General features: G+C 67.3%; 58 protein-coding genes (1 of these 58 cut by a window edge). 25 read left to right on the top strand and 33 right to left on the bottom strand.

The window, feature by feature from the left end; genetic code table 11:
• A protein-coding gene (locus tag K8O92_23530) for an IS110 family transposase (protein UAK30835.1) crosses the window boundary here: on the top strand, positions 1-373 show its end. Its footprint begins 842 nt before the window's first position; the window shows 373 of its 1215 coding nt (coding positions 843-1215); its start codon lies off the left edge, out of view; it ends in the stop codon at positions 371-373.
• Between the two features lie 747 nt (positions 374-1120).
• Here K8O92_23530 and K8O92_23535 read toward each other — a convergent pair.
• Positions 1121-2437 (bottom strand): FAD-dependent monooxygenase, encoded by a 1317-nt coding sequence (locus K8O92_23535; GenBank protein ID UAK30836.1) that lies wholly within the window; start codon positions 2435-2437, stop codon positions 1121-1123.
• A gap of 34 nt (positions 2438-2471) precedes the next feature.
• Between K8O92_23535 and K8O92_23540 the strand changes: the two genes are divergently transcribed.
• Positions 2472-3158 (top strand): TetR/AcrR family transcriptional regulator, encoded by a 687-nt coding sequence (locus K8O92_23540; GenBank protein ID UAK30837.1) that lies wholly within the window; start codon positions 2472-2474, stop codon positions 3156-3158.
• A 784-nt stretch (positions 3159-3942) separates the two neighbouring features.
• Here K8O92_23540 and K8O92_23545 read toward each other — a convergent pair.
• The 3 genes from K8O92_23545 to K8O92_23555 form a co-directional block, all read right to left on the bottom strand.
• Positions 3943-4599 (bottom strand): response regulator transcription factor, encoded by a 657-nt coding sequence (locus K8O92_23545; GenBank protein UAK30838.1) that lies wholly within the window; start codon positions 4597-4599, stop codon positions 3943-3945.
• Positions 4600-4791: 192 nt separating this feature from the next.
• On the bottom strand, positions 4792-5448 hold the full coding sequence (locus K8O92_23550; GenBank protein ID UAK30839.1) for a DUF2267 domain-containing protein: 657 nt from the start codon (positions 5446-5448) through the stop codon (positions 4792-4794).
• A 192-nt stretch (positions 5449-5640) separates the two neighbouring features.
• Positions 5641-6183 carry a CGNR zinc finger domain-containing protein gene (locus tag K8O92_23555; protein ID UAK30840.1) on the bottom strand — a complete coding sequence of 181 codons (543 nt, stop codon included), beginning with the start codon at positions 6181-6183 and terminating at the stop codon, positions 5641-5643.
• A gap of 55 nt (positions 6184-6238) precedes the next feature.
• Here K8O92_23555 and K8O92_23560 point away from each other — a divergent pair, with 55 nt between their 5' ends.
• Positions 6239-7417, top strand: a complete 1179-nt coding sequence (locus K8O92_23560; protein ID UAK30841.1) for an MFS transporter — start codon at positions 6239-6241, stop codon at positions 7415-7417.
• Positions 7418-7643: 226 nt separating this feature from the next.
• Positions 7644-8312, top strand: a complete 669-nt coding sequence (locus K8O92_23565) for a phosphate transport system regulatory protein PhoU (GenBank protein UAK35904.1) — start codon at positions 7644-7646, stop codon at positions 8310-8312.
• Between the two features lie 140 nt (positions 8313-8452).
• Here the strand turns inward: K8O92_23565 and katG are convergent, their stop codons facing one another.
• The 3 genes from katG to K8O92_23580 form a co-directional block, all read right to left on the bottom strand.
• Positions 8453-10684, bottom strand: a complete 2232-nt coding sequence (gene katG / locus K8O92_23570; protein ID UAK30842.1) for a catalase/peroxidase HPI — start codon at positions 10682-10684, stop codon at positions 8453-8455.
• Between the two features lie 35 nt (positions 10685-10719).
• Positions 10720-11163 carry a transcriptional repressor gene (locus K8O92_23575; GenBank protein UAK30843.1) on the bottom strand — a complete coding sequence of 148 codons (444 nt, stop codon included), beginning with the start codon at positions 11161-11163 and terminating at the stop codon, positions 10720-10722.
• 410 nt (positions 11164-11573) lie between these two features.
• Positions 11574-12143 (bottom strand): DinB family protein, encoded by a 570-nt coding sequence (locus K8O92_23580; GenBank protein UAK30844.1) that lies wholly within the window; start codon positions 12141-12143, stop codon positions 11574-11576.
• 62 nt (positions 12144-12205) lie between these two features.
• On the opposite strand from K8O92_23580, the gene K8O92_23585 reads away from it, so the two are divergent.
• Positions 12206-13204 carry a YafY family transcriptional regulator gene (locus K8O92_23585; protein ID UAK30845.1) on the top strand — a complete coding sequence of 333 codons (999 nt, stop codon included), beginning with the start codon at positions 12206-12208 and terminating at the stop codon, positions 13202-13204.
• Between the two features lie 405 nt (positions 13205-13609).
• The gene (locus K8O92_23590; protein ID UAK30846.1) at positions 13610-14098 is read left to right on the top strand and encodes a hypothetical protein; all 489 of its coding nucleotides are present in this window, start codon (positions 13610-13612) and stop codon (positions 14096-14098) included.
• 287 nt (positions 14099-14385) lie between these two features.
• Here the strand turns inward: K8O92_23590 and K8O92_23595 are convergent, their stop codons facing one another.
• From K8O92_23595 to K8O92_23620, 6 genes are all read right to left on the bottom strand, one after another.
• Positions 14386-15555, bottom strand: coding sequence for a glutathione-dependent formaldehyde dehydrogenase (locus K8O92_23595; GenBank protein UAK30847.1), 1170 nt, complete (start codon positions 15553-15555; stop codon positions 14386-14388).
• A 12-nt stretch (positions 15556-15567) separates the two neighbouring features.
• A complete protein-coding gene (locus tag K8O92_23600; protein UAK30848.1) occupies positions 15568-16089 on the bottom strand; it encodes an SRPBCC family protein in 522 nt (173 codons plus the stop codon).
• A 132-nt stretch (positions 16090-16221) separates the two neighbouring features.
• Positions 16222-16659 (bottom strand): hypothetical protein, encoded by a 438-nt coding sequence (locus K8O92_23605; protein UAK30849.1) that lies wholly within the window; start codon positions 16657-16659, stop codon positions 16222-16224.
• Entirely contained in the window at positions 16656-17024 is a 369-nt protein-coding gene (locus K8O92_23610; GenBank protein UAK30850.1) for a helix-turn-helix domain-containing protein, read from the bottom strand. Before K8O92_23610 ends, K8O92_23605 begins: the two co-directional genes overlap by 4 nt.
• A 191-nt stretch (positions 17025-17215) precedes the next feature.
• A complete protein-coding gene (locus K8O92_23615) occupies positions 17216-17389 on the bottom strand; it encodes a hypothetical protein (GenBank protein UAK30851.1) in 174 nt (57 codons plus the stop codon).
• Between the two features lie 240 nt (positions 17390-17629).
• Positions 17630-18286, bottom strand: coding sequence for a hypothetical protein (locus K8O92_23620; protein UAK30852.1), 657 nt, complete (start codon positions 18284-18286; stop codon positions 17630-17632).
• A gap of 18 nt (positions 18287-18304) precedes the next feature.
• Between K8O92_23620 and K8O92_23625 the strand changes: the two genes are divergently transcribed.
• Positions 18305-18541, top strand: a complete 237-nt coding sequence (locus K8O92_23625; protein ID UAK30853.1) for a hypothetical protein — start codon at positions 18305-18307, stop codon at positions 18539-18541.
• Between the two features lie 55 nt (positions 18542-18596).
• Here K8O92_23625 and K8O92_23630 read toward each other — a convergent pair whose 3' ends face one another.
• Entirely contained in the window at positions 18597-19013 is a 417-nt protein-coding gene (locus tag K8O92_23630; protein ID UAK30854.1) for a hypothetical protein, read from the bottom strand.
• 176 nt (positions 19014-19189) lie between these two features.
• Here K8O92_23630 and K8O92_23635 point away from each other — a divergent pair, with 176 nt between their 5' ends.
• Positions 19190-19783, top strand: coding sequence for a hypothetical protein (locus K8O92_23635; GenBank protein UAK30855.1), 594 nt, complete (start codon positions 19190-19192; stop codon positions 19781-19783).
• A gap of 71 nt (positions 19784-19854) precedes the next feature.
• Here the strand turns inward: K8O92_23635 and K8O92_23640 are convergent, their stop codons facing one another.
• On the bottom strand, positions 19855-21144 hold the full coding sequence (locus K8O92_23640; protein UAK35905.1) for a helix-turn-helix domain-containing protein: 1290 nt from the start codon (positions 21142-21144) through the stop codon (positions 19855-19857).
• Positions 21145-21312: 168 nt separating this feature from the next.
• On the opposite strand from K8O92_23640, the gene K8O92_23645 reads away from it, so the two are divergent.
• The 3 genes from K8O92_23645 (at position 21313) to K8O92_23655 (ending at position 23852) form a co-directional block, all read left to right on the top strand.
• A complete protein-coding gene (locus K8O92_23645) occupies positions 21313-22215 on the top strand; it encodes a long-chain fatty acid--CoA ligase (GenBank protein UAK30856.1) in 903 nt (300 codons plus the stop codon).
• A gap of 203 nt (positions 22216-22418) precedes the next feature.
• Entirely contained in the window at positions 22419-23351 is a 933-nt protein-coding gene (locus K8O92_23650) for a serine/threonine protein kinase (protein UAK30857.1), read from the top strand.
• A 249-nt stretch (positions 23352-23600) separates the two neighbouring features.
• On the top strand, positions 23601-23852 hold the full coding sequence (locus K8O92_23655) for a hypothetical protein (GenBank protein ID UAK30858.1): 252 nt from the start codon (positions 23601-23603) through the stop codon (positions 23850-23852).
• Between the two features lie 136 nt (positions 23853-23988).
• Here K8O92_23655 and K8O92_23660 read toward each other — a convergent pair whose 3' ends face one another.
• From K8O92_23660 to K8O92_23680, 5 genes are all read right to left on the bottom strand, one after another.
• Positions 23989-24459, bottom strand: coding sequence for a hypothetical protein (locus tag K8O92_23660; protein ID UAK30859.1), 471 nt, complete (start codon positions 24457-24459; stop codon positions 23989-23991).
• Between the two features lie 32 nt (positions 24460-24491).
• Positions 24492-25121 (bottom strand): DUF2231 domain-containing protein, encoded by a 630-nt coding sequence (locus K8O92_23665; protein UAK30860.1) that lies wholly within the window; start codon positions 25119-25121, stop codon positions 24492-24494.
• A gap of 230 nt (positions 25122-25351) precedes the next feature.
• Complete coding sequence (locus K8O92_23670; protein ID UAK30861.1) at positions 25352-25564, bottom strand: hypothetical protein; 213 nt, start codon at positions 25562-25564, stop codon at positions 25352-25354.
• Between the two features lie 567 nt (positions 25565-26131).
• Entirely contained in the window at positions 26132-26551 is a 420-nt protein-coding gene (locus tag K8O92_23675) for an Hsp20 family protein (protein UAK30862.1), read from the bottom strand.
• A gap of 269 nt (positions 26552-26820) precedes the next feature.
• Complete coding sequence (locus tag K8O92_23680; GenBank protein ID UAK30863.1) at positions 26821-27702, bottom strand: alpha/beta hydrolase; 882 nt, start codon at positions 27700-27702, stop codon at positions 26821-26823.
• A gap of 86 nt (positions 27703-27788) precedes the next feature.
• On the opposite strand from K8O92_23680, the gene K8O92_23685 reads away from it, so the two are divergent.
• A complete protein-coding gene (locus K8O92_23685) occupies positions 27789-28379 on the top strand; it encodes an ABATE domain-containing protein (GenBank protein ID UAK30864.1) in 591 nt (196 codons plus the stop codon).
• A 334-nt stretch (positions 28380-28713) separates the two neighbouring features.
• Here K8O92_23685 and K8O92_23690 read toward each other — a convergent pair whose 3' ends face one another.
• The 5 genes from K8O92_23690 to K8O92_23710 form a co-directional block, all read right to left on the bottom strand.
• Positions 28714-29322 (bottom strand): DJ-1/PfpI family protein, encoded by a 609-nt coding sequence (locus K8O92_23690; protein ID UAK30865.1) that lies wholly within the window; start codon positions 29320-29322, stop codon positions 28714-28716.
• Positions 29323-29359: 37 nt separating this feature from the next.
• Positions 29360-30649, bottom strand: a complete 1290-nt coding sequence (locus K8O92_23695; GenBank protein UAK30866.1) for a Dyp-type peroxidase — start codon at positions 30647-30649, stop codon at positions 29360-29362.
• 21 nt (positions 30650-30670) lie between these two features.
• The gene (locus K8O92_23700; protein ID UAK30867.1) at positions 30671-31396 is read right to left on the bottom strand and encodes a DJ-1/PfpI family protein; all 726 of its coding nucleotides are present in this window, start codon (positions 31394-31396) and stop codon (positions 30671-30673) included.
• Positions 31397-31478: 82 nt separating this feature from the next.
• A complete protein-coding gene (locus tag K8O92_23705; protein ID UAK30868.1) occupies positions 31479-32531 on the bottom strand; it encodes an HD domain-containing protein in 1053 nt (350 codons plus the stop codon).
• 107 nt (positions 32532-32638) lie between these two features.
• Positions 32639-33658 carry a helix-turn-helix domain-containing protein gene (locus tag K8O92_23710; protein ID UAK30869.1) on the bottom strand — a complete coding sequence of 340 codons (1020 nt, stop codon included), beginning with the start codon at positions 33656-33658 and terminating at the stop codon, positions 32639-32641.
• Positions 33659-33776: 118 nt separating this feature from the next.
• On the opposite strand from K8O92_23710, the gene K8O92_23715 reads away from it, so the two are divergent.
• Together K8O92_23715 and K8O92_23720 are read left to right on the top strand one after the other, a co-directional pair.
• Positions 33777-34406: a hypothetical protein gene (locus K8O92_23715; GenBank protein UAK30870.1), complete on the top strand. Its 630-nt coding sequence runs from the start codon at positions 33777-33779 to the stop codon at positions 34404-34406.
• A 516-nt stretch (positions 34407-34922) separates the two neighbouring features.
• On the top strand, positions 34923-35804 hold the full coding sequence (locus K8O92_23720; protein ID UAK30871.1) for a DUF4231 domain-containing protein: 882 nt from the start codon (positions 34923-34925) through the stop codon (positions 35802-35804).
• 182 nt (positions 35805-35986) lie between these two features.
• Here the strand turns inward: K8O92_23720 and K8O92_23725 are convergent, their stop codons facing one another.
• Positions 35987-37162, bottom strand: a complete 1176-nt coding sequence (locus K8O92_23725; GenBank protein ID UAK30872.1) for a DUF3089 domain-containing protein — start codon at positions 37160-37162, stop codon at positions 35987-35989.
• A 285-nt stretch (positions 37163-37447) separates the two neighbouring features.
• Between K8O92_23725 and K8O92_23730 the strand changes: the two genes are divergently transcribed.
• The gene (locus K8O92_23730) at positions 37448-37966 is read left to right on the top strand and encodes a MarR family transcriptional regulator (GenBank protein ID UAK30873.1); all 519 of its coding nucleotides are present in this window, start codon (positions 37448-37450) and stop codon (positions 37964-37966) included.
• Complete coding sequence (locus tag K8O92_23735) at positions 37963-38802, top strand: DMT family transporter (protein UAK30874.1); 840 nt, start codon at positions 37963-37965, stop codon at positions 38800-38802. Before K8O92_23730 ends, K8O92_23735 begins: the two co-directional genes overlap by 4 nt.
• Before the next feature lie 191 nt (positions 38803-38993).
• Here K8O92_23735 and K8O92_23740 read toward each other — a convergent pair whose 3' ends face one another.
• Positions 38994-39443, bottom strand: coding sequence for a DUF2218 domain-containing protein (locus tag K8O92_23740; GenBank protein UAK30875.1), 450 nt, complete (start codon positions 39441-39443; stop codon positions 38994-38996).
• Between the two features lie 195 nt (positions 39444-39638).
• On the opposite strand from K8O92_23740, the gene K8O92_23745 reads away from it, so the two are divergent.
• A complete protein-coding gene (locus K8O92_23745; GenBank protein UAK30876.1) occupies positions 39639-40082 on the top strand; it encodes a pyridoxamine 5'-phosphate oxidase in 444 nt (147 codons plus the stop codon).
• 145 nt (positions 40083-40227) lie between these two features.
• On the opposite strand, the gene K8O92_23750 is transcribed toward K8O92_23745, so the two are convergent.
• Positions 40228-40830, bottom strand: a complete 603-nt coding sequence (locus tag K8O92_23750; protein ID UAK30877.1) for a TetR/AcrR family transcriptional regulator — start codon at positions 40828-40830, stop codon at positions 40228-40230.
• A 128-nt stretch (positions 40831-40958) separates the two neighbouring features.
• On the opposite strand from K8O92_23750, the gene K8O92_23755 reads away from it, so the two are divergent.
• The 5 genes from K8O92_23755 to K8O92_23775 all read left to right on the top strand — a co-directional run bounded on the left by K8O92_23755 (position 40959) and on the right by K8O92_23775 (position 46829).
• A complete protein-coding gene (locus K8O92_23755) occupies positions 40959-41459 on the top strand; it encodes an anti-sigma factor antagonist (protein UAK30878.1) in 501 nt (166 codons plus the stop codon).
• A 127-nt stretch (positions 41460-41586) separates the two neighbouring features.
• Positions 41587-42327, top strand: coding sequence for a hypothetical protein (locus tag K8O92_23760; protein ID UAK30879.1), 741 nt, complete (start codon positions 41587-41589; stop codon positions 42325-42327).
• Positions 42327-45188 carry a TIR domain-containing protein gene (locus K8O92_23765; GenBank protein UAK30880.1) on the top strand — a complete coding sequence of 954 codons (2862 nt, stop codon included), beginning with the start codon at positions 42327-42329 and terminating at the stop codon, positions 45186-45188. Before K8O92_23760 ends, K8O92_23765 begins: the two co-directional genes overlap by 1 nt.
• Positions 45189-45582: 394 nt before the next feature.
• Positions 45583-45750 carry a DUF1684 domain-containing protein gene (locus K8O92_23770; GenBank protein UAK30881.1) on the top strand — a complete coding sequence of 56 codons (168 nt, stop codon included), beginning with the start codon at positions 45583-45585 and terminating at the stop codon, positions 45748-45750.
• 5 nt (positions 45751-45755) lie between these two features.
• Positions 45756-46829: an LLM class flavin-dependent oxidoreductase gene (locus K8O92_23775; GenBank protein ID UAK30882.1), complete on the top strand. Its 1074-nt coding sequence runs from the start codon at positions 45756-45758 to the stop codon at positions 46827-46829.
• A gap of 38 nt (positions 46830-46867) precedes the next feature.
• On the opposite strand, the gene K8O92_23780 is transcribed toward K8O92_23775, so the two are convergent.
• Entirely contained in the window at positions 46868-47803 is a 936-nt protein-coding gene (locus K8O92_23780) for an esterase family protein (protein UAK35906.1), read from the bottom strand.
• A 397-nt stretch (positions 47804-48200) separates the two neighbouring features.
• Here K8O92_23780 and K8O92_23785 point away from each other — a divergent pair, with 397 nt between their 5' ends.
• The gene (locus K8O92_23785) at positions 48201-49232 is read left to right on the top strand and encodes an esterase family protein (GenBank protein ID UAK30883.1); all 1032 of its coding nucleotides are present in this window, start codon (positions 48201-48203) and stop codon (positions 49230-49232) included.
• A 92-nt stretch (positions 49233-49324) separates the two neighbouring features.
• On the opposite strand, the gene K8O92_23790 is transcribed toward K8O92_23785, so the two are convergent.
• The 3 genes from K8O92_23790 to K8O92_23800 all read right to left on the bottom strand — a co-directional run bounded on the left by K8O92_23790 (position 49325) and on the right by K8O92_23800 (position 52193).
• Positions 49325-49810, bottom strand: a complete 486-nt coding sequence (locus tag K8O92_23790; protein UAK30884.1) for a DUF2505 domain-containing protein — start codon at positions 49808-49810, stop codon at positions 49325-49327.
• Between the two features lie 408 nt (positions 49811-50218).
• On the bottom strand, positions 50219-51748 hold the full coding sequence (locus K8O92_23795; protein UAK30885.1) for a hypothetical protein: 1530 nt from the start codon (positions 51746-51748) through the stop codon (positions 50219-50221).
• Between the two features lie 238 nt (positions 51749-51986).
• A complete protein-coding gene (locus K8O92_23800; protein ID UAK30886.1) occupies positions 51987-52193 on the bottom strand; it encodes a hypothetical protein in 207 nt (68 codons plus the stop codon).
• Between the two features lie 142 nt (positions 52194-52335).
• Here K8O92_23800 and K8O92_23805 point away from each other — a divergent pair, with 142 nt between their 5' ends.
• Positions 52336-53010, top strand: coding sequence for a cyclase family protein (locus K8O92_23805; protein UAK30887.1), 675 nt, complete (start codon positions 52336-52338; stop codon positions 53008-53010).
• Between the two features lie 21 nt (positions 53011-53031).
• Here the strand turns inward: K8O92_23805 and K8O92_23810 are convergent, their stop codons facing one another.
• Entirely contained in the window at positions 53032-53883 is an 852-nt protein-coding gene (locus K8O92_23810; protein ID UAK30888.1) for a crotonase/enoyl-CoA hydratase family protein, read from the bottom strand.
• A gap of 237 nt (positions 53884-54120) precedes the next feature.
• On the opposite strand from K8O92_23810, the gene K8O92_23815 reads away from it, so the two are divergent.
• Positions 54121-54882: a 3-hydroxyacyl-CoA dehydrogenase gene (locus K8O92_23815; protein UAK30889.1), complete on the top strand. Its 762-nt coding sequence runs from the start codon at positions 54121-54123 to the stop codon at positions 54880-54882.
• The last annotated feature ends 112 nt before the right edge of the window (positions 54883-54994 follow it).

Raw genomic sequence — 54994 nt, forward strand, 5'->3', positions numbered from 1 at the left:
CGGCCTCGGTGCCGATTTCCTCGTCGAAACCGGCGGCAGCCTGGCAACATTCGGCTCCGCCGGGCGTTTGGCCAGTTATGCCGGTCTGGTCCCGGTACCGCGTGACTCCGGTCGCGTCAGCGGGAATCTGCGGCGCCCGACGCGTTACAACCGCCGCATGCGCCGCGTGTTCTACCTCGCAGCGTTATCAAGCCTGCGCGTGGAAAACGGCCCGTCACGGCAGTTCTACGACCGAAAGCGCGCCGAACGACGGATCCACCCCCAAGCACTGATGGCGCTGGCCCGCCGCCTGGTCGACGTGCTGTGGGCATTGCTACGCGACGGACGAGAATTCGTGCTCGATTCACCGAATCCCGTCGCTGCTGCGGCTTGACAAGATCATTGAGAGTCGCTGGGTCGCAGGCACCCCCGATCGTGCCGTGCGTATCGCAGGGTTCATCGCCTGGACTCGGACACACAAGCTCACCACGGGGCTGCGCGTCCACCAGCAGACCTCACCGTTACCGTTGATCACGATCGACGCCGATAGCCATCGCCAAGCACTGCAATCACTGTTCGACCCGAACTCCGTTGTGCCACTGGATGTCCGGGCTGCCGGAGCGCTGGTACTGCTCTACGGCTTGCCAGTGACGCGAATCCACCGCCGGAGCACCGAGGACATCCTCGACATCGGCGCCGATTCCTTTTCTCGACCTCGACCGGCATCCGGTGCTGCTGCCACCACCGCTGGCGCAGATGCTGCGCACGCCGGCTCGCAGACCTCGACGCGCCGGGCCCGCTGCACCGCGGCAGTTCTTGTTCCCCGGTACCCGCACCGTCGACGCGCCGATCGCGGCTGGCACGCTCACGACCAGGCTCAACGCCCATGGAATCAGCGTGCGCGCGCATCGCAACAGTGCGCTGATCGAACTGGCCAGCGAGCTCCCAGGGCCGCTTCTGCCGCACACCGCCAACTTCCACATCTCCACCGCGGTGCGCTGGAGATCGCTCGCAGCCCGCGACTGGACCCACTATCTCGCAGCGCACGAACGTCACCCGACCGGTTGCGACCGATCCCAACGAGCTATCGGTACGAACGGCTCACGAACCCGTCGGGGCGGACCAGCACCGTCCCGTACGGTCAGCCATCCACGAGGTGCACCGGAACGTCGGCCTCTACGTCGGGATCGGCCGTGAGCACGCACCACTGCGATCCGACGAGATCCAGCGTGGACACCCCGTCGGCCACCCACATGTGCGGCAGGCGGGACCCCGGCGATCCGTCGAGGTCGAGGGCGACGTCCTCGGTGGAGGGGAGCTCCGCGCCGCCGTACCGGTATCCCATGTGCACCACCGGCGCGTTGATCACCCCCGCTGCCTTGCGCGCCTGCGCCATGTCCTTTCCCCAGTGCAGGGACGGATCGTCGAACCGCAGGCGCGCCTGCTCCATCGTCATGAGCGCCACCGGATGGCGTTCCGCGTGATAAGTCTCCAGCAGCTCGGGTCCGGCTTCACCGCGCAGCACGTGCGCGAGCTTCCACGCCAGATTGTGCGCGTCGGCGACGCCGGCGTTCAACCCGAACGCGCCCAGTGGGGGGATCGCGTGCGCCGCGTCGCCCACCAGGAAGACCCGCCCGACGGAGAGCCGATCGGCCACCTGGCCGCGTCCCCGGAACCGCAGCACACTGCGGATCTCCACCTCGATCGACGGGTCGCCGAGCGCGGTGCGGATGAGGTCGGGAGTCGGCTCCGTGTCGAGACGGGTGAGGAACACCCACTCGCGTTCGCCGTCGACGGTCACCAGCAGGCCGGTCGCGTCGGGATGCTCGATATCGCACATCGCGAACGACTTGCGCGGACGCAGATCAGCGCCGAACAGAACACTCGTCGTCTCCTCACCGATCACACCGGGACCGGTGAGGCCGACGCCGAGGACCTGCCGAACCCGGCTGCGCACTCCGTCGGCCGCCACCAGATATCCCGCCCGCACGGTACGCCCATCGGACAGAGTCGCCGTGACGCCGCCGGAGTCCTGCTCGAACGAGTCGAGCGCCACGCCGAACTCCACGTCGCCGGCCTTGGTGATCAGCACGCGATCGAGCCGGTTCTGTGGGCAGGTGCCGCGGATCCGGGCCGGCGTGTAGGTGAGTTCGTCCGCGGTTTTCGTCTTCCACTCCGCGCTTTCGGTGAAGTCGGCCTCGGCGAGTGTGCGCCCTCTGATCTTTCCCGCCCGCAAGTCGACCGCGGCCCCGTCGACCGCTTGCTCCAGGCCGACCTCGCGCAGGATCTCCACCGTCCGCGACCCGATGCCGGTGGCCCTGGGGTGAGGCGACAGCTCCGGCTTCTCCTCGACGACGAGGGGCTTGACACCGTGGTGGCGCAACAGCACCGCGAGCATCAGCCCAACGGATCCGCCGCCGGCGATCAGAACATCAGTGGATACAGCGTTCCCGTTCATGGGCACACTGTATCCACTCCAGTAGACTCTGTCCATGTCGCTTATCTGGGAGCGTGAGCCGTACCGGCCGAAAAGGCAGGCCCTGACTGTGGAACGCATCGTGGACGCGTCCGTCGCCATCGCCGATGCCGAGGGGCTCGACGCGCTGTCGATGCGCCGCGTCGCCGCCGAGTTGTCGACCGGCACAACCTCGCTCTACCGCTACGTGGACAGCCGCGACGACCTGCTCGACCTCATGGCCGATGCGGTACAGGGCGACCATGTGCCGCTGACGGGAGACTGGCGCGCCGACCTCGAGGCGTACGCCCACCACGAGCGCGAGCTGTGGCTGCGGCACACCTGGCTCGCACCGCTGCTGGCCACCCGGCCATCGCTCGGCCCCAACTGGCTGCGCGGTCTGGAACACGCCCTCACCGCAGCCGCGCCGCTGACCGCCGACATCGCCGACGCGGCCTCGGCCGTCGGGCTGATCAGGGATTACGTTCGCGGGGCGGTCATGCGCGAACTCGCCGAGAAAGAGACCCAGCGGCGCACCGGTCAGACCGAGGAGCAGTGGCGCGCCGCCGTCGCCCCCTACATGCGCAAGGTCATCGAGAGCGGCGCATATCCCCGGGTTTCGCGCATGACCGAAGCCGCTGACCTGAGCCCTGCCGAACAGTTCTCGTACGGGTTGCGCCGCATCCTCACCGGGATCGCGGACTCTCAGCAGACGGCAAAGTGATCAGGAACACGCCTCGGGGCACCTGCTGCACGGTTGGTTGTTGTTCAGGTGATTACTGCAGTTTCCGGCCACTGGAGCCTGCATCGCCAGCAGCCGCACCGCGGCGTGCGCGTACTCCTGGCTGAAGGTGGCGGTATCGGCGCGGACGTCGATGGCGTGTTCGGCGAACCGGCCTCGCCGGTGTTGCAGGCGGGGCCGGTGGCGCTGCCGCCGGCAGGGGGAAATCGTGTGCTTGGTTCGGCGGCAGCGCGCGTATCCGAGGCGGGCGCCGGCCACCGGAGGTGACCGAAACAGTCGCACCCACCCGGGTATTCGAAATCGGCGCAGCACCTGTTACACCCGACTTGCCGAAAGACATGTGTGCACCGAGGTTTCAGGCACACGCAAGGCAGAACGTTCATCTGCGCGGTCTCGGGCACTTCTCCTCGCCTGGGCTTCGTATGAGGACGGCCACCCTCCAGCAGCGCTGCGCGGCAAGCAAAGCCATGGGCACGACCTCCGACGCACCCGTCATCCAGACGACACCACGGTGATGGCAGGCCCGCTCAATCCACAACGAACCCTTCAGAGGGCGGGCCTTCATCGACATCAGGTGGTGCGTCGGTGCCGGTATGTCGATGCGGCCCCGCAGCACCGAGACCCGTGCGGATCTACACCAGCATGCATCGGTGGGGGTGCGGACACAGGGCGCCGACGCGGGGCTGATGTTGTGGTCGGCTACGAGGTCCCCGCTGCCGGGGAGTCGCTCAGGTGAGGCGGCGACTTCTCGAGCGCTAGCCGACAATCACAGATCGACGGTGGATCCGGACGGCCGCGACCGGAGTTTCGAGGCGTAGACGGCTGCCTGGGTTCGCCGTTCCAGGCCTAGTTTGGCGAGCAGGCGGGATACGTAGTTCTTCACCGTTTTCTCCGCGAGGAACATGCGCTGAGCGATTTGCCGGTTGGTCAATCCTTCACCGAGGAGGTCGAGAAGTTTGCGTTCTTGATCGGTGAGTCCGGCCAGGGGGCCGTCGTGGTGGGTATTGGCTCGCAGCCGCTGCATCAGGGCGGCGGCGGCGCGGTTGTCGAGCAGTGAGCGGCCCGCGCCGACTTCTTTGATGGCTTTGGCGAGTTCCATGCCCTTGATGTCCTTGACGACATAGCCGCTGGCTCCGGCGAGGATGGCGTCCAGCATGGCCTGTTCGTCGGTGAACGACGTGAGGATGAGGCAGCGCAGATCGTCGAGTTTCGACAGCAGGTCGCGGCACAGTTCGATGCCGTTGCCGTCGGGTAGGCGCACGTCGAGGACGGCGACGTCCGGTCGGAGCGCGGGGATGCGGGCGAGAGCCTGGGCGACGTCGCCGGCTTCGCCGATGACGGACAGCTCCGGGTCGTCGGAGAGCAGGTCGGCGAGGCCGCGGCGGACTATTTCATGGTCGTCGACCAGAAACACCGTGATCATGGTGGTGTCCAATCCGGGGGAGGAGTTGCGTGGTCGACACTACGCGTCGGCACGCTCGGTACCGACCGAAGTCCTCTTCCCGGCGAACCGGCATCAGAACATGGCCGCTGCTCGGGCGGCCGCGTGAATTGTCGCGGAGTGTGTCAGCCTGCCGGACCGACGCTCCACGCCGGGCGTACGGACACGATCGGGTCAGCGCGCCGGTGCATCGGCGCTGGTGAGTCCTTCGGCGATCAGGATCCGGTGAGCTTGCTGGGCGGCGGATGCCTGAGCGGGGTCTTGGGGTTCGCTACCGGAGATTTCTTCGAGGCTGCGGGCCAGAACGGCGACCGCGTCGGTGAGTGCCCGTAGCCGGTTGTCCAATGCGTCGAGACGAGACGGTTCCGGACGCGTGGCTGGGGTGGCCTCCGGCAAGGCTCCGGTGCGGTCGGTTCCGCGCAGTACGGCCCGCAGATCTTCCGGCAACAACGCGAACACGTGATCGAGTTGCCCAGGAGAGAAAAGGTCGGCCAGCGCGTCGGTCACCGCGCCGGCCAGTGCGTAGGCCTCCTCGCGGGAGACGCCTGCTTCCTGGGCGAACTGACCGAGGAATGACGGCACGTCGTGCGGCACCGGGACACGGGCGGGAACCCAGCCCTCGTAGAAGATCCCGCGGAGGAGTTCGGGTAGTTGGGCGCTCAGGTGCGCGGCCGCGTTCACGCCGATGCGGTCACGTACGGTGTGCAGCCAGGCGCGTAGCGCGCGGTGTGCGAATGCCCGGTCGTCGGTGGCGAGTCCTTCGGTGACAGTGCGCAGCCACTCGTGCGCGGTGTGTATCGCTGGTGCGAGGGGGTCGCGATGGTAGCTCATGGGGGTCCCTTTCCCGGGTGAATCACGGTTGACCGTGCCTGCGGCAGCCGCAGGCCTCGGCCGATACTGCGAGACTCCTCGCCTCGGCCGGAAGGGGTCAGAGGACTCGTGCCCGCACTGACGGGACCATGGTCACCCCTGACGCTTTCCCGTCCCGATAACGGCCGGGTAAGGGGCAGCGGGAACCGGTGATCAGTCGCCGCGCTGACGTTTTCGATACGCGCGCACTTTCGAGATGCTGCCGCAGGCGCGCCCGTCGGGCGTTTCGGCATACATAGAGCACCAGGTGCGGCTGCGGTTGCGGCTGTGGTCGTAGAAGACGTTGCGGCAGTCGGGGCACGATTTCAGCCGGGCCCACTGATGCTCCGCGAGTGCGGCGGCGACCATCGCCATGATGGTCGCCGCCGCGCCGTGGTCGCAGGGGCGGTAGCGCAAGGGTTGCGCTACGTCCTCGACGGTCACGTTCACCGGGTGCCGTTCGAACCATTCGCGCAGGCCGGCCGGGGACGGCTGACCGAGTGCCGCGCGGAGGTCGGTGCGCAGCGCGAGCAACTCGTCCAGATCGTGCGTGCGCGGGAGCGGAATGTCCGGCAGGGCGATGCGCCAGTCCGCGGCCCGCGTGATCAGCGTAGGGAGATCGTCTGCGGGCGTTCGGGTCTCGTGCGGTAGCCGCCAGGTATTCAGGAATGTCCGGACCTGCTCGAGGCGACCGGGAGCGTTGCTCGTCCCCGACATGTTTACCAGTGTAACTGTTGACCGGTAAAGGTCGAAATGCTTACCGTCTAAGACTATGACTGGTAACAAATCGGCTGTGCTCACTCGGCGGGCGGGCTCCGCGCCGCTGCGGCATGCCAGGGCCGCGGTGGCGGTCTTGTTCGCCCTCGGAGGGTTCGTCTTCGCGGGATGGGCGGTGCGCATTCCCGCTGTAGCGCACCGCCTGCACGCCGCACCAGGCGAACTCGGTTTGGCTCTTCTGACCATGTCGGTCACAGCGGTGGCGACGATGTCGGCCGGTGGGGTGATCTGTCGACGCTGGGGCGCCGCCCGGGTGGCGGCCGTGGCGGCGACGATGCTGTCGGCGACGGTGGTACTGCCGCCACTGGCGACGTCCGTGCCGCTCCTCGCTCTGGCGTTGGCCGTCTTCGGCGTGGCCTTCGGAGCGCTCGACGTCGCCGTCAACACGGTAGCTGTCGACCTGGTCGCCGCGCTGGAACGCCCGCTGATGCCTGCGCTGCACGCGGCCAACAGTCTGGGCAGCCTGGCCGGGGCCGCGGTCGGTGCGGTGCTCGCCGCACACCTCTCGCCTGCCGGGCACCTGCTGTCGGTGGCCCCGCTGGGCGTCGTGCTGGCCTCGGCGGCCGGGTGGGTATTGAGCGCTGACCCCGTTCCCCGCGCGCCGTCGTCGCCATCCGGCTCGGCAGCGGGGGATCGCCCGGCCTGGATCGTCGCGATGTTCGGTGTAGTCGGGTTATGTGCGGCCTTCGCCCAAGGCGGCCTGGACAATTGGGTGCCGCTGCATCTGCGCGCGGATCTGGGGGTGACCGAGGGGCTGGCGGCGGCGGGGTACGGGCTCGTTCAGGGCGCCATGACAGTTGGCCGGTTGGCGGGGGGCGCGCTGATCGCCGCGGCCGGGCCAGGGTGTGTCCTGCTGACCGGCGGTCTGGCAGCGTGTTTCGGGACGACTGTCGCCGCGCTCACGTCCTGGCCGTGGCTCGCGCTCGCGGGTCTCGGCATCGCCGGGCTGGGGCTTGCCAACCTCTTTCCGCTCGCGGTCGCGGCGGCGGGGGCTCGCGGCGGCTCGAATGGCGTTGCGGTCGCGACCACCCTCGGCTACGGCGGGATCCTGCTGGCGCCGCCGGCGATCGGCTTCGCCGCCGAGGTCGCCGATTTGCCGCGAGCGCTGCTACTCGTCCCGGTGCTCGTCGCAGGCGCTACCGCGGTCGGATACGCGCTCCGCTGCCATACATAGACTTTGCGATCCACACCGAACCGAACCTCACGGTCAGTCCGCCGGACGGGCGCCCCGGATCGACGTATCCGTTCGCGACATCCCGCCCAGGCTGGGCGGCATGACACACCTCCTCGTGGAAAAGAAGGCGGCGAGCGTGACACCGACTGCCCGGTGGACATCACCCCGCCCGTCACGGCTTACCGAAAAGTGGGTTACCAGGGCAGAACTGCGCGATGATGGAGGGGTGCGCACCCGCTACCACGATCACCTCGAGCAGTTGGCCGACCAACTGCGGGTGATGTGCGTGCGCAACCGCGAGGCCATCGCGATGGCCACCGACGCGCTCCTCGGCGCCGATCTGGAGCTGGCCGAACGGACGATCGACTACTGCGCCGAAACCGTCGCGATGCGTGAGGACACCGAGCACGCCGCGGTCACGCTGCTGGCGCTCGAAGCCCCTGTCGCGGGAGAACTGCGGCAGGTGGTGACCGCGCTGCAGCTGATCGATGACCTGACCCGGATGAGCACGCTGACCGAACACATCGCCCGCGCCGCCAGACGCCGCCATCCGGGCGGCGCGGTCCCCGCAGCGGTGCGAAACCTGATGACGCATATGGGTGAGACGGCCGTCGACCTCGCGGATGCCGCGGTCGGCGTGCTGACCACGGCCGATCCCGTCGATGCCGCGGACCTCGATGCCCGCGACGACACCATGGACGAGCTGCACCGAGACCTGTTCGCAGCGGTTCTCGCCGAGGGATGGGACAACGGCACCACCGCCGCGGTCGATGTCACCCTGCTCGGCCGCTACTACGAGCGCTTCGCAGACCATGCGGTCGAGGTCGGCCGCCGCACCCTTTACATGACCACCGGCCACCGCCCCGACGACACGGCCGCGAAGTCCCCCGTCTAGGACTGCTACGCAGGCCCGCCCGGCGAGGGCTGTTCTCCCGGGGCGTGCTCAGCGTCGCTCCGGCCTGTCGGCACAAGCAGCCAGGCCGGCCCCGAAGGGCCGGCCTGGAGTTCACCTATAGCTCAGGCAAGGTCGAAAGCTCAGGCAAGGTCGAACCGGTCGTTGTCGACCACCTTCACCCACGCGGCGACGAAGTCGTTCACGAACTTCGCCCCGGCGTCGGCCTGCGCGTACACCTCGGCCACGGCACGCAACACCGAGTGCGACCCGAAGACGAGGTCGTTGGCGGTGGCGGTCCACTTGGCTTCGCCGGAGGACCGGTCGAAACCCTCGTAGACGTTCTCCGCCGACTCGGACGCCTTCCACTCCGTGTTCTGGTCGAGGAGGTTGACGAAGAAGTCGTTCGTCAACACACCCGGCCGGTCGGTGAACACACCGTGCGTGGTGCCGCCGTAGTTGGCGCCCAAGGCGCGCAAGCCGCCGATGAGCACCGTCAACTCCGGAGCGGTCACGTCCAGCATGTACGCGCGGTCGAGCAGCAGGCGCTCCAGCGGAGCTTTCTCGCCGGGCCGCACATAGTTGCGGAACCCGTCGGCCCGCGGCTCGAGCACCGCGAACGACTCGACATCGGTGTTCTCCTGGGTCGCGTCCGTCCGGCCGGGCGCGAACGGCACCGTGATGTCCTGCCCGGCGTCCTTGGCGGCCTTCTCGACCGCCGCGGATCCGGCCAGGATGATGAGGTCGGCGAGGGAGACCTTCTTGCCGCCGGAAGCCGAGCTGTTGAAGTCCTGCTGGATCTGCTCGAGCACCGGCAGCACCTTGGCCAGCTCGTCGGGCTCGTTGACCGCCCAGTTCTTCTGCGGCTCCAGCCGGATCCGAGCACCGTTGGCGCCACCGCGCTTGTCGGTGCTGCGGAAGCTGGCCGCCGACGCCCAGGCCGTCTTGACCAGCTGCGCGACCGACAGGCCGGACTCGAGGACCCTGCTCTTCAGGGCCGCGATGTCCTGTTCGTCGATCAGCTCGTGATCGACGGCGGGAACGGGATCCTGCCACAGCTGCGGCTCGGGAACCCACGGGCCGAGGTAGCGGCTGATCGGGCCCATGTCGCGGTGCAGCAGCTTGTACCACGCCTTGGCGAACGCCTCGGCCAGCTCCTCGGGGTGATCCAGCCAGCGACGGGTGATCTCCCCGTAGATCGGATCTTCCCGCAGCGCCAGGTCGGTGGTCAGCATGGTCGGAGTACGCGCGGGCCCGCCGAACGGATCCGGGATGGCGCCCTCGCCTGCGCCGTCCTTCGGCTTCCACTGCCATGCTCCGGCGGGGCTCTTGGTCAGCTCCCACTCGTAGCCGTACAGGTTCTGCAGGAAGCCGTTGCCCCACTTGGTCGGGGTGGACGTCCAGACGACCTCCAGGCCGCTGGTGATGGCGTCTTTACCCTTGCCCGTGCCGTAGGCGCTCTTCCACCCCAAGCCCTGCTGCTCGATCGGGGCGGCTTCCGGTTCGGCGCCGACCAGGCTCGCGTCCCCGGCGCCGTGGGTCTTGCCGAAGCTGTGACCGCCGATGATCAGCGCGGCGGTCTCCTCGTCGTTCATCGCCATGCGGCCGAACGTCTCGCGGATGTCCCGCGCGGCGGCCACCGGATCCGGCTGACCGTTGGGCCCTTCCGGATTCACATAGATCAAGCCCATCTGCACGGCGCCGAGTGGACCCGTCAGTTCACGGTCACCGCTGTAGCGCTCGTCGCCGAGCCAGGTGTCCTCCGGACCCCAGAAGACCTCTTCCGGTTCCCAGATGTCGGGGCGGCCGAAGCCGAAGCCGAAGGTCTTGAAGCCCATCGACTCCAGGGCCACGTTGCCGGCGAACACCAGCAGGTCGGCCCACGAGATCTTGTTGCCGTACTTCTGCTTGACCGGCCACAGCAGTCGGCGCGCCTTGTCCAGGTTGGCGTTGTCCGGCCAGCTGTTGAGCGGTGCGAAGCGCTGGGCGCCCTGCCCGCCGCCGCCGCGACCGTCGGCAATGCGGTAGGTGCCCGCCGCGTGCCAGCTCAGCCGGATGAACAGACCGCCGTAGTGGCCGTAGTCCGCAGGCCACCAGTCCTGTGAATTGGTCAGAACAGCCGTGACGTCGGCCTTGAGGGCGTCGACATCGAGTTTCTCGAACTCTTCGGGGTAGTCGAAGTCCTCACCCAGCGGGTTGGACTTGGACGAATGGGCGTGCAGCACCGAGACATCGATCTGCTCCGGCCACCAGTCCTTGTTGCTGCGGGGGCGATGATCCGTCTTCGCAGTGGGGGACGGGATCGCCGGGTTCTCGCTCTCGCTCGCGCTGCGAGTTTCGGTGTCAGGATTGGGCGGGCGGCTATCGGATGACACAGCATTCCTTCCTGAATGAGTGATGTGGGCTGCGATCACGAAGGTGATCGGGAAGCCTGTGTTTCCACACAAGCGGGACACAGGCCCCAGTAGATGACCTCGGCCTCGTCGATCGAGAACCCGCTGTCATCGGATGCGGTCAAACACGGGGCATCGCCGATGGCGCAGTCGACATCGGCGATCACCCCGCACGCCCTGCAGACGACGTGGTGGTGATTGTCGCCGACTCGCGACTCGTAACGTGCGACCGACCCGGACGGCTGAATACGCCGAACCAGGCCGGTCGCGGTGAGCGCGTTCAACGAGTCGTACACCGTCTGATGGGACACCTCTGGCAGATCGGATCGAACAGCGCGGATGATCGACTCCGTGTCGGCGTGCGGGTGGTCGTGCACCGCGCTCAGCACCGCGACCCGGGGACGGGTCACACGCAGCGAGACCCCCCGCAGCATCTGCTGGAACTCCGAGGCCGTTGGCATGCACGGAAGTCTCGTCCCTTTTCTGGAACGAGTCAAGAGTCTGTTTCCGGAGCCGTCTGGGCACCCCCAGGGGCCTCGGCGTGCTGGGCTCGACGCCGCGGCCCTGGCTCGTGTCGTGCGGTGTCGCGCTGAACCATCACCTCATGGCAGGGGCAATGCCGCGGAGAGCATTTCGATCCCTATTGTCGAGTGACCGTTTCGATTTGCGGCTGATCATATGGAAGCTGCATCCGATGCAATTTGCCATCCTTCGCCGAGAATAGCGCCGCGCGGTCACGATCGTTCACCGACCGCGCGCGCCGCAATACGGTATCGAAGTCCCTTCGATCTGTTCCCACTTCATCGGCCCGGATGCGGGTGCGGTGCCGTACGCCGAAGAGTTCGGCCCCGCACCACCGTGTGTTTTCCTCCTAGGAATGCCGAGTGTGCAGGTAGAGGTCGCGCAGCAGGCAGACCTCGGACAGGTGGTGGATCAGCTCACGGTGGATGTGCAACACCAGATCGGCCATGGGCAGTTCGGGGAAGGGCTCTGTCGCGCCGATCGGGACCCGCAGCCCGGGCTCGCCGAGCCCGCGCACCCCGGCCAGCCACGCCTCGAGCTGCGTCTCGAGCTGATCGAGCGCGGTGGCCGCGTCGCCCGCGTATTCCCACGTCTCATACGATGCAGCAGGCCCGCCGAAGTGAGCCGCGTTGCGCGCTGCGAGCACCCCGACGATGACGTGACCCAGGCGCCAGGCGATCGTGGTGAAGGGCGGGGGGACGGGTTCGGGAAAGGCGAAGTCGATCGTGAAATCACCGGCGCCGGCCTGCATGGGCGCCGTCGAGTTGCCGCGCGGTCGCACGCTCCAGGCGTCCGGCACCGGCGACCAGAAGTACTCGTCGTCGGTGAGGCCGTCGAGGCGGCCTCGCAGCTGATGGTTCCAGTGGAATTCCCATTGCTCGCGCAGCCTGCGATTCCAGTCGAATTCATCTGCATCCATACGACCACCCTGACACCTCTGGCGGACAGTATCGGTCCGCTATTTCTGGCAAGCTGAGCGACATGCGCGTGGCAAGCGGTGACGAGCGCGGCACCACCGAGCGTGTCCTCACGTTGCTCGGGCTGCTGCAGCAACGCCAGGTGTGGACCGGCCCCGAGCTCGCCGACCGGCTCGGCGTCACCACCCGCACGGTACGGCGCGATGTCGAGCGGCTGCGCGCGCTCGGTTATCCGGTGCATGCCGACCAGGGCGTCGGCGGCGGTTATCGGCTTGCCGCGGGACAGGACTTGCCCCCGCTGCTTTTCGACGACGAGGAGGCGATCGTCACCGCGGTTTCGCTACTGGCCGGTGCGGGAGGCGCTGTGGTCGGCGCGGGCGACGCCGCACTCCGGGCGCTGGCCAAGCTCGATCGCGTGCTGCCCGCGCGGTTGCGGCACGAAGTGCGCGCGCTCTCCGGCTCGGTGGAGTCTTTCGGGGGTGGTCGCACGCCGGTCGACTCCGCGGCACTGATGGCGCTGGCCAGAGCCTGCCGTGACGAGGTCGAGGTCGGTTTCGACTACCCGTCGGGTAGCGGGGTGCGACGGCGGCGGGCCGAACCCTACCGCCTGGTCGCTTCTGATCGACGCTGGTACCTACTCGCCTACGACATCGATCGCGATGACTGGCGCAGCTTCCGTGTCGATCGGATGGTCGATGTGTCCGCCCGGACCTGGCGTTTCCGCCCGCGCGCGGCACCCGACGCGGCGACGTACGTGCAGGAGGGTGTGGCGAGCCGGGTCTACCCGCACCAGGCGCGCTTCCTCGTGTACGCCTCGGCCGACACGGTACGTGCGCAGATTCCGGCCGCGGCCGCCGTCGTACGGCGGAGCGGCGCTGATCGCTGCGAGGTGCTCAGTGGCGCGGACAGACTCGACACGGTACTCATGCACGTGCTTCTGCTGGGGCACGACTTCGAAGTGCTCGACCCTCCGGAACTCGGGAAGCGGTGTCGCGTGCTGGCAGAGAGACTGCTGTCGGCCGGCGCGGCGATCGCATCGATGCCGGAGGCGGAAAAGTCATGAGCGCGGCCACGCCCTCGCCCGCAGCTCCGCGTGAGCGGAATGCCGGTTCTGTTAATCGCTTTCCAGAGGCGCCGGACGCAGCGGCGCAATCACCCGATCGACGGCACGGCGGGGAAATGGTCTGCTGTTCGATCGGTTGCTCGATGCCCATCCGGATGTCGAATCCGAACCGACTACGGCTCATGAGAATCCAGCTCGGTCTCGGCCATCCAGTCCGTGGGGCGAACACCCGTTCCGCGATGCCATGACCGGCCCCGCCCGGTTTGCGAGGAGCGAAATCCCGGGCAGGCCTTCGTTCCTCACGTAAGCGCAGGCAGCCCGGCCGGGCATCGAGTCGAGCGGGTCGCGGGCCAACTTCGAGCAAACCCTCGTCTGGGGCGGTGCGAAGACTTAGAGTTATCGGCTATGGGAGGTAGGCATCGAAAAGACCGAGAGCGCGGTCGCCTGGACTCCGGGTCTGTTGCCCAGGTCACGGCCGCGGCGGAGTGTGATCCGGAAAGCGCGACGGCGCGTAGTGGATTCGCTGCGCGGGCGCTGGCTGCGCAGCCGGAGGTTCCGGGATGGATCGTATGGCTGTACGAGCACGCCGGCGAGCAGCTGGCCCGGTTGGAGTACCAGATGCACTATCCGCTCGACTACGGCGGTCCGGACGCCTACACGAGCGAGGAGTGGCTGATCACCCAGCGCGCCTATCTCGCCGAGCGCTCCGCTCGCGCGGCCGAGCGCGCCCGCCGCTTTCACCGCGACCGTCCCGGTGTCGTCTACGCGCACGGCCCGGAGTTGCCCGACGACGAGGAGTTCTATGACGCCTTCGAGTCGGGCCGGGAATGGACCGGTCACTGGTATTCCCGTGACCCGGTCGAAGCGTGGGGACTGTCCGGGGTGCCTGCTTGACCGCACGCGAGACCGATTCGTCTCGCGTGACCCACAAGCCCCCTTTGGGGCCCCGGGGGGTGGAGGGTGCCCACCCCCCGGGTGGGTGGGGCGCCCTCAGGGGGTGGGCACCCGTCACCCAGCTCGGACGGTAGCGGGTTTTCGGCTCCACCATGACGTGATCGACGCCAGAACAACGCCGGGGACCGCCGAACTCGCGCAGGCGACGTCCGCGATCGACGTGGCGAAGCGCTCCACAGGCTCGACGCGGTTACCCGCCGGCTCCGCCCGTCCCGGTGCGACGGGCGTCAAGGCCGGAAGACGGATCGGATGCAGCCTTCCTTCTTGTTCTTGAAGACGTCGTAGCCGTACACCGCGTCTTCCAGCGGCATGTCATGAGTGATCAGGTAGGAGGGGTCGAGGTCGCCTTGCTGGATGTAATCGAACATCCGGGGCACGTATCGCTGGCCGTTCTGCTGTGCGGTCCGGATGGTGAGGCCCTTGTTCGTCACGACGCCCATCGGAAACTTGTCCGTCAGACCGTAGATGCCGAGCACTGAGACGACGCCACCTTTCCGGCACGCGAGAATCGCTTCGCGCAGCGGTGTCGCGCGGTCGGATTCCAGCCGGAGCAACTGTTTGGCCCGGTCGTAGAACTGCTGCAGTCCCGTGCCGTGTCCTTCCATCCCGACGGCATCGATGCAGGCGTCCGGGCCGCGGCCGCCGGTGCTCTCGCGCAAAGTCTCCTGGACGCTGTCGACGGCGGTGTAGTCGATCGTCTCGGCGCCGAACTGCTCGCTCGCCACGCTCAATCGCTCGGGAAAACGATCGATGACGAAGACCCGGTCGGCTCCGAGCAGACGGGCGCTGTGTCCCGCCATCAATCCGACGCCGCCGCTGCCCCACACCGCGACGGTGTCGCCCGGCTGGATGTCACAGAATTCCGCGCCCATCAGACCGGTCGGCACGGCATCGGACAGGAAGAGCGCCTGCTCATCGGTGATGCCCTCCGGGATCGGAAAGCAGTTGACGTCGCCGAAAGGAACGCGGATATATTGCGCGTGAGAGCCCTGATAGCCGCCGAAGGGGTGGGTGTAGCCGTAGATCCCGCCGCTCGGGTAGCCCAGAATCGGCTGTTGGAGTGCGCCGTTCGGGTTGGTGGTGTCGCAGAGGGCGTACAGTTCGTGGTCGCAGTACCAGCACGATGTGCACCCGATGAAGGACGGGACGACGACGCGGTCGCCCACCTTCGTCGAGGTGACTTCGGCTCCGATTTCGACCACCTCACCCATGAACTCGTGTCCGAAGACGTCGCCTTCCCGCATTCCCGGCAGATATCCGTCGATGAAGTGCAGGTCGGAACCACAGGTGGCGGTCAGGCGGACCTGCACGATGACATCGTGCGGGTTGACCAGGACGGGGTCGGGCACGGTTTCCACGGCGAGGTCGTCGACGCCGTTCCAACAGAGCGCATGCATGTCAACTCCTGTTCACCGAGCCGTGGAGCGAGCGCTCGGGTTGTGGGCCAGGGTGGGCATTTCGCCGGTCTGCAGCCGAGCGCGGGCTCGGTAGAGAGCGGTGAACATCCCCGCGCCGGTCAGCAGGTCGGGTAGCGGGGTCCGCGCTCGCATCGTCACTTCGGTACCGAGATCCCGCGGCGCGTCACGGAAGCTGATTTCCAGCTCCAGTCCCTGCGCGGAAGGGGTGTCCTCGTCGGTCGAGCCGACGAACCGGAGGTGCCCGTCCTCCTCGAGCAGCGTGGTCTTCCAGGTGGCGCGTCCGTCGGCGCCCGAGTGCAACGTCCACTCGTAGGTCGACGGTTCGGTCGCTCGGACCTCGGCGACCTCGCCCAGGACCTCCGACAGGTTCTCCGGGTCGCGCCAGAATCGCTCGACCTCGGCTCGTGGACGGGCGATGGTCACGGTCTGGCTGCTCGAGTGGCTGCTCGCCGACTCGATTACTCGCCCCACGAGATCGCTCAGCAAATGTTTGGTCTCATCGATGTAGTGCACGGGGCCTCCTCTCGCTCTCCGGTCCTGGACGCGCGTGAAGTGCCGTTCCCTGTGGTGCGCAGGGCGCAGGTGCTATTCGCAGAGGGAGCGAAGCCATCGCCGCTGCGCACGTCCTATGCGGTCTCGGAGCGGCTACCCGGGGTCGAAAACACCAAACCGGAATCGCCGTTTTTCATTCGAACTCGGTGAGAGCGGTCGGCTGTGGCGATCTTCCACCGTTCGCGGCGCGTCTGTCCCGGTGCGTCCGATCCGGTGGAAGAGCAGCAGCGCGACGGACAGGTAGGTCGCGGCAATGATCGAATCGACGATTCCTCGGACGGATTCGCTGCGGTAGAAGCGGTCGAGTGCGGCGATGGTGATGACGCCGGAGCCGAAGAAGTACCCGGCCATGAGGGAGGGCAGCGCGGTGCGCCGAGGGAGGAATGCGGCGATCAGCAGAACGAGGGAGAAGCCGAAATCAGGGGCGGCGAAGATATTGTTCGCGCGGTAGCCGGGATCGAGGATGAGCGTTGCCAGTAACCACAGGCTGACCGGGATGGCGCAGGCTCGGGCGACGTCGATCAGCGTCATGGCGCACTTCCCGACAGGTCGGCATCCATCGGCGAGGCCGGGCGACTCGGCTCGGCGTGCGCGAGGACCGAGGCGACCAGGCCGGGGAATCGAGTATCCAGCTCATCGAGCCGCAGCGTGTTCATGCGCTGGCGACCCTGATCGAACTGGCGGATGATCCCGGCATTGCGAAGCGCCTTGAAGTGGTGACTGAGCGTAGAGGGCGCAATGCCGAGACCGAAGGTGCCGCAGGGTCTATCGCCCCCGTCCAGGAGCGCGCGCACGATACGCCGTCGGGTCGGATCGGCGAGCGCGTGCAGGACGTCGTCGATCGATACGTCATCGATCTTCGGGTGGGTCGCGGACTTCCATCGCCCGAGTGGCATCGCACCTCCGCCGAGTGACATCTCTTCCAGAACTGCCGAAGAGATGCTAGCGCGCCGTACATGTAATCAACAGTGCTCGAAGAGAATTCGGCGAGTCGACATGACATCCGGTGCGCGCCGGTAGCGATCGATGACCCGGCCGAAGAGTCCGATGCCGACCAAGGGTCGATCTCCTGCTCGGACCGCAGGGATCAGGCGATCATCGCAGCAGCCGTTGCTCGATCTATACCGGCCATCATCGGTCCGGCGATGTCCAGGATCGGCGAGCCCGCGGTCGTGATGACGTCGCGCGGCGAGAATTCCGCGAAACCCGCCGCGTTCCCGGCGTCGTCCTCGACGGTGCCGGTGAGAGACCAGATGTGCACGAGGCTCGCGTCGGTGGTGGGGGAGCCCTGCGGCGCGTGATCATGGCGTGGAGCAAGGCATCGATGATGGGCCGCGCCCGATATCGGATCGCGGGTGCCGCGTCGGAGCGCCGAACTCTGCCCCATCGTTGCCGATTTCGTCGACCGGACATGAACTTCTCCGTCGAGATTCGTTTCCGGACGAGGCATGGATCCGGATGTGGCTGGAGTTCTCAGTCCAGATTGACGGACCGGCAGTGGTCAGGAAGTCGTCCGAGCCGGTATCCGAACGGCTATTTCGCCACTCAGGTCGTAGTCTCCGGACAGCCGCAGACGGTCTCCGCTCCAGAACCGGCCCGGGTCGTACCAGTCCGGGTTACGGCGTTGGGGGAGCAAGCCCATCGCCTGGTATGTCGCAGCGACGATTTCGGCGCAGTAGGCGTTCTCCAACCCCCGGGCGGCCGACCGGCTCGGCTTGCGGCGGGGAAGGCGTGTGCGGCCGCGCAGCCAGCGTCCCGCCAGACCGGCGGTGGAGGGGAACGGGGTGCCGTCGAGCCGGGCGATGGTGCGCAACACGCTGTCCTCCATCTCCTGGGTGGCAGGAGGGTTCAACTGGCGCAACCAGGCCTGCTGTCCGTAGCGGTGTGCCCACACCAGCACCGCGTCGCGCAAGTTGTGCAACTGGACGCCACGGTGCGCGGATCCCGACCACATGTCCGGAAGCGACCGCCCGAGTTCCGCGTGCCAAATCAGTGCGGGTAGATCGTCGATCACGACGGACATCCCGACATGGTTGACCGGGCTGTTCGTCGTCATCCGGATCACCCGGTCCACTGTCGAATGGCCACGGAAAAGCCAAATGTCACCTGTTCTGGTGACCTCGACCGCTCGGTCGAGACTGATGCCCGTACCCGTCATGGTCGTAGCCTATGCGGTATGAGGTGGTGGAAGGCAGTGGGATTGGCGGGTGCGGCCGGTGTGGTCGCCACCGGTGTCGTGGTGGTGCGCGCCGAGCGCCGCCGCCGCGCCTACACGCCCGACCAGGTCCGGGAACAACTACATGCGCGATTCGCCCAGGCGGCGTCGGCTCGGGAGACAGTCGAACCAACCGCTGCGCAACCACGAGTACTCTCCCGTGTCACTCGATCCATCCGACGGTTGTTCCGTCGCTGACCTGCCGCGAACCGGTCGGCGGAATATCGCTCGCCGAGGGGCGGATCAGGCTCCGCTATGCCGCGGAGCCTGTCCTTCCCATGCACTGCTCCAGCAATTTCCGCGACAACAGCTCGGGCAGCGCGGGATCTTCCGCGCGCCATGCGCGATAGACCCTGTGCACGAGATCCATTCCGGCGAAACCGTACAAGCCGGTGATCCGGGCGCAGTGGTGCTTGTCCGGGCCACCATCGCGGAGCTCGACGTCGTAATCGACGCGGGGTTCCTCGTCGGCGTCCGCGTCCTGGTCACCGCCGTAATCGAGAGGAATCTGGAAGTAGAACTGGCCTGCGGGCTCGCGATCGAGCCTTTCCGCTGTCGCGTACGTCCAGCGGGCGTTCAGGCTCGCGAAGAGGTCGTGCGCCTCGATGTCGCTCGGATCATCCAGCGTCCGTCCGCTCGCATCGAATGCTCGAAGTCTCGGTGCCGTCACGCGCACGATCGTAGTTCGGGGCCGGTGGGAACGACGTGGACGAAACCCGCCGGGCCACCTGTCGCGCAGCGTCGCTTCTGCGCAGTGATTCACCCGTCAGAGGTGAATCCGATTCTGCTGGGCGCTTCATACACTGCCCTGTGCCCACCGAAGAGCCATCCGGAGAGGGGAGAGCAATGGCAACACCCACCGCGTCCGGTCTGCTGTCGCCAGAAGAGTTCAGGAGCCTCCTCGACGCCATCCGTGCCCATAGCAGAGCGGCAACAGAATCCATCGCGGCCGGCCACGGTGCGCTGCCCGCCTACCCGCTACCCGATCACCTTGAACCGGCGCGGCTGGATCGACTACCGCAGCCGGTCCGCGATGTCTTCGACGACTTCGGACGCGCGCCCATGCGAGATCAACTCCTCGACAACGAACAGAGACTCGCTCCCGCCGCCGATAGGTGCGCGAGTGGCCGGATGAGCAGAGCGGATTTCGCAGACCTGATCGCTCGGCAAATCGCGGACGACAAGACGCGGTTCCACGCGACCACGGATGATCTGACGACGAGGTTGTGCGACCTCGGCGACGAATATCCCGACAGCCGTGTCACCATCGTGAACGCGATGGAAAGCTACCTCGAGTTCGCACCCGGGCTCTGGAACCAGGTGTACGACTACCTCATCGAGTTGGAACAGGACTGCCGGCAACTGTGGCCGGGCGTCCCGTCCTACTTCGACGGCTTCCGGAACGAGGTGGAAGAGTTCTTCGTGGGCCTCACGAGCTGATCCGAACCCCGCAGGTGGGGTCGTCGGCCGGAGCGCTCGTCACTGCCGCGCCGGACAGCGCCTACGCTGGATCAGCCGTTCTCGTGGCGGCGCCGCGGTGGTCCGTACCACTGGCAGATCAGAAGAGCCAGTTCGATGTCGAGTCTGTCGTCGGCGATCGGTTTGCCGCGCCGCGACAATGCCCGTCCCACTCGATATTTCACCGAGTTGTAGTGCAGGTCGAGTTCTGCCGCTGCGGCTGTGTAACTCGAACCGGCGCGCAGGAATACTTGGAGCGTCTCGCGCAGCCGTGCGTCGTTCTCGTCGGCGGAGGCCAGGTCGCCGAGCACCTCGCCGACCCATTCCCAGACCTCCGCGATTCTGCCACCGAGTAGAGCAGCGACCGACAATCCGGAGTCACCGGCCGCGGTGATGCGCTGTTCGACATCCGCCCGGGCCAGCGCGACCGCGCGGGCGTTCAAAGCAAGGTGATGAGACCGGCGGAACCCTGCCAAACCAGGCGCCATTGTTCCGATCGCCACCCATGGCGCATCCGGCTGTGTGGCCGCGAAACCCCGGACTCTGTCGACCGCGTCGGGTTGCGCCGAACGGTAGGGCAGCCACGCCCAGCCGCTCATCTGATCGTCGGCGACGAACAGGGCGCTCGCGGCGGTTCGCGCTGTCTCGGCCGATTCACGCACGAATCGTTGCAGCTCGGGCAGTCTGTCACCGTAGGACCCGGTATCGGGGTACCAGACGATGAGTGCCAGATGGTGCCAACGCAGCGGATAGCGAATCTGGTCGATCGTGCGGTCGATGTCGACGCCCTTCTTGCCCGCCAGTAGCTCGCGCACGCGCAACGCGCGCACACTGTTGCGAGTTTCCAACCACTGCTCGCGCTCTTCTTCGTAGGCGGCGACGACCTGCTGGATGATGTGGTCGAGGTACTGGAACAGCTTGGTGCTGATCGCGCGTCCGACGAGAAAGCGATCCGCAGGCGATATATCGGCAGCCTGTATTTCGGCGAATATCAGTTCGGTTGCCCGCCGCTGGCCGAGGTGATAGGCCCGAACCAGGGTATTGAGCGGGACGCCGTGCTGAGCCAACCGCCTGGTGTATTCGATCGCTGCCGAAGGCAGGTATATCCGTGACACCGAAATGTCGTGGCGCAACGCGTGCAGTAGTGTGTCGACGTTGCCCTGCACGCTGGCCCGGAGCAGTTCGATGGTGGGAACATCGGCACCCAGTTCGGGTATATCGTCCCCGAGTCCCCGGTAGATGCTCGCGCTGATGTCCGCCACCCGCTCGGTCATGCGGGCGGCGATTCTTGCGACGATACGGTCGGGCTCGATATCACCGTTGCGACGAGAACCCGTCACCATTCGATAGTAGTTACCTCGTCGTGGAGCGGGCACGCCGCATGCGCGCCCGATACTGTCTCGTGGCGACAAAGCAGGCGAAGAATTTGATCGATTCGCGACGGTGCCGACCTGCGCAGTGGTTCCTACCGTGGTCAGCATTCCCCCTACACCGTTGCTGGAGGATGTCGCATGACGCTTTCTACCGTCCCGGACCGTCGCGCCGTCGCCGCGCCGTACGCTCCCGCGCTTGCCGATGACAGCAACCAACTCGACAACGCCGGATTTCTGGCCGCCGTGCGGCGTGCCGCGGCGGGCTTGCGCGCCGCGCGCGTCACGACCGGCGATGTTGTCGCCATCATGCTGCCTGACAGCATCGAGCTGTTGGTGTCGCTGTTCGCCACCTGGCGTTCGGGTGCCACGGCCAGCCTGGTCGACCCGTTGCTGACCGACTCGGAGACCAGTCGGCGGATCGCGGAGGCGGGCGCCGAGATCCTCATCGCGCAGCGCTCACTGGCGGATACCCTGTCGGTTCGAACTGTCACCTCGGTCCGAGAACTCTGCGTCGCAGAACCCGGCGCCACCGAAGCAGCGCCGCCCAGCCCGGAGGCACCGGCGCTGATCACATACGGCGGAGGCAGCAAACGCACCGTGCTCGACCACCGGAACCTCGAGGCCATGTGCCGGCTGGTGATCGAGGTCTTCGCCTTGACCGACACCGAGCACAGCCTGTCGATCATGCCTATGTGGCAGATGAGCGGCATCTTGGTGGGAGCCTTGTCACCGCTGGTCGCTGGGGGGCGCGCCACTGTGGGGGGTGCCGTAGACCCGAGAACGTTCCTGGAACGAATCGAGCGCACCCGACCCACCTACTTCTCTGCGGTGCCCAGCCTGTACGCAGCGCTGTCCGAGCTGCCCGGACGGATTCCGAGAACGATCTCGTCCGTCCGGTTCGCCATCTGCTGCGCGGCGCCGGCCGGGATCGAATTGAAAACGGAGTTCGAAGACCGCTACGGCATACCGATCGTCAATGGATACGGCTTGAGCCAGGTCATCGCGCGAGCGCACTCGATCGGTTCCCCGGCATCCGCTTGAACGGGCAGCCCGATGACCCCCTGTTGTAATTACTGTAGGTCCGCTTTCGTCGGGAGGGCCGGGCAAGACGCCATAATCGCGACCTGCGGTACACCGGATTCCCTCGGCTCGTCCGCTGGGTTCGGCGTGACGGTTCGACTGGCCGAATAGGCAGCATTCCACAGCTGGGGATGCGACCGGCGCCACCACACTATGGTGAGGCGGTGGCACTCGAGTCAGGTGAACAGTTCGCGGGATTCGTCGTGCGGGCCCGGTTGGGGCACGGCGGCAGCAGCGAGGTGTACCTGGCCGAGGACCCCGCACGGTCGCGGCCGGTGTCACTGAAGATCTTGGGTCCGGACGACAGTCGGTCAGCCGTGGCGCGTGCGCGATTCGTGCACGAATTCGAGATCCTCTCCGCCTTGCGGCACCCCGACATCGTGCGGATGTACGCCCACGGCGAATGCGACGGAAGACTGTGGTCGGCGCGCGAGTACGTGGCAGGCACGACGGGGGCGGCATTGGTGCGCATGCCCCACCAGCACCCGAACCTGCCCCGGGTACTGCACATGCTGACCCATATGGCGGCAGGGCTGGATTTCGCGCACGCCAACCATGTCCTGCATCTCGACGTGAAACCGGCGAATGTGTTGCTCGGCGTCGACGACCCGGCGACGGTGAAGATCTCGGACTTCGATCAGGCCCGGTGGTTGAACCGGCCCGAACCACCATTGGCCACCGATGGTTTCATCGTGGCGTCGGTGCCGTATGCCGCGCCGGAACTGCTGCGGGCGGGCACGGTCTCCCCGGCGACCGATCAGTACTCGCTGGCCTGCGCGGCCGTCGAACTGCTCACCGGCCTCCCGCCGTTTCCACACCCGAACCTCATGGCCACCGCGGAGGCCCACCTGCACGACGCACCCCCCGGCATCTCCGAACGCCATCACTGGATTCCGCGAGAGGTGGACGCGATCCTGCACCGGTCGCTCGCCAAGAAGCCCGGCACCCGTTACGACTCGTGCTCCGAACCCATCCGACTGCTCACCGAGGCACTGCGCGACGTCGATCCACGCCCCTTCGCCCCGTTGCTGAACCGCGCGAAGTCGATATTCGGACGATCGCCCCGCCGACAGGCGCGGTCGCGTACCCCACGATGACGTTTCGATCGCCGATCGGCAGCGGCCTCCATATGACAGCGGAGCATTTGCCGTCAACCCGAATGTCGGGCCGGGGGGATAGTTGGCGCGAGTCCGGTGAGGTCGACCGCGTGCGCCCCGGGAATGTGACCGCCGGAGGCCGGGCAGACCGAGAGCCAGTGGGACGGGAACTGTCGCATCCCGCAGTGTTTCCCACCCCGCACACCGGGTACCGCCCGTGGGTCATCGCGAGAAAGGGAGTGATGCAAGATGCGCAAGACCATCGCCATCCCATTGACAGCCCTGACCCTCACGCTCGGCGGAGTAGAGGTAGCCGAAGCAGCCCCCATCCCTTCGCCATCACCGCTGGCCCAGGACATCCACGTGGATGACGACAGCAGTGACAAGACCGGCCTGTGGGGCTTGCTGGGCCTCCTCGGCCTCGCCGGTTTGACCGGCCTGGCTCGCCGCAAGGACAACCGCACCGTTCCCACCACCGGCACCCACCCCCGCCAGCCCTGACATAGCGCGACCCGTGGGGCCCCTGTCACGCGGCAGGGGCCCCACCGGTGCGTGCGCCGATGCGGCCGAGTCCGCGGACTGGCACACCCGCCTGGTCAGCGAGGTGCCAGTGCCGGGTGTCCGACTTCGGCGGCTGTCAGCTTCCCCCTCCCCCGAGGGCGGTCAGCAGTACCAGTACCACCGTTGTGACGGCGAAGACGCCGTGACCGGCGACGACCGCAACGGGGAAGTGGCTTTCGGCAGCCTGCTGTGGGCTGGCCGGAGCCCGAGTCTGCTGTGGGCCGGCCGCAGCCCGAGTCTGCGGTGGACCGGCCGCGGCCCGTTCGCGGTACACCGGCAGCCAGCGAGCCAACATGAAGAAGCCGAGCAGGGCTACCGGGATCAGGAGGACGAATGCCGTCCACGCCAGCGCGTCCTCGTCGACGACGAGGTAGATGATCCAGACGATCAAACCCGCGACGGCCAGCAGGAAGTGGCCGAATACCACCGGGGGCGGCAGTTGAGTCGTACCCTGCTCCCGAGTGCCGCCTTTCGAGATCCACGAGGCGAGCAGGACGAATCCGCCTCCTGCGGTGAGCAGCCAGGTGATCAATGCCGCGATGGCCATGACGATCTCCTTTCGGTCGGAACGGATGGGGATCAGCGCCGGAAGCCCGCGGCTTGGCTCGCCTCGTCGGCCACGCGGACGCCGTAGTGGTAGGCCAGCTTTCCGCCGAGGTAGCCCGACACGCCCAAGGCCACGAGGCTGATCGCCGACAGCAGGAGCGGACCGAGCGCCACGGGACCGTGCGGACCGTCGCCCGCTCGGCGCCACAGGAAGCCGATCGCGAAGGCGACCGTGACGGCTATGTTCAGGCTCATGTGCAGCAGACCTGTTCGGAACGCCGGCGTGCCGCTCGGGATCGCCAACAGGTCCAGGAATCCGACGGCGGCCGCGGCCACCGCGCCGAGCACGCCGATCGCGATCAACCACAGCGCGCCCTGCGCGAGGAAGTCCGGATCGTCCACGATCCGTGAACCGATGTCGAACACCAGGCTCGCCGCCCAGGCGCCGATCGGCACGGTGACCAGGATCGGGTGGAAGGGATGCCCGTATGGGCCTGCCAGCAGCCCGCTGACCGGGCGCTTGGCCTGTTGTAGATCACTGGTCACGACAACCTCCGAACTGATCGCGGCTGTGTCTCTCGGGGGTAGCGGCGGCGGGTGGAGCGAACGTCTCGGCTGGAGATACCCACCGCGTTCCGAATCACCCCCGGCCTTACCGGTCATTGATCGAGGTCGGCGGTGCTTGCGGCCGGCACCGGGGTGCCGGGCGGGGTTCCGCGCCGGCGAGGTGAGTTACCACGGAGGCGCCGACAGCCGCAGCATGAGCAGCGCGACGAGCGATGGGTGACCGAGAATCACTGGCGGAGTTTGCGCGAATGCGTCGGCAGGCTCGGTGCACGCCGATTTCTGGGCATGAACCAGGCGACGGTGCCGGGGACCGCTTTCGGTCGAAGTCAGTAGGCGAGGGGATAGTCCTCGTCGGGGAGCGGCGTGAGCAGCGACTGATCGATACGGTCGGCGATACCAGCGGTGTCGAACGCGGTACGAATGCGTTCGGCCAGCGGTGTGAGCGTCGTGGTGTCCAGTCCGAAGTCGTGGTCGGCATGGTAGGCGAGGACGTCTTGCTCCGCGTAGTCGGTGTCGTTGCTCATGGGGAAGGCGGACATGACGAATCTCCTTTCGTTCTGCTGACCGGTGGTACGGACCCAGCCGGGGGAGGGGCCTGTGTCCCTCCCCCGGCCTGGAGAAGAGTGACGTGACTACGAGCAGGTTGTCCCTGCGGCGATGCCGTCCTCCCTGCCATGCCGCATGATGCGGCGGTGCGCGCGGAGCAGGGTCGCACGCTGTGCTCGAATGCGCCTGGCGCAGGGGCGGCGACGGCTCGCCGCGGAACTCCTTTCCATCAGTCGAATTCGGGCATCACCTCCCTTCTTTACGTCGTCGTATGCGGCTCGGCGGAGGAGCGCGTTGGCTGGCACGCCCCGCCCCGGGCCGCCTCCCAGGCGTTCCCACCGGGTCCTGGCCGGGTCGCGGGCTCGGCGTGCGCCGTGAGCGCGGCGCCGGGACCCAAGGGTATGGCCGCCCGCGCATACGGTCGCGGGCTTCGCACAGAATCGCGTCCACCTCGGCGAACAGCTGCTCCAGGTCGGGATCGAGCAGCCAGGCGTCGAACTCGTCGATCGACTGCGTGCTCGGAGCGGAACCGGTCATGACGGTGCCTTCCGCCGCAGCGTTCAGGCGTCGATCGCCTGGTGCCCGTCGCCGCGCCCGATGGCGATCTTGCGCGGCTTGGCCCTTTCCGCGATCGGAATCGTCAGCCGGAGTACGCCGTCGGCATAGTCGGCACGGACCTGGTCGGTATCGAAGTTGTCGCCCAGGAACAGTTGGCGGCTGACCTCGCCTCGAGGGCGTTCCGTGGCGATCATCTCGCGCTGTGCGTCGAGTTCCCGTCGGCGTGCGCGGACGGTCACGACGTCGCGCTCGACGTCCAGTCCGAGGGAATCACGGTCGATGCCGGGAGCGTCGATCTCGACGACGAACTGGTCGCCCTCGCGCCAGGCGTCCATCGGCAGTACCGCGGGGCCCGCCGCTGTGCCGAACACCTGCTGCGTCAGACGTTCCAGATCGCGGAACGGATCGGTGCGCATCAGCATGGGTCGTCACCTCCAACTCACTCTATTCTGAATAGAACGAATCAGATTAAGTGTGTCACCAGACATAGATTCTTATAGCACTGATGTCGGTGCCGCGCAAGGGTTCAGTGGAGAAAACTTCCTGTGGACCCGGGCTCGGCCAGTCGAACTTCGGCCGGATCGCCACCTTTCGGTCGGACTCGCTGGTTCGGGTGAAGTGTCGAGCGATGGGATGGTTCGGGAAGCGGGTCGGCGGGGCGCGTCGTGAGTTGGTCGCCCGGTCCGCGCAGTCAGTCCGATTCCATCGCAAGGTCGTGGTCTAGGAAGTCCGCGATGAGCGGGGCGATCTCGCGTAGGTGGGTTTCCAGGGTGAAGTGGCCGGTGTCGAACAGGTGAAGTCGCGCTTCGGGTAGATCGGCCAGGTAGGCGTGTGCTCCTGGCGCCGGGAAGAATGGGTCGTTCGCGCCCCAGACGATCAGCGTGGGCGGGGTGTGTCGCCGCAGCCACGACTGCCATTCGGGATAGGCGCGGACGTTGGAGTGATAGTCGAAGGCCAGGTCGACCTGCGCCCGCGTTCGTCCCGGTTGGTCGAGATAGTACTGGTCCAATGTCCAGCCATCCGGTGCGAGCAGTGCGGGCTCGGCGACGCCTCCCTCGTACTGGCCGCGAGTGCCTTCGAGGGTGAGCAGTCGGCGGATGGTGTCGTGCGCCCCGTCCTGGTCGGGGCGCAGGCCGATGAACTCGCGGGCGTCCTGCGACAGCCCGGATTCGTAGGCGTTGCCGTTCTGGATCACCAGCCCGGTGATCCACTCGGGATGGCGCACCGCCAGCCGGAAACCCACCGGTGCTCCGAAGTCGAAGACATACATCGCGAATCGTGACAGTCCCAGCTTTTGGACGAAACCTTCGGTGATATCGGCAAGCCTGTCGAAGCGGTACTCGAAATCCTCGGAGGTGATGGTGTTTCCGAAGCCCGGATAGTCGGGCGCGATCAGTCGGTAGTCGTTGCCGAGCGCATCGATGAGGCGGCGGAACTGGTGAGAGGCCGAGGGGAAGCCGTGGAGCAGCAGGAGGGTCGGCGCGTTCGGGCGCTGCGGGACGGACTCCCGGTAGAACACCGCGACACCGTCGACGTCGAGGTGGCGGTGCAGGACCAGTGGCAGTTCATTCATTATTCGCATGCTTTCTTATCGCGAGGTCGCATTAGTGATACTCCGATTGGTTCTAATGTGTCAACCTGATGAGTTAGCATTAGTGCATGCGCGATCTCGAACCGCTGATCGGCGAACCACTGGCTCTGGACCTGGTCAACACCCGACCCCTCGGGGCCGATCTATTGAGCACGCCCCAGCAACTCGCCGCCTGGCTGGACCTGCAGAACGGCCGCCTGTCGGAATCGCTCTCCTCGCCGGCCGGCGAGGACCTCGCCGCTGTGCGGGCGGTGCGTGAGTACCTCACCGCCGCGGTCGAGGCACTACTGCGAGGGGAGCGCCCGCCTGCGGCGGCATTGCGCGGACTGGGGGACGCCCGAGAGGCGGCCCCGGTCACCCGTCACCTCGACTGGAACGGCAACGCGGTCATCGCAATCGCTCGCCGCGCCGGAGACCCCGGTGCACGCGTGGCCGCGGAACTCGCCGACTCGGCGATCGACCTGCTCACCGACCCGCGCATCTCCCAGCTCAAACGCTGCGCCGCCGATGATTGCGTAATGCTGTTCCTGCCCACCCATCCGCGCAGGCAATGGTGCTCACCCGATCGATGTGGCAACCGCGCACGGGTCGCGCGCTACTACCAGCGCCAGAAGTCACGTTCGACCCGGGACCGGGACGCCGGGGGCTCCGATCAATAACGTCCTCGACCACGCACGGCTGTCGTCATACCGCAGGCGTATCCGCAGCCATCGGGTCGGGCGGCAGGTGACAAGAACGAGAAGCGTCAGCAGTGGCCTGTCAAGCGGATCGAGGCCCTGACCACCCCACTGCGCGAGCAGCCTGGACCACGTATTCGTTGACCGGTCCGGTCGACCACAAGTGATGTCGGACGCCGGAGCGTGCGGCGGCGATCCCGGATGCGGTCGCCGCCACACGGATGAGTTCAACGGCAGTGCTCTGGACGACCGTTCACCGGCAGCTCGGCGTGGCAACAGCCGTGCGCCGGCTGGTGTCTCGTCATCGATCGCACACTCACCGGACACCGGGTTCGTCGGCGAGGTAGGGCGGTGCCGGGTCATAGTGGATTTCGCGACGCACCGCCCGCGCGTGCGCGCGGCCGTGGAGTTGGCCGACGAGCCACAGCGCGCTGTCGATGCCAGCCGAGACACCTTGACTGGTGAGGATGTTGCCGTCGATGACGTATCGTGCGTCTCGGACGACGGTGACGTCTCCGCGCGCTTCGAGTTCGTCCTCGTGTTTCCAGTGGGTGGCGACGCGGCGTCCCCGGGCTGGGCCGGCGGCGTGTAGCAGGAACGCTCCGGTGCAGACGCTGACAACCCACGCGGCATCTGCGGCTGTCCGGGCGATCCATTCGGTGACGACGGTGTTGTACGGCTCCACCTTTCGTGCGCCGCGCCCGCCCGGGATCAGCAGTACGTCCAGCGGTGGGTGATCGTCGAGTGTGTGGTCCGGCAGGACACGGAGTCCTTTGCTGAATCGGACCGGGTCGGGCCGTTCGGCTATCAGGACGGCGCGGTCGGTGTCGTCGCGCAGGATCGCCGATGCGGTGAACACTTCCCAGGGGCCTGCGAAGTCGAGTTCTTCGGCGTTGTCGAAGATGAGGATTCCGTACGTGGTCATGGTTGCCTCTCGGTCGGCTCGGGGGAAGCGGCAGCGCTCATGGGAGCAACGCCGCCGCGATCGACTCGTTCGGGATCGCGCCGGGCGGGACGGCGAAGATCGCGCTGCCGGTGTGCTCGATGAGGGGGTTCATCCGGTCTTCGGCGGCGAGTGCATTCTGCGCTCTGATGAATTGTTCGGGCGGGTTGTTCATGTAGGCGGCGAACAACAGGCCGGCGTCGAGCTGGTTGTGGCCCCCGTGAGTATGTTCGGGCGTGCCGGGCAGGTGTGTGTGCGGAGTCTCGGGGGAGGAGCCCGCGGCCCCGGCGTTCGAGATCAGTGTGCCGTAGTCGTAGTTGTAGCCGCGGCGCAGCATCGGAATGTCATGGACCAGTCGCACGTGGGCGCCGGGCGGGATCGCAAGTTCGCCGTCTCGGCCGTGGTGGGTGAGGTCCACCGGATCGGATTCGGCCGCACCGCCCAGGGGCGCCCCATCACTGCGGCGGCGGCCGATGATGCGGTCCTGCTCGGTCTGCGGCAGCTGGTCCCATTCGGCGGTTCTCATGCGGATTTTGCGGAACACCAGGTAGCTGCCGTCCTGGAACCAGCCGGGTTCGTCGGCGGAGCGAACCCATACCGTTCGATCGAACTCGGTGTTGCCCGGGCGGGGGTTGGCGGTGCCGTCCTTGTGGCCGAACATGTTTCGTGAGGTGCCACCGTCGGCAGGACGGCTCAGGAACCCGTGCTGGGTCCAGCGCAGGCGCGCCAGTCCCGGCATGCGTGCCCGCAACGCGCGGAATGTGTGGCTGACGATCTGCGCGTCGTCGGCGCATATCTGCACCAGCACATCGCCGCCGCACCACGCCGGATGCAGGATGTCACCGGTGAACGCGGGTAGCGCTCGCAGGTGTCGCGGACGCTGGGCGGCGAGCCCGAACCGCTCGTCGAACACCGAGGGCCCGAGGCCGAAGGTGACAGTCAGGCGAGCCGGAGCCAGCCCGCTCGCGAAGTCGGTGTGGGCGCTGAACCCCGGTGGCGTCCCCGGTTGCTCCGGGAGCGGTGCACCGGCCGCCGACGCGGCGGCGGTCGCCGTCCAACCGGCCAGGAGTGCGCGCAGCACCTCACGGTCCGGTCGCGCGACATCGACCGCCAAGAACAGCGCGTGCGACTGCGCGGGGGTCGCGATGCCTGCCTGGTGTGGCCCGTAGAACGGGTTCCAGGCGGGTCCCCGGGGTGGTTTCGGGTGCGGTTGCGCGGCCCGCGACCACACCGGTCGCCGCGGCTCCCGCCGTCGCCAAGCCCGCGCCGAACAACCCGCGCCGGGTGACGCGCGGCGATTCGGCTTCATTCCGGTCCGCAGTAGATGTGCTCATGCCCTGTCCCGCCTCCACACTGTCCCCCGTCGCTCGTACTCCATGATTTCCTCGATCGCCACGGCGATATCCGAACCCAATTCCCGCTGCACCAACCACAGAGCGAGGTCCAGCCCGGAGGTGACGCCGCCAGTGGTGACCAGATCGCTGTCGTCCACGACCCGTGCTCGGGTGATCACGCCCCCTTCGCGCTTCAACTGCTCGATCAGCCGGTGGTGTGTCGTGCGCGGCCTGCCCCGCGTGATCCCGGCCGCCGACAGCAGCATCGCGCCGACGCAGACCGATGCCATGGTGAGGCCGTCGCGCCAGGCGGCGGCCAGCGAGCGCGGGAGGTGCCCGCGCGCGATCTCACCGGGCACGCCGGGCGCGCCCGGCGGCAAGCCGTAACCGCCGCCGGGCACCACGATCACATCGGCGCGCTCCGGAGCCCACCCGGCCGAGACGTCGATCCGGGTGCCGGACATGAGCACCACCGAACCGGGGGTCGCCGAGGTCACCAGCTCTACGCGTGCGCCGGAGTCGAAATGCGTCGCGTAACCGAGCACTTCGAGCGGGGCGAAGACATCCAAGTCGTCGACGCCGTCGAATACCAGGATCTGCACCCGCCACCGGCCCGGCCCGGTTCCGCCGCGGGCCGGCGGAACCGGTGTCAACGGACTCGACAGCGCACCCGCTCCGGCGACAGCGCCGAGTCCCGTCCGCAGCACCGCACGCCGGTTCATGGGCGCTCGCGATCACCGCACGGCGCGGAGGTCATCGAACGATGTGCGCGCCAAGGAATTCCGGTGCGCGCGTCCGACCCGCTCATAGGGAGAAATACAGGTCGTCGAGCACATACCGCCACGACCCGTCGCTCCCGCGCCGTGCGATCTCGGTCGAAGTGGAGATCACCGGGTCACCGACCGGCGGCGCGCCCGACACGGTGGCTTCGTTGGAGATCAGAGCCAGCTCCCCGACCACGTGCACGCGGCGGACTCGCAACTGGATCGTCGCCCCGGAGTCGATCATCGCGGCGAGCGAACTCCGGATTGCCTCGGCGCCGGATCGCCGATCACCGGGGCTCGGGAACAGCAGCGCCGTCGGCTCGTACAGCGACATCAGCGCGTCGAGGGCACCGGCGTTGAAGTACCGCGCGAACAGCGAGGCCAGTTCGGTGGGCCGCCGGGCTCCGAGGCTACGGTCACCGATCCGTACCGGTCGGTCGTTCCAGCCGGCGTCCTCGACGACGTCGAACCACGTGGTCGGCGCGTGCGTCGGGTAGTAAAGCTGGCAGAGCTGGCCCGGGAAGGTGAACCAGCTGCCCTTGGCGGGATTGTCACGCACCTGCCGGGCCAGAATCTCACCGAATGCGTAGCCGAGGTCGTAGCGTGGCCACACCGCATGCACTCGATCAGCGAAACCGTCGGGTAGCTGTTCGCGCCGCAGCCCGGCGATGTCGGCTCCGGTACCCATCTGCATCAGCGCCTCGACCGTACCGAAACGACGCGCGATGCCGTCGCTGGTGTGCAGGGCGACAGCGTTCCACACCGTCTGCACCCGCTGCTCGTCTACACCCTTGCTCCTGAGGAACTCCGCCGCCGCGTCGGCTCCGTCTATCTCGAAACGCTGGTCGCCGTTCGCAAAGTCCGTCGCCCCGAGGTCGTGCAGTAGACAGCTGAGATACAGCAGCTCGTCGTCGTAGTCCGCGCCGGCCCGCAACCCGTCGACCGCGGCCAACTCCCGCGCATACAGGTAGGCGCGCACGCAGTGGTTGTAGACCAGCGGCGGCGACACCTCGGCCACCAGCGCGTCCGCGGCCACGGCGAGATCCGAAGCGGGCAGTGCGAACTGGGTCGGATCGGCGTTTTGAACGGTCATCGTGCTCCTTCCGAAATGTGCGCACTCAGTGTGTGCCCGGAAGTAGCGGCCGCCCAGTGGCCAGATAGCCATCTATTGCCCAGATCCGGCCACAGTTTGTTCGTAGCTCAGTGCGTGGACTCGGCCATCCGACAGGTCGGCCCCTGGTGGTGATCCACGGACCGCATGGCACGGCCGGAATGGTGAAAGTTGTTGCGGTAGGCCTGCGGAGACGTCCAGGTCAGCCGGGCGAAGTGGTAGCGCAGGGTCGTGGCGGCGCCGAAGCCTGCCTCCTCTGCGATGCGGTCGATCGACAGGTCGGTGGTCTCGAGCAGCTGCTGCGCACGATGCACACGGGCGCGTAGCAACCATTGCAAGGGAGTGGTCCCGATCTCGGCACGGAACCGGCGATTGAGGCTGCGCACGCTGATCGCCCCGTGCGCGGCGATGTCGTCGAGGGTGAGCGGGCGGTGCAGGTTGACCTGCATCCAGTCGAGGACCGGTTGCAGCGATGTGTCCGGGCTTTCGGGGTCGGTGTAGGTGATGAATTGCGCTTGCCCACCGTCTCGCTGCGGCGGCATCACGATCCGGCGGGCGGTGTCGGCGGCCACCTTGGCGCCGAGATCCCGGCGAACCATGTGCAGGCACAAATCGAGCCCCGCCGTTGCCCCAGCCGAGGTGAGTGCCGCGCCGTTGTCGATGAACAGCACCGAAGCGTCCACCTCGACGAGCGGATACCGGCGCGCCAGCTCGGCGGCGTGTTCCCAATGGGTGGTCGCCCGTTGCCCGTCGAGCAGTCCGGTCGCGGCAAGAGTGAACGCGCCGACGCAGACGGAAGCCATCCGTGCTCCGCGCGCGGCCGCGTCCAGCAGCGCCTCGCGAACGCAGTCGGCGGGTTCACGCTGGAACTCGGATTGCCCCGGCACGAGGACTATGTCGGCATCGGCGACGCTGTCGAGAGCCCAGTCCGTCTGCAGTCGCACCACGCCGTGCACGGGGGCGATGGCGGCAGTGCCGCCGATCGTGACAATCCGGATTTCGTAATGCTTTCGCCCGCTCACAGAATTCGCGGCGCCGAACACGAAGCCCGGGAGCATTACTTCGAAACCGAGCGCGTTGTCAGGAGCCAGGACTGCCACGATCGCCATGGCCAGAATTTAAATGGATAGGCTGATAACAGCCACCGGCGGCCCGGCGCTGCCCGGGCCGCACCACTGACGCGGGCTCAGAGGCGCGGTGAAGATTCCGGGTACTCTCCAGTTCGTTATGGTGTCCGCCGTCCTGCTACTGACTGCCTGCATCCAGCTGGCCTGCGTGGTGCTGCTGTGGACTCGCATCACCCGAATCCCCCGGATCTGGTTGCTGGGCCTGGTGGGCATCGGCGTGGCTTACGACTCGGCGATCGTCGGGCTCGGAGCGACGCTGGGGGAGGGGGCGTTGCTGCATGCTCTGAGTCTCGGCCGATTCGTCGGCCACGCCCTGCTGACCCCGCTGCTGGTGCTCTGGGCGGCCGACCGAACCGGAGCGAGCCCGCGGTGGCGGCGGTCGGCGCTGGTGCTCACCGTCGCATTGGTGGCGTGGGGCGTGCTCACCGAACTGCCGCACCTGCGACTCGTGCCCCGCTGGTTCGCCGATACCCTTCGCTATTCTGCCGAATCCCCGGCACCTCCGGTGCCCGCGCTCGTCGTGACTGCGGTGCTGCTCGCCGCCGGAATCGTATTGTGGCGCAGCGAAGGGCGCCTCTCTCCGTTGCTGAGCACAGGACTGCTGTTGCTCGCGTCCGCGACGGCCGTGGCCGTTCCACCGCTCGGCAATGTCGGTGAAGCCGTAATGCTCGCCGCATTCACAGGCGCCGAAGTGCGAGTCTCTTCGGGAAGCCGATATGTCGGCGAGTAGCGATGACGAGCCCGAGACGGGCGCCGGCGCTAAGTGGCGACCGCCCGTCTGCCACCGATGCACTGATGATCCGAAACAAATGCGCCCCGCGCCGGATGTGCGCAACGGCAACCCGCCAGCGGGTCGGCGGGAACTTATATGTTCCTACGTAGATATGCGCATTCACGCATGTTGCTTGCGGTAAGGCGAATGCGGTTGCGGCATTGCGGAGAACAGTGGTCCGGGGTGCCGGAGCTGTCGGCCACGGGCGCTGAGTCGACAACCGGCGACCAGGTACGTGAGGCACCCGCTCGGGTGGAGAGCGGATCATCTGGTTCCGACTGGAACCCGTTGGCGGAAACCGACTCCCAACTACTTCCAGCCGATGATCCGGTTGGAAAGCGCATCGCGCATCGCGGCCAGCCAGAACGCGGGGGAGCTCGACGGCCCAGGACTCTCTACACCTGAAGTTCGCCCCTCGCGGTGCTCTATTCCGTGTCATCATTCCTGGGTTCGCGTATTGGTGGAGGGGGACACATGAGTCGGATGTCCGATGCGGACATGCCCGCGTTCTGGCGCAGTGCGGACGCGGCGTCGTTGCGGGGGCAGCAGATGACGCTGCGGCTCAACCGCATTCGGCTCGGCGGGACGGTGTTCGCCGCGGTCGGCGGAGCGCTGACCTGGAAGGCAGGCGCCGTCAATGTATGGGGTGTGGTGGCACTGCTCGGGTTCGCCGCCGCGCTGGCAGCGGAGATCGTGTCGAGCACTGTGCGGCCGGAGCAGGACTGGTATTCCGGGCGCGCGCTCGCGGAGTCCGCCAAGACCTTGGCATGGCGATATGCGGCGGGCGCTGCTCCGTTCCTGCCCTCGATGAGCGCGGCCGATGCCCGCGCCGCGATGCGGGACCGCCTTGCCGCCATCGCCGCGGAGTTCGGCAACCAGATTCCGATCGGAGCGGGCGATGCCGTCGCCACGTCCGCGATGCAGACATTGCGAGCCGCCCCGTTCACGGAGCGCAAGGCTGTCTACCTCCGGGACCGCACCGAAGACCAGCGTCGGTGGTACGCGAACAAAGCCGAGGACGCGAAGCAGAAGATGTCTCGGTGGCGTGTTGCACTGGTTTTCGGAGAAGTTCTGGGATTGGTGTTGGCCGGGTTGCGCGCGTTCGGCATCTGGGAGATCGACTGGTCAGGTGTTATCGCCGCCTGCATCGCCGCGGGTACCGCATGGATGGGCATCAAGCAGTACGCGGCACGGAACTCTGCCTACGCCACGGCAGCGAACGAACTGGCCTTGCAAGCCGACAAACTGGCCGATGTCTCGGAAGCCGAATGGCCGCAGGCCGTCGCGGACGCAGAAGAAGCCATCAGTCGCGAGCACACCATGTGGCTGGCATCCCGCACCGCCAACCTGCTGTGAGCTCGTCCCGGCTTTCGTAGCTCCCCGATGCGCGCCATGCGCTGCACTTCTCTGGACCCGGAGAGGCTGTCCCGCGCAGCGCGGTCGGCGTCTGTTTTGTCCGTGTCGTCCGTTATGGCTGGGCTCGACCGGGACACCGTCCGTGGCGGATTCATCCACGGTTGGTCGCGCTCGGTGGATTGTCAGCGGTGGGCGGCATGGTAGGCGCGGCCCTGGGTGGCCACGATGCGCACCAGATCACCCAACGCGATCTCCACATCGGCGAGGTGCAGACCCCACGTCGCGTCCGGCACGGCGTACAAGTCGGGGCTTCCCGGCTCCGGAGTCGCCATCAGCACGTTCGTGTCGCCGTTGCGCAAGCACTGGAGCCGGTAGCGTTCGGCGGGATCGAGCCACGGGGTCGGCGCGACGACAGCGGACGTTCCGTCCCGCAATGCCAGTTCGACGCCGAGCGGGCTGGGCACCGGATTCACGCGCAGGACACTGGCGGCGACGCGAGATTCGTTGCGGTCCAGAGAAACGGGGTTGGTGCAGGCGACTTCGTAGTCGTCGCCATACGGACGTGGGAGTGGCTCAGGAGTCACGGGGTTGCGACCGAATCGGCTGTCCGGTGGGGGAGTCTCGTCGTATGTCTGCCAGGCGAGCACACACCCTGTCTGCTGCTCGGCGCGGCACAGCGGCAGATGCTGGAAATCGCCGCCGACGTCGCGGTTCTTCGGTACGACCACATTGCCGCCGAGCAGGATCGCGGACACGATCCGATCTCGTACCTCCGGCCGCGGGTCGATTTCCTCCCTGATCAGTTGACGCAACATGCGTGTGCCCTGCGAATGTCCGATCAACACCACCGGTCTGCCGTCTCGGCGCTCGCCGACGAACTGCCGCCAGGCCCGCAGCACGTCCTCGTAGGCGATCCGCGCCATGTCGGCGCGCTGCTCGAAGGTATACGCCTTCTCCGCCGCCAGCGCGGCCAGGGTTCGCTGCCGGTACACCGGCGCGTATATCCGGCAGACTTGGGAGAAGCGGGCCGCCTGTTGTTCGGCTACGGCTCGGATCTCCGGAGTCACCGAGGTATCGGCGTTGGGGGTCGGTTCCAACGATGCCGTTGGATAGACGTAGAAGCAGTCCGAGCCCGAATCGTTCGCCGCCGGTTCGTCCCGCACGTCCGGCTGCCCGGCCCGGCGTACCGTTGTCGCCGAACTCGCTCGGCACGGATCATCGGCCCGATCCGGTCGGCACAACCACACGACGCCGACGTCCGCAACCGGATCCGCCGCCGCGCTCACCGGCAGCCCCGCCAGGACGCCGGCGCCACAAGCCGCCGCCGCAACCGTCCGCCGCCACCAGCTGTCCCGCATCGCACACCTCACCGCTCCGCGCGCGACTCTGAGCCTGTGCCCCGCGACACCGCGCATGTTCGGAGGGGCGGCCTTCGACGGCGTCAGCTTAGCGACGATCGCGCCCGACCAGAAGCGATGTCGAGGTCGAGCCGTGCCCACCACCGTAGGTGATCCCGCATCCGCGGTGACTCGGCCGAGTCGCACGGGCAACGGATTGATCGGCTTTTATCGAATTTGTCGACCAGCGAATCGAATCACGCTCGACTCATGGTGTATTCACGTCCATCGTGTTATGCATGAGTCATGCATGATGACCGCACCGGCAATCTGCTCGGAGCCGCGGCGCTGGCGGTGACCGATCTGATGCTCGAGGACGTGACCGAGATGTCAGGGGCCGGCCCAAGGGCTGCCTCGGCACTCGTGGTGCTGGCGACCTCCGCCGCGCTGAGCGGTACCGAGCTCGGCAGGCGGGTGGGTCTGAGTCAGTCCGCGGCGGCGCGGATGATCGACGGGCTCCTGCAACGTGGATTGGTCGAACGGCGGCCGGGTCAGGGCCGTGAGGTGTCCATCCGGTTGACGCGGCGAGGCCGCACCGCGGCTGCCGGCATTCTCGCCGCACGCAGGGATCGGTTGACCCGAGCCCTGGCCGTCCTGGACCCGTCCGAACGCGCCGCCCTGTCCGAGTTGCTCGGCAAGTTGCTGACCGGGCTGTACGGCGAGGTGGGCGACGCCGATCTGTTGTGCCGCCTGTGTGACCGTCGCTGTTGCACAACCGATGCCATCTGCCCGGTCGGACAAGCAGAGCGGGAGCGAACCGGATGACGTCGGGCGCCACGCTGGCGTTGGTTTCCGCGGCCGCGTACGGTCTGTCCGATTTCACCGGTGGCCTGCTGGCGCGACGCGCTCACTTCCTCGTCGTCGCGTTCTTCGGACAAGTCGGCGGCCTGATCGTCGCCCTGGTCACCGCGCCGTTGTTCGCCGCCGCGGCGGATTGGAAAAGTCTTGCGTGGGGTGCCATCTCGGGGGCCGGTACGGCGGTCGGCATGCTGTTGCTCTTCCGCGGGATCAGCCGAGGCGCCATGAGCGTGGTCGTCCCGGTCAGCGCGGTCAGCGGTGTGACGCTGCCGGTGTTGATCGGGGCGCTGTGGCTCGGCGAACGGCCATCGCTTCTGGCCTGGGCGGGGATCGTGGCGGCGATTCCAGCACTCTGGCTCGTCTCGCACGGCCACGGCACCGCGGGCAGATCGACAGCCGCGACCGTGGACGCACTGCTCGCAGGCACGGGCATCGCCCTCCAGTACCTCGCGCTGGCACAAGCCGACGCGGCGGCCGGAACCTGGCCCGTTGTCACCGGACGCCTGGCCGCGATCGCCACCCTCCTGCCGCTGCTGCATCGGACCATGCCCCGCCGCCCGCGTGCCACCGCGCTCGCCATCATCCTGTCACTCGTCACCGGGGTCCTGGCCGCCCTCGCTCTGGTCTGCTACCTGCTGGCGACCCGGGAAGAACTGGTCGTGATCGCCGTCGTGCTGTCGTCCCTCTACCCCTCGATCCCCGTTCTCCTCGGCATCGCGGCGCTCGGCGAACGCTTGACCCGGAGCCAGGCGTTCGGGCTCGCCGCGGCCGCCGCCGCCCTCGGTCTACTGACAGTCGGCTGAAGATCGGATCCGGTCGGTGCCGCCGCCCGGCGCGGGCCGTCGAAACAACCGTCCTGGTCAGGCGGCAGACTCGGGTAGGTTCCGGTCGGCGCGACTGCTCGTCGTCGGTAACGGCTACGGCGAGCAAGCTCGAGGATTGGTCGGTCGTCATCGCTTGTCGACATCGGGTCGACCCCGCCGTGGTGGGAGCGTCAGTTGTCCGGCAGGCGGCCACTTCGCGGATCGGTCGAATCCGGCCCGGAAAGGTCTCGCTGCCACGTCACACTCAGATGGTCGCGCTCGCCGAACCGGACGAGATGTCTCGCGAGCACATCCTCGAGCCGCGGCAGATCCTCGGCGGCCGCGTCGATGCGCAGATGCAGTTCGCCTTCACGGGCGGTGAGGGTCGCTCGCCCGACTTCGAAGTCGATCCAGCCCGAGGCGGAGTCCGCCGACCATGAACCGCCGCTGCGTCGCCCGAGATGCGCGACCAGCTGCTTGCCGTATCGCTCGGGTCGATCGGTGCGCACCACCGACTGGGACGAGGACGAAGGAGCCTCTGCGGTCACGACGCGGCCCGCGATCGAGATTCGACGCCGGCGAGATGGGCACCGAGGACCTGTAGCACCATGATGCGTACCAGCCTTTGGGTTGCTCTGCATTCGCGTTTTCATGCCGATTGCGGCGCGTGTAGCCCGACCGAAGGACAGCCCGGCAACGCCGACGTGGCAATCGTCTCGGGACTACCCCGCGAACTGCCATTTACCCAGCGGCACGGGACCGCCTATCCGGCAGAGGTACCGATCGAGTGGCGATTGCACAGCAACCTTCCAGTGCTGGCTACGTAAACTCTCGACATGACCGATCTGGCGGAATTCGCTCGGCTGATCGCGGGCGACCACGGACTCTGCGTCGTCTCGACCCTCCGGGCGGACGAAACGATTCAGTCGTCTGTGGTGAACGCGGGTGTCTTGGCGCACCCTGAGACCGGTACGGACGTGGTGGGGATCGTGGTGCGCGGCGATGCCCGCAAACTGGACAACCTACGTGCCCGGGCGCGTATGACGATCGTCGTCCGGGTCGGTTGGCAGTGGGCCGCCGTCGAGGGGCCGGTCTGGATCGCCGGGCCGGACGACCCGGTGTCCGGCATCGATGCCGAGCGGCTGCGGCTTCTGCTGCGTGAGGTGTTCACCGCGGCCGGTGGCGTCCACGAGGACTGGGAAGAGTACGACAGGGTGATGGCCGCCGAACGTCGTGCGGTGGTGCTGATCGTGCCGGATCGTGTCTACGGCAACAGCTGAGGTTCCATTCGTGCCGTGTCTGCGAGCCGTGTGTGAATCCGACGACGGCTACGGCGGTAGGTGACGACTTCCGGCCCTGTTGGCAGTGTGTCAACAAATGTGCTGCGCGCGAAGACGCGTCCATGGCGGCGCAGGGCCCGCTTCGTCATGGCTCGACCGGTCGGTGCTGCTCGATGAGCATGCGGGCCATGCGCTTCGCGCGCCGGGCGGCCTCGAGGTCGCCCTCGGCGGCGGAGATGATCGAGCCCTTCATCAGGATGTGCCAGGAGCGGGCGAAATCGTCCGGGTCGCACAATCCCGCCGCCTCGGCACGGCTGCGTACGATGCCCCGGATATTGTCCAGATATCCGATGCTTGCCTGCCCGGCCGGATGTCCCGCGCCGAGTTCGAGCAGCACGTTGATGAACGAGCAGCCGTCGAAATCCTCGCGCCGCTGGAACCAGTCGTGGAAGACGTCGAAGATCGCCAGCAGTTGCTCTTCCGGTGTGTTGCCGAGCAAACGGGACTGCTTCTCGACCAGGCCGAGTGTCCACAGCTGCTCGCGGCGCTGCAGCACCGCGAGGACGAGATCGTCCTTGGACGGAAAATGCCGATACAGTGTGGCCTTGGCGACACCGGACGCCGCGATCACCTCGTCGGTGCCCACCGCCCGGACGCCACGCCGGGTGAACAACGTGTATGCCGTCGTCAGGATTCGCTCCCGGGCAGGTACCGCGGGTGCGGCGTGGGAAAGGTTCGGAGTCGCCATCTCCCCGTCACGATATCGCTGTACAGACAGGCCTGTCTATGTTAGGAAAGAAAGACAGGTCTGTCTTGAGGATGCAGGGTGGGCCCTAATGTCGAGCGCGATACGCGCGAAACGAATCGAGTGCCCGTATGAGCACAGCACTGCACGGTCAATCCGGCCCCCTGCACCCACCAACCGATGAGCCGGAGGATGCTCGCCGCAGACTGAACGCCACCATCGAACACCGCGGTAGCGCGGTCGTTCTCCATGCTCGTGGCGAAATCGACGCCTACACACTGCCGACGTGGCGCCGATTACTGCGCGAGGCCGCCGCGGCTACCGCGGCGCCGAATCCGATCGTGATCGATACCACCGGGCTCGATTTCATGGCATGCCGTTCCCTGCTGGTCTTGGCGGAGGAATCCGAGAGATGCCGACATCAGGGTATGCGACTGTGCGTGGTCGGCCGCTCGGTCCTGGCCCGCATCGTGACCCTCATCGACCTCGACGCTCAACTGCCCATCTACTCCTGCGTCGAGGACGCGGTGGCCGACTCGGCGCCGAACGGGCGTTCCCATGGATGCCGTGCCGCGGGGCAACGTGGCACGGTCGCGTCGGTAGCGAAGATAGGAGATCCATCCGGCGCGTAGGCGGCGAACTCGGTATCCTCCCCGGATTCCCTTGCGCTCGAACTCGATAGAACGGGCGTCGCCGCCGAGCATGTTCGTCATTCCCCGCCTCTACCGTCGCGCGGTCGAATAAACTGGCCCTGCGTCGGTGACGGCAACCCGAAACCCCTTCGCAGAACTGGACTTCGGGCAGTTGTCGGCGTTTGCCAGCCGGACAGCCGAAGGGGAGGCGATGTCCCAGCGCCCGATCAGCCATACGACCAATTCGGAGCCGAACCAGAACAGCCATTCGAAGCGGCGCATCGTGATCGCGTTCGCGGCGGTGGTTCTCCTGGCTGTGGCCGGCGCGATCGCCTACTCGGTGTTCCGGTCGCAGCCGCAGGCACCGCCCACGGACTCGGCGCAGCCTGGAGCGACTATCGCGCCCGGCTCGAAGCTCAATATTCTCGCCAACGGCGATCACCCGTGGAGCATGCTCATCCGCTCGGACGCCGGAGGGGAATGCGGCCTCGCCGCCGATCACACCGCGCCGCCGTGCAGCTTGCTGATCCCGGAAGGCACCACGGTCATGCGCTTGGAAGCGACCTTTCAACAGCGGTTGATCTACGATCAACCGCCGCGGGACGGATTCCTGTGGTACGGCTGCGATGAAGGGCCCAAGTCCAGAACATGCACCTTCACAGTTACCCGACCGGGCGGAGTGTGTATCACCGGCGTCGATCCGGAGTTCGTGCGAGTCGATGGCTGTGCGACGCTCTACGAAGACGGTGTGCTGGACCGCCTGCCCAAGGCCCCGCCGGAGTTCTCGCGTGTTCCCGTGAGTAACCGGTTGACGTGGAGTTTCCCGCCCGGCGTGTGTCAAGGCAAGTCGGGAGTGACGCGCTGCTGATGGCCGAGCCCGGTCGTTACGACGTCTTCATGTCCTACAGTCACGCGCTCGACACCGAACTGGCGCCGGCATTGCAGCGCGCTTTGCGTGGACTGGGTCGCCGGTGGTATCGGCCGTACGCGCTGCGGGTCTTCCGCGACAGGACCGGCCTGGGCGTGAACGCCAGCCTGTGGCACGGTATCGAAAGCGCTTTGGTGAAGGCGGACAACTTCGTCCTGCTCGCCTCTCCGCCTGCCGCCCGATCGGTGTGGGTACGCCGGGAGGTCGAGTGGTGGCGGGCGCACCGTTCCCCGGAGACATTCCTAGTGGCGCTCACCGGTGGGGAGATCTGCTGGGACGAGGCGACGGGCGATTTCGACTGGGACCGTACGGATGCGCTCCCGGACTGCCTGTCGGGTTGGTTCTCCGCGGAGCCGAACTACGCGGATCTGCGCTGGGCAAGGAAAGAAGCTCTCTCCCTGCAACACAGTGAGTTCCGCAGCGACGTCGCTTCCCTGGCCGCCGCCGTCCACAAACTCAGCAAGGACGAGATAGAAGGCGAGGACATCCGCCAGCGGCGGATCACCCGGCGAATCATCGGCGGTGTCGTCACCGTGCTGAGCGTGCTGCTGGTCTTCGCCCTGGTCGCGACGGTCCTCGCGGTACGGGCACAGCAAGAGGCGCTGGATCAGCAACGGGTCGCGGCAGCACGTTCCCTGATCACGGCGGCGGATGCGGCGAGGAACGGCAGTCCCCCCGACATCGACACGGCCTTGCGGCTGGGCGCGGCCGCCTACGCCAACCTGCCGAATCCGGAGACGACGGCAAGCCTGGTCCACACGCTCGCCGGGAGCCCTCTGGCCACCGTGCTGCCGGGCAGATTCGGACGAGCCACCCCGCTCGCCTTCGCGCCGGACAACCGGCTGCTGGCACTCGCCGACGGCGGCAGAAGTCTCCAGTTGTGGAACCTCGACGGCGAGCGGCCGTCCCGATGGGGCGACGCACTGGCTTCCGACCACCTGATCGAGTTCCTTGCCGTGTCCCCGAACGGGACGTTACTTGCGGCGGCGGGGGCCGGCATCCTGCGACTGTGGGACATCACCGATCGTGCGAAACCATCCCGAATCGAGTTGCCCGCGATGGAGATCGTTCCGGTCGGCGCGCTCCGCTTCTCGCCGGACGGCCGGTTGCTGGCCGTCGGCTTCGGCAGCACCCTGATGCTGTTGGACGTGAGCGAGACGCCGGGCCCCCGGGTAGTGAGCTCGATCGACACAGTGGGCTCGATCTTCACCGGTGTGCCCGCACGGGTTACATCCGTGGCGTTCGCGAGCAGGACGCCGACAGTGGCGGTGAGCTATACCAACGGTCTCGTCGGCGTCTGGGATGTTCGCGACGCCAGGGCGCCACAGAGTCTCACCGGATCGTGGATCGCGAGCACTCGGGCCGTAGCGCAACTCGCACTGTCCCCCGACGCCTCACTGATCATCACCTCCGAGCAGGAAGCGGTCTCCTTCTTCACCCTCGAAGCAGGTACCGCGCGGTTGGTCGCTCACGACGACTCGCCCGCCGGGCCGACCGCGACACCGACAGACCTCTGGAACGCCGGGCTGTCCACCTTTCTTCCGGATGGCCGCTCCGCCGTCACGATCGTCGGTCACACCGTGGTGTGGTGGGATGTCACTGCGGTGGACGCACCCAGGGAGACCCGTCGATTCACGGTCGAGCACACCGGCGGCATCAACCATGAGGCGCTGACAGCGAACGGCCGATGGCTGGCCACCAGCGGCGACAACGGCCAGGTGATCTTGTGGGACGTCACCGATGCGAACCGGCCGCAACGGCTCTCGGCGCCGCTCGGCGGACTGGGCGCGGACGCGTCGGAAATGGCGTTCGCTCAGCGGCGGCCCGTCGTCGCGGTCGCCGCCGGCGACACCGTCGGGCTGTGGAGTCTGGAGGCCGGCCGCCGGGTGCCCGGCGGGCAGGTACGGCGACCGGGGAACACGATCACCGCGACAGCGATCTCCCCGGATGGGCGAATCCTCGCCGTCGGCGGATCCGACCGGACCACGACGTTGTGGAACATCGACGACCTCACCGAGCCCCGACCGGTCGGGGCTGCTTTGACCGACTTCACCAATATCGTTCGCGCCATCGCCTTTTCTCCAGACGGCAAGTTACTCGCCGTCACCGGCCATCCGGCCATGATGCTGTGGGACATCACCGACCCCGGAAACCCGAAGCGACTGAGTCCGAAGCCCGTCGGGCGACCCAGCACGACGACGGGTCTGGCATTCTCACCGGACGGCCGCACCGTCGCGGCCGCGCGCGAGCGCGACGTCGTCGTCCTCTACGACGTCGCCGACGTGACTCGCTCGATCAGTGAGTTGGGTGGCACATCCCAGACCGCCAGGCACCTGATGTTCTCCCCGGATGGCCGCACCCTCGTGACCGGCGGCAGCAATCCGGGCGTGCTGCTGTGGGACGTCACCGACCGCGCCCGTCCGTCGTTGTCGGGGCAACCGCTGCCCGGCTATCCGGACTCCGTTCACGGGGTGGCGTTCGCGCCTGACGGCCGGACCCTCGCGGTGACCGCCGACACCGCCCGACTGTGGGACCTCAGCGATCGGCAGCGTCCGCGCACACTCGGCGCTCCGATGGAGACCGGCGGATCGATGAGGCCGGTCGCATTCGCACCGGACGGGCATACCTTGGGAATCGGTGCTGCCGACCACACCATCGCTGTCTGGGATCTCGGTGGGCTCGAGGAACTGCGCGCCGATCCGCTCCGGACCGCGTGCCGACGCATGTCGTCCGTACTCGACGAGGCCACCTGGTCGTTCTACGCTCCCGGCCTCGACTACCACGACGGCTGCGGACACTAGCCCGAGGACGCGCGAACTCGAGAGTGCGGTGACGATCACGCCCCAAGCTCCGTAGTTCGAGAGTCGCCGGTTGGTCGAGTGAGTTGAACTCCGCCGGTCGACATGGATCGGCGCAGCCCGAATCGAACGAGCCGGTCCGATCATTCCCCGCGAATCCTCTGGCGGCTGTTCCTTCCGTGACGCGAGCGAAATGTTTGTGTTCGCGCTGATCGCAATCCTGTTCGTCGGCACATGCATTCGGTTGACTTCGGTATCACCTCCGTTCGGCGTCGCCCAGGAGAGGCGCAGCGCCCTCGGACAGAGGGCGCGGCGACGCTCGGACGCCGGGGTGCCGCGCGCGTAATGCTGGGCCTCGAGGACAGCGCCGAACCGAGGACAGACAGAGGAGCACCACATGACAGCGCAGGCCACCGCAACCCCGACCGACGCCTACGCCGCCGACCGGCAGGACTACCTGCCCTGCGCCTACACCGACCTGGCGACCTGCCCGTTGCCACCGGCGCAGCATCGGCTTCCGGTCGCGATCGAGGCCGGTGAGCAGATCCCGTACGAGCGGCGCTGAACTCCATGAGCGATACCACATCCCGGATCACGACGTTGTCGTTCCTGACTCCGGGCAATTATCTCGACGACGACCCCTACTCGGGGCTCGAGGACGCACTGCAGCTGTTCGAGTACGGTGAGAGCCTCGGTTTCGACGGTGCGTGGGTCCGGCAGCGCCATCTCGAGCACGGCGTCGGGTCGGCCGCGGTGTTCCTGGCCGCCGCCGGGCAGCGCACCAACCGGATCGAGTTGGGCACTGCCGTGATTCCCATCGGATACGAGAGCCCGTTCCGGCTGGCCGAGGATCTGTCGCTGGCCGACGTGCTCTCCCGGGGCCGGTTGCAAGCCGGTTTCAGTGCGGGCACGCCGCCGCATGCCGAGTTGATCGGAAACCTGGTGTTCGACGGGGAGTGGCGCAACTACGATCTGTCCTACGGACGGATCACCAGGCTGATCGACAACCTGCGCGGCGACTACCTCGGTGACACCGACACGGTGATCCACTCCCCGGGGAACATCCAGCGACCCCGCTTGCAGCCGCACAATCCCGGCTTGATCGACCGGCTGTGGTACGGCGGCGGCAGTAGCCGTTCGGTGCGCTGGGCAGGCGAGAACGGGCTCAACCTGCTGACCGGGAATATCGTCTTCGGCGACCGCAGCGACGATTTCACCGCCACCCAGCTGAGCTTGATCGGCGACTACCGCCGACTGACGAATCCGGTCCGGCCCGGCCGGGTTGCGGTGGGACGCGTGATCGTCCCGTTCGACAGCGCCGACCGCACGACCCGCGAGCGTTACCGGCAGTACGCGGCGAGCAGGTACGAGCGCACCCTGGCGCCACAGGGGGAGCGGCGGGTCCTGTTCGCGCCGGACGTGGTCGGAAGCGCCGAGGAGATCATCGAGCGGCTGCGGGCCGATCCGGTGCTCACGCGGACCTCGGAGTTGCGGCTGGAGCTGCCGTACGAGTTCTACCGGGCCGATTACGAGCAGATCTTGCACGACACCGTCGAGCTGATCGCCCCAGCTTTGGGCTGGCGGCCCGCGACGAATCGGCCCCGCACCGAGCGCGACGCCGGAGAGGTGGCCGCGTCGGCCTGAGCAGACCGCTCGACGCGGGTGACCGTCGGCTGGGATCGTCAGGATTGTTCGGCGATCGCGGCGGCGAACACCGGCCATGAGCTGTGCAGGTCTTCCTGCCAGTAGGACCAGGAATGGGTGCCGTTGTCGCGCAGCTCGAATATGGCGGGAATGTTCAGCTCACCCAGTCTGTCACGCAGCTGACGGGTGCAGTGGTCCGCGAAGGTCTCCAGTACGCCGCCGATGAGTAATTGGTCGAACAGCTTGCCGGGATGATGCTCGATACCGGCGCCGTCGAGTGTGTCGTGTGGTCCGGGTGCTCCGGTACCGGTCGAGACGTAGATCGCGGTTCCCCGCAACTTGTCCGCGTGCAGATACGGGTCGTTGGCCGCCCACGCGGGATCCGTCGGCGGACCCCACATGTTGACCACATTGCCGCGACGCCCGCCCACCACCGCACTCACGATCACCTGACCCTGCGGATCACTGGTACGCACACACCCCGAATACGACCCGATAGCCCGATACAACCCCGGCGCGGCCAACGCCAACTGGAACACCGACGTACCCGCCATCGAGATACCCGCGATCGCGTTCGCCCCGTTCCCCCCGAACGCCGCATCCACCAGCGGAGGCAACTCCCGCGTCAGGAACGTCGCCCAACGCTGCCGTCCCAACACCGGATCATCCGCACGCCAATCCGTGAAATACGAACTCGCACCCCCGAACGGAACAACCACATTCACCTGCTTGTCCCGGAAGAACTCCACCACATCCGTCCGGTCGAGCCAGTTGCCGTCAGCCCCGCCGTCGATGCCGTTGAGCAGGTACAGGGTGGGCGCGGGAGCCGAGCTGTCGACGGCCGGAAGGACCTGTACGGCTACGGTGTTCGCCATCGCGGCGGAGTGGACCGTCAGCTCGACCAGCCGTCCCGATCCCTGTACCGCGCCCGCGATACGCGACCCATCCGGGGCGGCGCTGATCGATGACGGCATCTCCGGCGTGATCGGCTCGGCGTTCACCGAACCGGCTGTGCTGCCGGTGAATCCGAGGGCGACGGCGCTCAGTGCCGCGATCAGCCGCGCCGCGCCGCGGTGATATGACGGCGGGGGAGGGGAATCCACACACGGCCTTCCTGAACGGGCGGAACGGAACACGGCCAACGCTAGGCGGCGAATGCGTCGGCGGGCAAGGCGCGGTCGAGGTCGTTGGGGTGGGTGGCCAGTTCGCTCGGCGTCGCACTGGGAACGTCCACAAGGTCGGAGGTATCCGTACTCACCGGCTCACGGGATGCGGTTGACTCGATGCTGGTTCTGGAGAGCCCGGTCGCCTATCTCCGGCCCGTGGAGCCGAGCGTACCGGCCGGGGTGCGGTCTGGAGATCGGAGATGCCATGTCGCTCAACGGTTCAGGAATGCGAATCCTGCTCGCTGTCATGGTGTGTGCGGCGATGGCGGCGGGCCCGAACACTGCGGCGACGGCCGAACCGCAACCGGATCTCGCATCCGTGGCGGCCCCTGACGGGTCCCGGATCCACGACATCCGCGCCGAGTCCGATCGGGTCCTCGACCTCGGCGTGTTGTCGACGGCGATGAACAGCGTCACCCGGGTGCGCGTTCTGCGTGCGTCCGATCCGGCTCGACCCGCACCGACGTTCTATCTGCTCAACGGCGCCAACGGCGGTATCAGCGACGGCAACTGGCTCGACCGGACGGATGTGGTGGAGTTCTTCCGGGACAAGCAGGTGAATGTGGTTGTTCCGTTCGGGGGTGCGAGTTCGTATTTCACGGATTGGCGTGCGGATGATCCGGTGTTGGGACGGCAGCGTTGGGCGACGTTCCTGACGCGGGAGTTGCCTCCGCTGGTGGATGCGGCGTTCGGGGGGAACGGGGCGAACGCGATCGCGGGTATCTCGATGGCGGGTACGTCGGTGTTCCAGTTGGCGTTGGCCGCGCCGGGGTTGTATCGGGCTATCGGGTCGTATTCGGGGTGTGTGCGTACCAGTGATCCGCAGGGTCAGGTGATCGTGAGTGCGGTGGTGGGCGGGCGTCGCGGCAATGTGGTCAACATGTGGGGTCCGCCGACGGATCCCGCGTGGGCGGCCAACGACCCGTATCTGCACGCGGACAAGTTGCGGGGAACCGCGATCTACGTCTCGACCGGTACCGGAGCACCCGGACCACACGACACACTCGACGGCGCGAACGGTTCCGGGATACAGCTTGCCTACCAATTGATTTTCGGTGCTCCTCTGGAAGCCGTCACCAATCTGTGCACCCGTCAGCTCCGGGAGCGACTGCGCCAGTTGGCCGTTCCAGCCACTTTCGAGTTACGTCCGACCGGCACCCATTCCTGGGGGTATTGGGAGGAAGATCTGCACAAGTCGTGGGACACGATCGGCGTCGCTCTCGGTGTCGATCCGTAGCAGAGGGAGTTCATCTTCGGCAGTCGTCCGCGCTTGCGTGTCGAGGCCACTGCCCTTCGACCGACTTCCGGACTCGGCAACCGGCATCCGGGTCAGTGGTCGGTGATCCAGGTGTCGGTGAACTGCGCCTCCACGGTGAGCATGTCGAGCAGCCGGGCTACGACGGCCGCTTCGATCTTCCTGCCGAACAACGGGATGCCGACCTCGGCCGAGCCGTCGACGACCGCCACCGTCGTGGTGTCGCCGCCGGTGAGCCGGACGGTTCCGCTCACTTGGGCGGGCACACCCTCGACGCGGGCCTCGAAACTGCCGCCCTCGCGGGTGTAGGTCTCGGTGCGCGTGATGACCAGCCCCTCCGGTCGCACGGCGGTGATGCCGCTGGGCAACTCCGCCGCCGGAACGGTCTGCACCAGCCGCACGTGCAGGCGGTCCTCGGCGGCGTCGAACTCGACGAGCCGCGCGTCGACCCCGCCGACCTCCTCGATGCGGTCCTTCCAATACTGCTCGTCGGCCAGCGCCGCACGCAGCGCGTCGGCCGAATGGGAATAGGTGGCCGTATACGCCAAGGGGGTCGCCATACCGACACACGCTACCTGCCGCTACGCCGCTCGCAGCGGGCGAACCGCCGATGCTTTCATTCCCCGAACATGCTGAATCATCTTGTGAAATAGAAGGTTCGACAGCGAGGTATGGCTCCTCCGTCAAGGAGGACCGCTTCGACGGGTGATGGACGCGGTCTACTTCCGACCGGGGAAACCATATCCAGGTGCACACAGCTGCCCCTGTCGAGCGACCGAATACCGCTGGCGGGCCGGCGTCGATCAGCTGGTTCGACTGCGCTCGGCGTGGATGTGCGGAGCACCCGGCATAGGTGTCGGGTTTCGACGTCCGCCTGTACCCGACTCGTTCCGATCCAGCGCGGGCAGTCACCGCCGACCCGCGGCAGGCAACTACCGATGCGATCCGTTGCCCACCGCAGGGCCGTTTCACCCCTCCAGGAAAGCCAGCATGTCCGCACGCAGCTTCGCGTTGGTCTCGCGCTCCGCGGCCGCGGCGACCCAGCCGCGCGCCTGGGACGGGCGCGCCTGCGGCGGCCAGGCGTCGAGAACTGTGAGAACCGCCCGGCGGCACCGGACGACCCGGTTGGCGAGTGCGACCGGCAATAGTGCCTGGCCGTGGCCCGGATGGTCGCGCAGATTCCAGACGATGATCTCGAGGACCGTATCGGCCTGATGGTCCGGGCCTAGGCCCAGTGCTTCGGATGGGCCCGTGGTCAGCTGGTCGAGCGGTAGGAGTTGCTCGGCGAGGCCTACCACCTGCTCTACAGTGACCTGGTCTGCGTGCCGCATCGCCCACTGCCAAACGTAGGCGTTGTGGTGATCGAACCGCAAGCGCGCGAGAGCGTTCGGGAAGGCGTTCATGCCCAGCCGTCCCGCGCAGGAGAGCGCGACCTCGAACGCGTAGGAGCGGCGCGCGCCGCGAGGTTCCGCGGCGGAGTCGACGCGGGCGAGTTCGGACGCCACCAGTTCGCGCCACCGCGGCTGCGCCGTGAGGGAGGTGTACCTGGCCCGCAGCCGGGCAGGTTCGCCGTCGGGCCAGTCGAAATCGTCACCGGATACCAGGCGTTCGAGGGTCAGTGCCGCGTCGAGCCGTCCGAGGGTGGGTTGGGCACGGGCGAGGTGTTCGGCGAAACGATGCATGGCGGGCACCGCGTCCTCGTAGTCGTGCATGTCCTCGGCGGGGCCGCCCTTGGCGAGTGCGTTGAGGATGTCCGCCGCCCCATCGATCAGGGCGTCGTCGACGTCGTCTTCGAGCAGCGCCTCGTAGAGACCGCCGGTCGTGGCGGCGAGGTGGGCGAGGTACTCGTTCATCACGCCGTTGCGGAAGCCGCCACGCAGCAACCATGCCGTGATGTCGGGGTCGGCGCAGCCCTTCAGTCGCTCCACCGCGTGGATCCGTCCCCAGCCCTCGAGCCGCTGTGCCAGCTCGAACACCGCCCGGTGGGGATGGGGCTGGGTGTTCATCAGCGCGACGACCGCGAAGAGTGCGAACTCCTCCAGCGAACCCAGCAGTTGGAGGAGCTCGCGGTCGCGTTCGTCACCACATGTGCCCAGCAGCACGATGCCGAGTTTCGCGGCCTCCCGTCGCGTGGCGTTCTCCGTTACGAATCGCGCTGCGTTACGGAGCTTTTCGCGTGGAAAGTGCCGGGATCGCAACTCGCCCACGAGATCGTCGGCGACGCTCACGGCCCGTATCCCGGCAAAGTGCTCGAGTAGCCGAGCCGGATCGTCGAGGTCGGCGAGGATCCGATCGGTGAGATCGGCGACCGGCTGCGCGCCGGTCCCGAAGTGATGGGTGCTGACGCCGTCGTACACGACGCTGGGAAGGACGCTACGGCCGGTTTCGTTCGGCGGTTCGTCCGGTAGGGGATACCCGTCACACGGCCAAGGGCCGGGACCGTGCAGAGCGGACAGAGATAGCGCGTGGGCCACGAATGTGGCCGAGTGGGGGCTCATCGAGCCGGGCGCAGGACGCCCTTTCCGTCGAAGATCATGAACACGAGGATGGCAGCTCGCTGGTCGCGACGCAACCGCGCTCGGCGAGGCTGCGGGACGCCCGCTGTTTGCTGGATCGGACGGCATGATGATCCGGTGCCGCGAAGGAGCGAGGCGAAGACCTCTCCCTTACCGACACCTGCCGTGCACTGCGATCGCGTCCCACAGCCGTCGCGACAAGGACATCGGACATTTGCGGTCAGGGAAGACGCATCAGCTGGCGGGACAGGCCGAACAGGCGGCGCGCGAGCTTGACGACAGGGATTCCCACCGGTAGCAGGATGACCGTCACGCACAGCACCACGCCGACGAGCCACAGCACAGCGGCCAAGAGCCCCAGCACCGTGCCGAGCACGGCCGTGAGAATCCCGAGCACTACGCCGAGCAGGCCCTTCAGCAGTTTCATGACGACCTTCCTGCTTCCATTCTGCGCCCTTTCCGGCCCGGGTGCACCTGCCCTGTTTGCTGGGCCTGCCTTTCGGACCGGTTGAGGACGGCGAGCTCGCGCCTCGGCTCTCCTCGGTGGGAGCGGCGGTACGGTCCCTGGCATGAGCCGAGTGATCGTGGAGTTGTCCCACTCGATCTCGGACGGCATGCTCACCTGTCCGGGCCTGCCCGGACCGCGAGTCACCACGGATGTCGCGCGTGAGCGGTCGCCGCTGATCGGCATGGATTACGACATCGCACGCGTGGACATGGTCGGCCACACCGGCACGTATATCGACGCGCCCTTCCTTTTCCACGCCGATGGCGCCGATGTTGCCGACCTTCCGCTGGAACGATTGTTCAACGTGCCGATCGTGATCATCCGCGCTCCGAGACTTCGCGCGGTGGGGCCGGATCTGCTCGGCGACCCGGCGCGCCTGTGGGGCAAGGCGGTGCTTGTGCACACGGGGTGGTCTGCGGCGTGGGGTTCGCCCGACTACCGGGGCCCCGGGCATCCGTTTCTGGTCGGTGAGGTCGCGGATGCGCTGGTCGCGGCCAATGTGGCGCTGGTAGGAATCGACTCCCTCGACATCGACGACACGTCTCTGCCGACGCGGCCGTGTCATCGCACGCTGCTCGGGGCGGGGATCCCGATCATCGAGCAGATGACGAACCTCGACGCGGTGCCCGACACCGGCGCCAGGCTGGTCGCCCTGCCCGCACCCATCCGCGGGATGGGCTCGTTTCCGCTGCGCGCCGTGGCGTGGATCGAGCACAGCGGCGCAGCCACGCTATAGCGTGCGGCTCTTGCCGTGGACTCATGACCGGAATGGCGGGACCGCTAGGTCATCACCGAATATGTCCGGCAGGTCGCGGTCGACGCTGTCCGGGAATCGGGCGGGCCGCTTCTCCAGGAAAGCTGTGACGCCTTCCCTGGCGTCGGCGCTCGCGCCCCGATGGTGGATGCCGCGGGATTCGACGCGATGCGCGATCATCGGATGCTCGGCGCCGAGATTGCGCCACAGCATCTGCCGGGACAGGGCCACCGAGACGGGTGCGGAGTGCTCGGTGACGCGGCGGGCGAGGGCACAAGCCTCGTCCAGCAGCGTGCCGGCCGGATGCAGCGCGTAGAACAGTCCGGCGTCGAGCGCTTCGGCGGCGTCGACGAGACGGCCCGAATACACCCAGTCCAGCGCGGTCTGCACGGGCACCAGGCGGGGCAGGAACCAACTGGAGCAGGACTCGGGAACGATCCCGCGTCGATTGAAGACGAATCCGATCCGGGCGTTGTCGACGGCGAGCCGGAAATCCGCGGCGAGAGTCATGGTGATGCCCACCCCGACGGCGGGACCGTTGACGGCGGCGATGATGGGTTTGCGCGATTCGAACATGCGCAGGACGACTTCGCCGCCGCTGTCGCGGAAGTCGGCAGCGGCGTTCTGGTCGCCCGCGACGAAGGTGTCCGCACCCGCCGACAAGTCCGCGCCGGCGCAGAAGGCGCGTCCGGCGCCGGTGAGGACAACCGCTCGGATCTTGTCGTCGCGATCGCAGGAGTCGAAGGCATCGATCAGCTCCGCACCCATCGCGGTGGTGAACGCGTTGAGCTGCTTCGGACGGTCGAGGGTGATGGTGGCGATGGTGTCGGAGACGTCCAGGCGAATATCGGCCATAACGTACAGCTTGCCACGACGCCGATACCCCCTCTCTTGCAGGGCGTTCGCGCCGCATCTCGCGACAGTGACGCCGAGACGAAGCAGAATGATTGTTTACTTATTCCTCTCTGTGCGGTTAGCCTGTCGCGGTGTCCCGATTGGTCACGGGCACCTGGCCCCGCCGCGGGGTGGCAACGGAGACCAATCGGCCGGCGCTTCGCGCCGTCGTTCGATAACCCGGAGAAGGGGAGTGGGATGGAGATCAGCAACGCGGTCGCGGCAGTGACGGGCGGCGCTTCGGGACTCGGCTCGGCGACCGTGCGTGAACTGCACGGCAAGGGAGCGAGGGTCGTGATCATCGATCTGCCGTCGTCCGCAGGCGAGGCCGTCGCCGAAGAACTCGGTGACGGCGTGGTTTTCGTTCCCGCCGACGTCACGAACGAGGAGCAGGTCACGGCGGCTCTCGACGCCGCGCAAGAGCTGGGCGACCTGCGGATCGCGGTGAACTGCGCCGGAATCGGCAACGCCGTCAAGACCGTCGGCAAGAAGGGCGCGTTCCCGCTGGCGGATTTCACCCGGGTGATCAACGTCAACCTGATCGGCACCTTCAACGTCATCCGGCTGGCGGCCGAACGGATCTCCCGGACGGATCCGGTCGGCGAAGAGCGCGGCGTCATCATCAACACCGCGTCGGTGGCAGCGTTCGACGGCCAGATCGGGCAAGCGGCCTATTCGGCGTCCAAGGGCGGGATCGTGGGCCTGACCTTGCCGGTGGCGCGCGACCTCGCGGCGCTGAAGATCCGCGTGGTGACCATCGCGCCGGGGCTGTTCCACACTCCGCTGTTCGCCACGTTGCCGGACGACGCGATCGCATCCTTGGGCGCGCAGGTCCCGCACCCCTCGCGACTCGGCGATCCCGTCGAATACGCGGCGCTCGCGCGTCACATCGTGGAGAACCCGATGCTCAATGGCGAGACCATCCGCCTCGACGGCGCCATCCGGATGGCGCCGCGCTGAAGTGGACTCCGCCGAGCGGGTTTCGGGTGGGTCCGCCGATGCGACTCCCGGGATCTACGAGTTCACACGGTGATGGCCAGGCTCGCCCGACTGCGACGACTCTTCCGGGGCG

The organism is Nocardia asteroides (assembly GCA_019930625.1).
GTDB lineage: Bacteria > Actinomycetota > Actinomycetes > Mycobacteriales > Mycobacteriaceae > Nocardia > Nocardia sputi.

Excerpts from the sequence above, each read along its gene's own strand:
- K8O92_23535 (UAK30836.1), bottom strand. The coding sequence starts at position 2,437 with ATGAACGGGAACGCTGTATCCACTGATGTTCTGATCGCCGGCGGCGGA.
- K8O92_23540 (UAK30837.1), top strand. The coding sequence starts at position 2,472 with ATGTCGCTTATCTGGGAGCGTGAGCCGTACCGGCCGAAAAGGCAGGCC.
- K8O92_23545 (UAK30838.1), bottom strand. The coding sequence starts at position 4,599 with ATGATCACGGTGTTTCTGGTCGACGACCATGAAATAGTCCGCCGCGGC.
- K8O92_23550 (UAK30839.1), bottom strand. The coding sequence starts at position 5,448 with ATGAGCTACCATCGCGACCCCCTCGCACCAGCGATACACACCGCGCAC.
- K8O92_23555 (UAK30840.1), bottom strand. The coding sequence starts at position 6,183 with ATGTCGGGGACGAGCAACGCTCCCGGTCGCCTCGAGCAGGTCCGGACA.
- K8O92_23560 (UAK30841.1), top strand. The coding sequence starts at position 6,239 with ATGACTGGTAACAAATCGGCTGTGCTCACTCGGCGGGCGGGCTCCGCG.
- K8O92_23575 (UAK30843.1), bottom strand. The coding sequence starts at position 11,163 with ATGCCAACGGCCTCGGAGTTCCAGCAGATGCTGCGGGGGGTCTCGCTG.
- K8O92_23580 (UAK30844.1), bottom strand. The coding sequence starts at position 12,143 with ATGGATGCAGATGAATTCGACTGGAATCGCAGGCTGCGCGAGCAATGG.
- K8O92_23585 (UAK30845.1), top strand. The coding sequence starts at position 12,206 with ATGCGCGTGGCAAGCGGTGACGAGCGCGGCACCACCGAGCGTGTCCTC.
- K8O92_23590 (UAK30846.1), top strand. The coding sequence starts at position 13,610 with ATGGGAGGTAGGCATCGAAAAGACCGAGAGCGCGGTCGCCTGGACTCC.
- K8O92_23595 (UAK30847.1), bottom strand. The coding sequence starts at position 15,555 with ATGCATGCGCTCTGTTGGAACGGCGTCGACGACCTCGCCGTGGAAACC.
- K8O92_23605 (UAK30849.1), bottom strand. The coding sequence starts at position 16,659 with ATGACGCTGATCGACGTCGCCCGAGCCTGCGCCATCCCGGTCAGCCTG.
- K8O92_23610 (UAK30850.1), bottom strand. The coding sequence starts at position 17,024 with ATGCCACTCGGGCGATGGAAGTCCGCGACCCACCCGAAGATCGATGAC.
- K8O92_23620 (UAK30852.1), bottom strand. The coding sequence starts at position 18,286 with ATGACGGGTACGGGCATCAGTCTCGACCGAGCGGTCGAGGTCACCAGA.
- K8O92_23625 (UAK30853.1), top strand. The coding sequence starts at position 18,305 with ATGAGGTGGTGGAAGGCAGTGGGATTGGCGGGTGCGGCCGGTGTGGTC.
- K8O92_23635 (UAK30855.1), top strand. The coding sequence starts at position 19,190 with ATGGCAACACCCACCGCGTCCGGTCTGCTGTCGCCAGAAGAGTTCAGG.
- K8O92_23640 (UAK35905.1), bottom strand. The coding sequence starts at position 21,144 with ATGGTGACGGGTTCTCGTCGCAACGGTGATATCGAGCCCGACCGTATC.
- K8O92_23645 (UAK30856.1), top strand. The coding sequence starts at position 21,313 with ATGACGCTTTCTACCGTCCCGGACCGTCGCGCCGTCGCCGCGCCGTAC.
- K8O92_23655 (UAK30858.1), top strand. The coding sequence starts at position 23,601 with ATGCGCAAGACCATCGCCATCCCATTGACAGCCCTGACCCTCACGCTC.
- K8O92_23660 (UAK30859.1), bottom strand. The coding sequence starts at position 24,459 with ATGGCCATCGCGGCATTGATCACCTGGCTGCTCACCGCAGGAGGCGGA.
- K8O92_23665 (UAK30860.1), bottom strand. The coding sequence starts at position 25,121 with ATGACCGGTAAGGCCGGGGGTGATTCGGAACGCGGTGGGTATCTCCAG.
- K8O92_23670 (UAK30861.1), bottom strand. The coding sequence starts at position 25,564 with ATGTCCGCCTTCCCCATGAGCAACGACACCGACTACGCGGAGCAAGAC.
- K8O92_23675 (UAK30862.1), bottom strand. The coding sequence starts at position 26,551 with ATGCTGATGCGCACCGATCCGTTCCGCGATCTGGAACGTCTGACGCAG.
- K8O92_23680 (UAK30863.1), bottom strand. The coding sequence starts at position 27,702 with ATGAATGAACTGCCACTGGTCCTGCACCGCCACCTCGACGTCGACGGT.
- K8O92_23685 (UAK30864.1), top strand. The coding sequence starts at position 27,789 with ATGCGCGATCTCGAACCGCTGATCGGCGAACCACTGGCTCTGGACCTG.
- K8O92_23690 (UAK30865.1), bottom strand. The coding sequence starts at position 29,322 with ATGACCACGTACGGAATCCTCATCTTCGACAACGCCGAAGAACTCGAC.
- K8O92_23695 (UAK30866.1), bottom strand. The coding sequence starts at position 30,649 with ATGAAGCCGAATCGCCGCGCGTCACCCGGCGCGGGTTGTTCGGCGCGG.
- K8O92_23700 (UAK30867.1), bottom strand. The coding sequence starts at position 31,396 with ATGAACCGGCGTGCGGTGCTGCGGACGGGACTCGGCGCTGTCGCCGGA.
- K8O92_23705 (UAK30868.1), bottom strand. The coding sequence starts at position 32,531 with ATGACCGTTCAAAACGCCGATCCGACCCAGTTCGCACTGCCCGCTTCG.
- K8O92_23710 (UAK30869.1), bottom strand. The coding sequence starts at position 33,658 with ATGGCGATCGTGGCAGTCCTGGCTCCTGACAACGCGCTCGGTTTCGAA.
- K8O92_23715 (UAK30870.1), top strand. The coding sequence starts at position 33,777 with ATGGTGTCCGCCGTCCTGCTACTGACTGCCTGCATCCAGCTGGCCTGC.
- K8O92_23720 (UAK30871.1), top strand. The coding sequence starts at position 34,923 with ATGAGTCGGATGTCCGATGCGGACATGCCCGCGTTCTGGCGCAGTGCG.
- K8O92_23725 (UAK30872.1), bottom strand. The coding sequence starts at position 37,162 with ATGCGGGACAGCTGGTGGCGGCGGACGGTTGCGGCGGCGGCTTGTGGC.
- K8O92_23730 (UAK30873.1), top strand. The coding sequence starts at position 37,448 with ATGCATGATGACCGCACCGGCAATCTGCTCGGAGCCGCGGCGCTGGCG.
- K8O92_23735 (UAK30874.1), top strand. The coding sequence starts at position 37,963 with ATGACGTCGGGCGCCACGCTGGCGTTGGTTTCCGCGGCCGCGTACGGT.
- K8O92_23740 (UAK30875.1), bottom strand. The coding sequence starts at position 39,443 with ATGCAGAGCAACCCAAAGGCTGGTACGCATCATGGTGCTACAGGTCCT.
- K8O92_23745 (UAK30876.1), top strand. The coding sequence starts at position 39,639 with ATGACCGATCTGGCGGAATTCGCTCGGCTGATCGCGGGCGACCACGGA.
- K8O92_23750 (UAK30877.1), bottom strand. The coding sequence starts at position 40,830 with ATGGCGACTCCGAACCTTTCCCACGCCGCACCCGCGGTACCTGCCCGG.
- K8O92_23755 (UAK30878.1), top strand. The coding sequence starts at position 40,959 with ATGAGCACAGCACTGCACGGTCAATCCGGCCCCCTGCACCCACCAACC.
- K8O92_23765 (UAK30880.1), top strand. The coding sequence starts at position 42,327 with ATGGCCGAGCCCGGTCGTTACGACGTCTTCATGTCCTACAGTCACGCG.
- K8O92_23770 (UAK30881.1), top strand. The coding sequence starts at position 45,583 with ATGACAGCGCAGGCCACCGCAACCCCGACCGACGCCTACGCCGCCGAC.
- K8O92_23775 (UAK30882.1), top strand. The coding sequence starts at position 45,756 with ATGAGCGATACCACATCCCGGATCACGACGTTGTCGTTCCTGACTCCG.
- K8O92_23780 (UAK35906.1), bottom strand. The coding sequence starts at position 47,803 with ATGCCGTCATCGATCAGCGCCGCCCCGGATGGGTCGCGTATCGCGGGC.
- K8O92_23785 (UAK30883.1), top strand. The coding sequence starts at position 48,201 with ATGTCGCTCAACGGTTCAGGAATGCGAATCCTGCTCGCTGTCATGGTG.
- K8O92_23790 (UAK30884.1), bottom strand. The coding sequence starts at position 49,810 with ATGGCGACCCCCTTGGCGTATACGGCCACCTATTCCCATTCGGCCGAC.
- K8O92_23795 (UAK30885.1), bottom strand. The coding sequence starts at position 51,748 with ATGAGCCCCCACTCGGCCACATTCGTGGCCCACGCGCTATCTCTGTCC.
- K8O92_23800 (UAK30886.1), bottom strand. The coding sequence starts at position 52,193 with ATGAAACTGCTGAAGGGCCTGCTCGGCGTAGTGCTCGGGATTCTCACG.
- K8O92_23805 (UAK30887.1), top strand. The coding sequence starts at position 52,336 with ATGAGCCGAGTGATCGTGGAGTTGTCCCACTCGATCTCGGACGGCATG.
- K8O92_23810 (UAK30888.1), bottom strand. The coding sequence starts at position 53,883 with ATGGCCGATATTCGCCTGGACGTCTCCGACACCATCGCCACCATCACC.
- K8O92_23815 (UAK30889.1), top strand. The coding sequence starts at position 54,121 with ATGGAGATCAGCAACGCGGTCGCGGCAGTGACGGGCGGCGCTTCGGGA.